Origin of the sequence: Streptomyces sp. NPDC060194 (assembly GCF_042728285.1) — a bacterium.
Taxonomy (GTDB): Bacteria; Actinomycetota; Actinomycetes; order Streptomycetales; family Streptomycetaceae; genus Streptomyces.
Genome location: NZ_JBHWZH010000019.1, coordinates 1 through 49227, shown reverse-complemented (window position 1 = coordinate 49227; position 49227 = coordinate 1). Strand labels below are relative to the sequence as shown.

Below are 49227 nucleotides of genomic sequence, written 5' to 3'. Positions count from 1 at the left end.
GCCAGATAGTCACGGACGCCTCCTACAGGGCCACGAGCGACGGGTGAGCGAGACGCACGTCCGCGCCCAGCGGGTGGGTCTTGACGATGCCGTTGCGGGACCGGCGGACCGTGAACGTCTGCACCGTCGCTGGGCGCACGGACATGTCCCACACGTAGTAGACGGTGGTGCCCGCCCCGACATGCCGGGCCCGGGCCGACGCCGCGACCGCGCCTACCGGGGCCACCGCTTTCAGCTCCACGTACGTCCACGTCGCCGCCGGGATCGGCGTGACCACGCCGAGGCTCGTCGACAGGTAACCGCCGCTGCTCGCCCAGTCGATGTTGGCGCGGATGTCCGCCGCCCCGGCCGGGGAGTACACCCAGCCGCGGCAGACGTACTCGTCGCCGACGACGATCGGGTCGGCCGTCGTACTGCTGCTCGACGTGGTCGCGCCGCCCTCGCTGGCGACCCCGTTCGGGGTGACCCGCAGGGACGCCGTCCCGCCCTCGTCCGTGTGCACCGGGGTCGTGACGACTGCGAGCGCTGCCCCGCCCTGCGCCCCCCACCCCGTTGTCCCCGCCAGCAGGCGGGGGTTCAGGGTCATAATGCGGGGCTCGATCCCGAGGACCTGCATTACCTCCCCGCCCACCCGGATGTCGAAGGGGAAGTCCGACGGCGACGAGCCCGCGAGATACGGCCTGAGCGTCAGCAGGTCACCCATCAGCCAGTCCGTCGACGGCGGATACGACGGGACCGTGGGCACGATCACCGCCTCGGCGGCCGTGCCCGGGGCGGTGATGGTCTCCTCCACCCACGGCCACTCGCCCGCCACCACGTTGACGCCCGCCCCGCCGGCGGAGAGGTACGTGCCCCCGCTGTTCTGCCAGTTGACGTTGAGGTTCACCAGCCGGGACGTCGCGCACTTCAGCCACCCCGACACCGTGTACCGGCCGCCCGGGACCACCGGGAGCGCCGTGCTCGCCGCGCGCGGGTATTGCGCGACCCCGTCCGGGACGATCCGGATCGCGCCGCCTCCGTCCGGGGAGTCCGACACCTGCCGGGAGATCGCCGCCCCGACACCCGACCACCCGTCCAGGTCCTCGTCGAACGAGGCATTCGCGTTCAGCGGAGGCACGGCCTGCACCCACAGCGGGCCCGTCGGAGTCCGCACGGACAGGGCGGTCGCCGTGGCCGTCACCGCAGCGGCAAGCGTGGACAGGTCGGTATCGACCCGCTCGCCCACCCCTTCGAGCGCGGCGGTCTGCCACGGCCCGGCCGGCGTGCACGTGAACTCGATGGACCAGGTGCGGGGCGTGAAGGTCTCCTCCCAGCCCTGGGCGATCAGATCGATCGGTCCAGGCGGCAGGAACGAGGGCGTGTTGACGAGCTGCACGCGGTCGCCGGGCACCATGTCGAGGATCTGGTCGATGAGGTGCGGGTTCTTGTGCAACTCGACCCGCACCGTCGGATACCGGGCCTCGTCCCACGACCCGTGGTGCAGTCGCCAGTGCGCGTGCGGGAGCACCTGGTCGTCGCTGGCGAGGCCGAGGGTCACGGACTCGTCGTACCGGCCCACCCCATCCGGCGGGTCCTGCACGGACAGCGGTCCCGTGTCCAGCACCGCCCGCCCGCTGGAGCCGCCGTCACGGGTGACGGTGACGTCGTTCCGAAGCGCCTGGTCGTCCTCCTCCGGCTCCAGCGGCGGCGCTACCTCCCCGGCCGCGTAGTCCAAGACGAGCGCCGGGGCCTGTGAGTACATCGTGGCCCGGTCGCGGTAGGCCAGGCCGAGGACGTCCCGGTTCTGCTCGTAGAGGATGCCCCCGTCGGCCTCGGCGGCCTGCGCCAGCACGCCGAGGATGGGTGCCGGCCGCTGTGGGCCCACAGCTTCGGAGGCCAGAGTGAGGTCCCCGTCGTGCACCGCGAGCGGCAGCCCCTCCTCTGCGGAAACGCGCCGCATCCGGTCGATCGTGCTTTCGCCGCGGAACCCGTCGTCCGCTGACTCGTAGGTGGTCACCCCCGGTGCGGCCGGACTGACCGTCCCCGTGACGCCGTTCCACACGGCGAGGTGCCCCAGCCCCATGCGGTCGAACGCGGCTGCCCACTGCCCGCTAACAGACGTCACCCGGCCAGGGTTGCCCGTGTAGAGCGTGCGGACGTACCAGTACGTGTTGGCCACCACGTCTCGCCAGGACACCGCCACATACGTCGAGCCGCCCGACGTTGCGGTGTAGATCTGGAGACGGTTCCAGCTCCCGACGAACGCTGCCAGGGCCTCGGCGGTAGCGAGCGTCGATGCTGCGAGCACGTCCCCGTCCGCATCGCGGATCTCCACCCGGATCCCTGCGGCGCTGGCCAGGGCGACGGCGTAGGCCATTGCCCCGGTGCCGGCGCCGCCGACGTTGACGCGCAGGACCTGCTGGCTTGTCGGGGGCAGGGACTCCAGCCGGTACACGCACTCCACGTGCCAGCCGGTGGTGCTCGTCGACGTGGGAACCGGAGCGGACAGCGACGCAGCCGAGGCGAGCTGCGGCAGCGCGGAGGCCCCCGACAGGGAATCGTCAGCCGCGTAGGTCAGCCCCGTAGCGGTCAGCGTGCGGACGCCGGCGATCGGTGAGTACGCGCGGCTGGCCCCGGCCTGCTCCTCCATCGGCCAGTATGCGGAGGGTTTCCCGGCCGGCACACGCCGGGCCAGCGTCGAAGCGAGGGCCTTGGTGCCCTGGTTGAGGCGCCGCAGGAGCCCGCCACCCTCGATGCTCGTCCAGACGCTGTGCTCGCCCGGCTCCCAGCGGATCGGCCAACGGGAGACCTCGCCGAGGAAGCGCGTCCGGCGGTTGGTGACCGCGGTGCCTGCGATGGTCCACACGCGGGTCGCGGAGTCCGTGAACGAAGTGGTGCCCGGTGCCCGCTCGCTGAAATTCGCGTCGGCCACCAGCGTGCCGTCGATCCCGTTGCGGACCTGCACCGCGTGGCAGCGGCCCACCGGGCGCATGAACCCGATGTCCGTCGCATCACCGATCTTGAGCGCTGTCGCCGAGTTGTGGATCGACGTCGTTCCCGCCCCCGTCGCCGACGCCACCTGCGTCCAGGGCCCGGCCATCGTGGGGGCCGTGTAGGCGCGCACGGTGTGCCCGCCGGCGCCGTTGTCGACGTCGAGGGTCGCCCGAACCGCGAGGCGCCCGCTCGGTGGCACGGCGATGAGCCCGGTCTGGATGGTGCCGGTTGCGGTGCCGTTCGGGGACCACTCGAAGTAGATCCCTCCGTTGCGTGACGCGAGGAGCCAGGACTTCGAGCCGCTGGCGAATCCGAGCTTTGCCACCAGCTCGACGGTGCCCGCCACACCGGACGACGGCCGCGACCAGTTGTCGAGGGTGAGGTCGGCGCGCACGTCGATGTCGCCCGTGATGTCGAGTGCGGCAGTGTCCGGGGTTGACGCGTGCGAGAACAGGGCGCCGGTCAACTCCAGCGCGGGCGTCCCGGCCCGGACCGAGATCCGGACCGGGGTGTTCCGGCCGAGCACCCCGAAGTGCGGCGAGGAGGGGTTCCTGGGGCTGTACTTGCCGCCCTTGTTGTCGATCAGCAGGGTGCATGTCGACGGGTCCGCGACAGCTGAGGACCCGCGCCTGCCCGCACCGACCTTGATCGGGTCACGGGTCAGCGCCTCCTTCGTCGCCGTGATGTCGACCCACCCGGCGCCGAGGCGCAGAGCCGCCTGCACACCGAGGGGGTCCTCCGGGAACGCCACTATGCCCTCCGTCCTGTGAATGCGAACTGCACGTCGGTACCGGCGACCTTCCGGACCTGCTCGCGCATCCGGTCCAGCAGGAACTTGTCGAGCTCGTTACCGCGTGACCCGTCGAAGCTGATGACAATCGGCCGCTGACGCTCGCGCCCCCGCGCCCCTGCGGCTGCCGCCATAGCGTTCGCGGTCATCTGCCCTGGCGTCGGCGTGGACACCAGGCCGGCCATGCTGCGGTCGACCGCGCCGCGCCCGGCCTCGATCCCGCGGACCAGGCCCGCGGGGATGTACTGGCCGAGCGCGGCCATGACCCGGCTGGGGCTCCGGATGCCCAGCGCCTTCTTGATGGCGCCCTGCATGCTCTTGGCGATCTTCATCATCTGGGACTCGATCGCCTTGTCCTGAGAGCGGAGCCCCCGAATCAGACCCTGGGCAGCTTGCACCCCGGACCCGTACATCGCCCCAGCGGCCGTCGTTCCCGCCTTCTTCGCTGCGCCCGCGAGGAGCTTCTGCTCCTTGTTCAGCTGCGTGATCTCCGACTTCGACGCCATCGCCAGTGCGGCCGCGGACGCGGAGCCTTGAGCCACACCCGCCTGCGCGATCTGCGCAATGAGGTCGGCTCGCAGGCCCTTCTTCCGGAGCGCGGCCAGGTGTGTGGCGAACTGCATCGCCTGCGCCCGGTCGCTCCGGAGTTTGTCGATGATCGAGCCTGCTGAGATGCCCTGCGAGCTGTCCATCTTCGTGATGTTCGCGTCGTCCATGACGCCCTTGCGGATGTCACTGGCGAGCTTGTCGCGGTCCTTCGCCAAGGTGGCGATCTTCTTCTGCGCGGCCTTCATCCGGTCCGCGAGCCGCTCCTCCTGCGAGGCGAGCCGGGACAGCTGCTTGGAGTCGGCGGCGATCCGGCCGAGGGCCTTCGCGCGCTTCTTCCCCGGGGCCATGCTGTCCCGCACCACGTCGGCGAGCTTCGTCGCCGCGCTCTTGACCTGCTTCGTCGACCCGGTCAGGCCCTCCATGAGACCGCGGGCGATCCACCGGCCTTGCTGCGTCGTCACCTTGGACGGCGATGCGATCCCGAGGGCTTTCGCGACGGGCCCGGGGATGACGCTGCGGGCCCAGCCGAGGATCTTGCCCTTGAGCCAGCCGCCCATGGACGAGATGCCCGACCACAGGCCTTGGACCACGGCGGTGCCCTTGCTGACCAGCAGGCTGTTGACGTTGCCGATGTACGAGACGATCCGCCCCGGCAGCCCCCGCACCCAGATCAGGAAGGTCGCGGCCTTGAGCAGCGCGGCCGTCTTGAAGCGCTCCCAGGCAGACGACGCGGACGCCGACAGCCGGCCGCCGAGCGCGGACAGCGCAGCGACCGCACGACCCGGCAGGCCCCGCAGCCAGATGAGCAGCTCGGCCATCTTCAGGATCGCCCGGTCCTTCATCTGCCCGAACCAGGTTGCGATCTTCCCCGGGAGCGAACCGAGCCAGGCGACGTGATCGAGGACCGCCTGGACGGCGGTCTTGACCTTCTGCCAGATCCAGTCCCAGGCCATCGTCGTGTACTTCACGACGGTGTCCCAGTTCGCGACGATCAGCGCGACGAGGCCGATCACGGCCGCGATGACCCAGCCGACCGGGCCCATCCCGATCAGCCACGCCGCGGCCATCCTCCCCGCCTGGAGCATCGACTGGACGCCCATCATCAGCCAGGCCCCAGCGACCCGGCCCGCGGCGAGGACCTGCGCTCCCGCGGACCGGGCCGCCGACGCGCCGGACATCGTCCACGCGGCAGCCGTCCTCGTGGCCGCGACGGTGGCGTTGACGCCCATGAGGATCAGCGCGGGCACCAGCACTGCGGTGATGATCCCGGCGAAGATCTTCACCTCGGTGCCGTGCTGCTGCATCCACCGGCCGGCGGACATCAGGGCAGGGACAACCTGCCCGCCGAGCACGTTGACGAGGGTCTGCATCGCGCCCCGCTGGAACGCGGCGAGATTGGCCCCCGCGTTGTCGCGGAGGGTGTTGCCCATGCGGTCCGCGGCGCCGCCCACCTTGCCCAGCGCGCCCGCAGCCTTCGACGGATCGAGAGAGAACAGGGCCTTCTGCGTGTCCTCCGCTTTCGTCCCGAACAGTGCCAAGGCGATGGCCGAGCGGTCGGCCGGGTCCTTGACCTTGCGGAGCCCGTCGAAGACCTGGTCCAGGGCCTTCTTCGCGCCGGGCCCGCCCTTGGAGAAGGCGTCCTGCATCTTCGACCCGGACAGGCCGATCTTGGCGAAGGCTTTGTCCACCTCGTCGCCGCCGCCTTGCGTGATGAGGACGAATTCCTTGAGCGCGTCGGCGACGACGTCGGTGTCGCGCGCACCGGCCTTGAGGCCCTGCGACATCAGCCCGGTGGCGTCCGTCGCGGAGATTCCGAGCTGGCGGAAGATCGTGGAGTACTCGTTGAAGGTGTCCGCGATGTCGTCCGCGCGCGGGCCCATCACCTGGAGCCCTCGCGTGATGACGTCGAGGGCGGTCTGTGCGTTCGGAGCCAGCCCGGTCTTCATGATCTGGCCGACCGCGTTGGCCGACTGGCCGAGGTCCAGCTCGAAGGTTGACGCGAGGTCGGTGACCTTGGTCGCGATGCTCTGGATCTGCGCGTTCGTCGCCGACGGCGGCAGCAGCCCAGCGCGCATCGTCGTGGAGATCGCGTCCGCAGCCGTCTGAAAATCCGCGGTGACCGCCGAGGCGTACATCTCCCCGGCGATCTTCCCGTACCGCTGCGCCACCGCCGGCGTCGTCCCCAGCTGCGCACCCAGACGGCCGGTGATCTGGGACTGCTCCATGGCCTGCGCCATGCCCATCATCAGCGCCCCGCCCGCGGCGACACCCGCGCCGGCCGCAACCATCTGGAGCCGGGACATGCCGCCCTCAGCCGCGGTGACGGCCTCGTCGGCGCCCTGCTCCGCGCCGTCGGCGAGCGCGTCGCCCATGGCGTCGCCAGCCGCGTCGCCTGCGCGTCGGGCCGCAGCGACCAGCTCTCCACGTGCGCCCTGGACGGCCCCGGCCGCGCCGTCGGCGATGCCCTCTCCAAGCTCACGCCCGGCCTGCTCCCCGGCGTCCGCCGCGTCGGAGCCCATGCGCTGCCCGGAGGCCCGCAGGGCGCCCTCGATGCGGCGGAGCGTCGGGTCGATGGCCGTGTCGTCCACCGAGAGGACGGCGTTGAGCTCGCCGACGGTCAACGCCATCTCGGCTACCTCCTGCGGGGTTTGCGGGTGTCGTCAGGAGGTGGTGCGAAGTGCCGTGCGAGCCGGGACTCGGTGACCAGCAGGCCGTACACGCGGGCCTTGAACCAGCGCCACGGCCGGTCACGCAGGATGCCGGTGCCGACGTCGATGCCGTAGACCTCGTGCAGGTCCGTCTCGATGAGGAGCCACTGGGGTAGCAACTCGGCCCAGCTGCGTGTCACTTGACCTTGGCGGCGGCCTTCTTTCGGGGCTTGGTAGCCGCCTTCGTACCACTCGTGGAGGCCCGTGACCGGGTCGTACTCGCCGCAGCCGACGCCGAGGAGGCGCGCTTCGCCTGGCGACGGGCCTCCCGATTTCCCGTCTGGCCTGTCGTCCAGAATTTCTGCGCGGTCTCCAGATCGGTGGTGATCCAGAACATAGCGGTGAGCGCAGCGTGCTTGAACCTGCCCCAGCTCACCTCGGCCTTCAGCGGCTCGTAGGCCGCGCCGAGGCACATGCGGTAGAGGTCCATCTCCTGCTTGTCGTCCAGGATCTTGGTGTCCTGGCTGACTTCGCCGCCGGCCGCGATCTGCGCGGACAGGGACATGATCCGCTCCACCCGGATGCCGTCCTCCGCGGACGGGTCCTCGATCCGGTAGACCCGCGTCGTCCCGTCCGAGCCCTGCACGGGGAGTTCGAGGTAGTCGTCGAGGAAGGCGTCGAGCGCCTTGAAGTCGGCCATCAGGCGATCGGGTTGTCGATGAGGAGGAGCTCGCCGTCGCCGTGGATCGTGACCTCGACCTGGTCCAGGGCGGTGTGCTCGCCGCCGCTGGCCTCCCACTGGACGACGCCGCGGCCCTCGTACGCCTCGGGCATCCCCTGGCGGTCGAACCAGCGCAGGTGCGCCTTGGAGCCGCTGCCGAAGAGCCAGGCCGCCCGGCGGAGGTACTCGTGGGTGGCGTGGAAGACCTTCACCTGGTCGTTGATCTTGCGGTTGAGCGTGACCGCGAGTTCCCACTCCTGGGCCGTCTTCGTCTTGCCGTTCCAGCCGCCCGACTCGTAGTCCGAGCTGTCCTCGATGTTGGGGTCCGGGGCCGGCGGGGTGAACTCGGCGATGCCGAAGACGGTCTGCCAGTCGGAGCCGTCCTGCGCCGCGCTCAGGTCGAGCTGGAGCGTCCAGCGGCGGGCGAGGGCGACCTCGGGGGTGGGTGTGGACATGCGGTCCTCCTAGTCGATCAGGTGGGTCCCGGACCTGGTCGTCCGGAGGTAGTAGTTGGCGGTCAGCTCCTGGCGCCCGCGGGTGTCCTGGCCGATCCACGCCTGGCTGTTGCGCCAGGACAGGGCGACCGAGACGCCGCCTGCGACGTAGTGCCGGCGCGCGTGGAGCACGCGGAACACCTCGTCAGCGAGGGTCAGGACGGCGAGCGTGCCTGCGTCCGCGCGGAAGCGGGCTTGCACGCCGGTAATCGCCTGGTCGGTGTCGTCGTCGGCGACGGGGTACGGGGTCAGCCCGATCACCGCGGCGGGCTCGGGCGGCACCGGCCCGATGACGATCGCCGTCGCGCCGAGCGGCAAGGGCTGGTCGGGGTCGTAGACGCCGATGCCCTCGGTGTCGAGGAGTTCGGCGATCCCGACGACGAGGTCGGGGGTGTGGGTCATCGCAGGGCCCGTCGCAGCTCGGCCGCGATGAGGTCCTGGACGGTCTGCGCCTCCGCGTTGAGTGGCGTCTCCAGGTACTTCGCCGTCCTGCCGGGGGCGTGCCGCCAGGTCAGCTCCTCGTGCTGCCGCACCGCGTACGGAGTGTCGTAGGAGACGCTCGCGGTGAGCGATCCCTCGTCGACGGATGCGGTCCCGGACCGGCTGAGTGCGGCCTCGTCGAGGGGCACCACGCGCTGGGACTCGCCGAGGACGTGTTCCGCGCCGAGCAGCAGCCCGCGCGCGGCCGCGGCCCGCATCTCCCGCGCCGCGGCGGCCCCGTTGAAGCGCATCCGGAAGTTCTGCGGCACGGGGCCTCCCTATTCGAGTTGGATCTCGACGTGGTCCGGGGTGCCGAGGCCGGGCGCGCTGCGGTTCTTCGCGGCGATCACCGTGGTCTGCCGGCCGTCGGGGAGAGTAGCCCTCGACAGCGGCGGGGCAGCGGTACCGGGCGGGCAGTACGCGGTCGACGAGGACGTGACCACGTCCCCGCCGGGCGAGCGCACGTTGCGGGTCTGCTCGTCGAGCAGGCACCACACCTCGGCCGGCGGCCCGTACAGCGGTCCCGTGGAGGAGGCCCCGCGGTAGGGCTCGATGGTGATCCGGTGGACGAGCGCGCGGACCGGGATGCTGCCCATCACCAGCCGCCGAGGACGGTAAAGCTGATCTTGTCGCCGGGGATGCGGCGCAGGGCGCGGAGCACCTTCGGCCCGATGTGCCCCTGCCCGCCGCCCGGAGTGGCCCCGACGGTGACCGACCCGATCGTCATGGCCGGGAGCGGCCCGCTGACGTCGGTCTCCACACCGACCTCGGCCAGGTACTCCACCTGCGCGCACACCGCCTCGGCGAGCGCGTCGGCGACGAGCGGGTCTGTGGGGAGTCCGTCGTCGTCCACGTCGTAGATCGCGGTCGGGAGGATCTCGCTGTCGAGCATCTCCGACGCCCGGCGTAGGAGCCGTGCGGCGTCCAGCGGGGGCGCGGCCCCGAGGTACTCCGCCAGGTCCTGGGTCGTCGCGTACGAGCGGCCGCCCGTGCCGCCGGGAGCCGGGGCGACGGAGACGAGCTGGTGCTCGACGCTCGCCCCGGTCCCGGTGACGGTCCACGACAGGCGCCACACCCCGGCCATCGAGTAGAGCACCGGCGCCGACCACGACTGGCCCCCGCCGGCCCCGGTGGCGACCGGGCTGACGGTCGTCCCGTCCGGGCGGGTCACCACCAGGGCGGCGACGGTGGTGACGTCGTACGGCTCCACCGACAAACTCGCGGTGACGCGGTCTCCGACATCGGGCATCGTCAGCCTCCCGTGGTCGCTGTGGCCACCAGCCGCGGCCCGGACGTGCCGGGCGTGAGGGTGGGCCCGCTGGTGGACGAGGTGAGCCGATCCGCGAACCGCTGCCGACGACCCGCCAGGGGCTGCGCGGTGTCGACGGCGCGGGCCAGGGTGATGCGGACGTACGGGCCGATCCGCGCCGTGGTGACCTCGGTAGCGGTGCCGAGCTGGCGACGCTTCGCCCGCCCGCAGGCGCGCGCCGAGTCCGTGCTCGCGGCCCGGGTGAGGAGCAGCGCCGCGACCCCGCCGAGCGGCAGGGCCTCGTCGATGACCTCGGCCGTACCGAAGCCAAACGCCTTCCGGCCTGTCACCGGTTGCGCGCCGGCCGACTCCGTAGGCCGCGCGAGGCCGCGCCGCTTCCCCCGGGTGAGTGGGCGCGAGGTCAGCGTCTCCGCTGCCCGCGCGAGCGGCACCGCGATGCCCAGTTGCCGGACGGCGGTGGACTCCGCTGCGACGCCGAGGGCGCGTCGCTTCACCCCAGCGAGCGGGCGAGCCGACTCTGTGCCCAGCGGGACGGCGAGCGGACGTGCCTTCGCGCGGCCCACCGGGCGGGCCTGCCCCGTCTCCAGGGCGACGCCGAGGGCGAGTCGCTTCCCGCGGGTGAGCGGGCGGGCGGTTGTCTCCTCCGCAGCCTGGCCGAGTGCCCCGGCTGTGGTGCTGGCCAGCGGCAGTGCCGCCGCCACGTCCGCCGCGGGTGCGAGCGTCCGCCGCTTGGCCCCGGTCAGGGCCCGGCCGGTGCTCGTCTCCGCAGCGGAGACGAGGGTCCTGATGCGCCTCCCGGTCAGCGCCTGCGCAGCCGTGGTGTCCGCGGCCGTACCGAGTGCGCGGCGCCGGGCCCGCCCGAGGCCGAGCGCGGTGTCCGTCTCCGCGGCGGGGACAAGCCGGCCGGGGATGGTGAGGAGCCGCGCCTGCGTCGTCTCCGTGGCCGGGCTGAGCGGCCGCTGCTTCTTCCTGCCCAGCGCCTGTGCCGCATCGGTCTCGATGGCGGTACCGAGCACGCGCGCCTTGCGGCGGGCGATCGGCAGCGCCGTCGACGATTCGGCAGCAGGGCCGAGTGCGGCCACCAGGACCCCGGAGAGGCCGAGCGCGGTGCTCGTCTCCGACGCCGTTGGCAGGGCTCGCGCCCGAACCCGACCGAGGGGGACGGCGGTGCCGGTCTCGGTAGGCCTCGCGAGGCCACGCCGCTTGCCCCTCGCGAGCGGGAGCGCCGTACCGGTATCGATGGCGGCGCCGAGAGTGACCCGCTTCCCGCGGGCGAGAGCCTGCGCGGTGTCCGTGCTGCTCGCCAGCCCGAGCGTGCGCGTCTTGCGGCGAGCGAGTGCCTGCCCAGCGTCCGATTCGGTGGCGAGCGGCAGGGCCTTGCGGACCGACCGGCCCAGCACCTGGGCGGCGTCGGCCTCGGCGGCCAGGCCGAGCGCGCGCGCCCTGCTCTTCGCGAGGGCCTGCCCGCTGCTCGACTCCAGCGCGACCCCGAGCGTGAGCCGCTTGACCCTGCCGAGCACCTGTGCGGTGCTCGTCTCGGCTCCGAGCGGCAGCGTCCTGCGCCGGCTGCGCGCCAGTGGCTGCGCGGTGGACGTCTCCGACGCCACGCTGAGGGCCGCCACGATCGCGCCCGGGGGCACGTTGACGTTGTCGAACTCGGCGTAGTCGTCCGTGCCGTCGGACCGGTGGGCGAGGAGCTGGAGCTCCAGGTCCCCATCGGTGATCCACGCCGGGGACGCCACGGCCTTCCGGTTGGTCCACGTCGCCCCGTCCGGGGAGGTGTCCCAGTACACGGTGCCCGCGGCCTCGCGGACCCGGAGCCACGCGTGGGCGACGGGGTCGTACGGGATGATCGTGGCCGTCGGGTCGACGTACCCGGTCCGCAGGGCCATCGTCAGGACGCCGCCGCCGAGCGCACTGACCTCGAACATCATGTCGGTGCCCGGGGTGGCCTGCTTCGCGAGGACCTGCGCCCACGCCTCCGTCGTCGCCCCGCCCGCAGCCGGGGGGAAGACGCGGACGCTGACCTGGGACCCCTGGAGGCGGTACGCCTTCGCCGAGTTGTAGGCGTTGTAGTTGATGTCGCACGCCACGCGGGCGCGCGCCCCGACCTCGCTGACCGCGCCGAACGAGCCCGGCCACAGGTCGTAGCTGAGCAGGTTGTCGTTGAAGTCGTCGACGAGGGAATGGATCGCGAGGCCGACCGCCGCCGCCGACCCGCCGACCGCGCTCGGCTGGCGGCGAGGACCCGACGCCGCACCCCGCGCGGGACCCAGCTGAACGATCGGGCGGGACACGATCACCGACCGCTGCCCGGCCCGCGACGCACCCGCCACGGAGAGAGGACCGCTCGTGCGCGGCCGGCCGCCCGCCATGGTCAGCGCTCGTCGTAGGCGAGGTAGCAGCGCAGGTTCGCCGTGGTCGCCGCGGCGGTCTGGGTGATCACGAGACCGCTGGTAGCCGGGATGATGAGGCCCTGGTCCGGGAACGTCCAGATGTAGCCCGTGCCCAGGGTGGCCGGGGTGGTGCCGCGGCGGAGCGCGAGCCCGACCGTGGTCGGGTCCGTGGTGGCCCAGCTCTTCTCCAGCGCGGCGCCGGTGGCTCCGAGCATGGGGTCCTCGGCGACCGGGGTGTCGGAGGTGATCGCCCCGGTGCCGACCGCGTTCATGCGGAACAGGGCGAACCCGATCGCGGCCGCCGTGCCGCTCTCCAGGAACACGCCGACCTCGTAGACGGTGAGCGACTTGGTCGCGGGCGCCTTGAGATTCCACATGGCCTTGTCGGTGGCCACGACCGTCGGCTTGGTGGCTGCGGTGGCCACGCTGTAGCGAGCCATAGTCGGCCTCCTTCCAGGGTCAGGCGGCGGAGGACGACCGGGCCCAGTCCGTGATCGTCAGCGTGAAGTCCGACCCGTCCGGCGTCATCGTGACGTCGTGCTTGGTCAGCGGGATCAGGTCCGCGTCGGTGCCGCCGGTGGTGTCCGGGTCGTAGCAGATGACCACCGCGCTGATGGGGTTGCCGGTGGCGGCCGTCCACGTCACGTCGGCGGCGTCGAGGTTGACCCGGTCGTTGGTGTCGTCGACCGTGACCGTGACGCCGGTCAGGGGCTTGCGGCCCATGGTCGTCTGCTCGTTGGACGCCCCGGCCAGCAGGGCGTTGAGGTCGTCGTAGTCCCGCATGACGGCGTCGGTGACGATCCCCGCCGTCTCGATCGGGACCAAGACGAGCCCGTCGTTCGTGAGGGGCAGGCTGGCGTACTGCGCGAGCCTGCCCAGGGCAACGTTGAAGACGATGTTGGCCACCGTCACTCCCTCCAGGCATGCGGAAGGGGGCCCCGAGGAGCCCCCTCACCCGCAGATGGTCGCTGCTACGCCGAGCAGCCGATGATGTGAATGTCGTACGTGACGCCGGTGCCGCCCGCGCTGTTGGCCACCTTCAGCAGGTCACCCGTGGACGCGGTCACCGCGTACCCGGTCGCGTCCGCCACGCCCGTACCGATGGCGAGGAACCCACCGGGCCGGATCGTCGCCGTGTGCGTCGCGCCGAGCAGCGTCGCCCACGGGTTCGTGGCCGCCGCCCCGATGACGACGTTGTTCGTGTTCCCGGCCGCCGCGGCGATGACGAGGCCCTTGATCCGCGCGAACGTGACCGCGGCGCCGAAGGCATCGACCAGCGTGCCCGCGAGGTCCAGGTCCTCGGTCGCCGACGCCGCGAGCGTTCGCCGGTCGGAGAACACCCGGTCCGCCCGGCCGGCTCCGGTGCCGTTGAGCAGCTGCATCTGCCGGTTCAGGGACTGCGGGGAGCGGCTGACGCCGAGGTCGATCGCCGAGGTCTGCTCGGCGAACGCGGCCACGGCAATCATGGAGGTGAGAGGCATCAGCTACCGCCCCCGTACCGTGCGACCAGCTCGTCCTTGGACAGGCCCTCGATGTCGGATTGCCGCTCCGGGTCGTCCTCCACCAGGCGCGCGTACTCCTGCCACGCCGCGAGGCCGGCCTTCCGGGAGGGCACCTTGAGCTGGGACGTCTGCCCGTCCTCGGTGCTCGTCAGCTCCTGCCCCGGCCCGTCACCCGCCGACTCGGGCTCCTGCTTGCGGAGCTCCTCGTTGGTCTGCGGGACGTCCGCGGACGGGTCGTGCACGCCGGTAGCGGTGAGCGTCGGCCGGGACAGGACACCGTCGGACACGACCTGCGGGGTCTCGTCGCCGTCGTTGACGACCTTCCACACGTCGAGGGCGTCGAGCCGGGCCGACCGGCCGTCGATCTCCACGGTGTCGCCGGTGCGGGTGTTGAAGTACCTGGTCATGCCGGAACCGCCGTTCGGAAGTCGACCTGGACGAGGGTCTCGGTGGGCGTCCCACCGGGGGCGCCGAGGACCACGCTGATCGCGTCGCCGGCCGCGCAGGTGGCGTTCTGGACGGTGGTGGTGCCCGCCCAGGCGTCGGTGGTGGTGGCCATCGGGGAGGCGAGGACGTCGGACGCGCCCTTCTTGACCTGGACGGTGCCGGACGTCCCGCCGGTGCGGTAGGCGCGCACGGCGAGGACCGCGGCGCCGACCGGGACGCGGCACAGCTGGTAGGTGCCGGCCGCGCCGGAGGCGACGCGGAGGGTCTTGCTGTAGGTGCGGGCGGCGGAGAGGTCGACCTCGCCGCCCTTGCCGTCCACGGTGTGGACCTTGTAGCCCATGCCGGGCTCCCTTCACGAGAGGGGGGGGTGGGCACCCGCTGGCGCGCGGGCGCGCGAGGGGGTTACGGGGCGTCGGGGCCCTTGATGAGGACGGCGCGGTTCGCGTCGATGGTCTTCGTGCCGTAGAGGCAGTCGATCGACACGACCATCTGCTTCTTGTCGATGTCGTAGTCCCGGATCACCCGCAGGGCGAAGCCCTTGTAGGGGACGATCGCCGCGTCGAGAGCGCCCTGCGGCAGCTCCAGCGGGCGGAACGCGAGCGCGAACGCGGTCTTGTGGAAGGCGACGTTGACCTCGGTCGTCGGCTGGCCGGACGCGGGCGAGCCCGCGGGCTGGCCGATGTTCTGCGTCCAGTACGGGGCGAACCCGGCGACCCGGGCGCCCATCGACGCCTCCAGCAGGCCCTCGGTGGAGCCACGGTGGTCGGCCTGCCGCCAGGTCTTCTCCGCGACCCAGCGGGCCTTCGTGGACGGCCCGGCGATGACCGCGCGCTGCGTGGCCGGCACGTTCTTCAGGTCGAGGACGTTCCCCGCCTGGATCAGGACGCGGGAGTCCGACCAGGGGTAGGACCCGTTGTAGCCGTTGTAGTCCTCACCCGCCGCATTCGGCGCGGTGTTGCCGACCTCCTGGACGATGTCGTCGCGGAGCGCGAGCACGTCCCGGTCGATCTTCTGGGCGATGGCCTCCATGGCCGGGGTGAGGAGCTGCTCGTCGAAGTCCTGGATCTTCAGGGTCATGTCCTCGGACGTGACCGCGAAGCTGACATCGGCGAAGTGGTTCAGCGTCATGTTGACGCTGGTCTCCTGCGCCTCCTGCACGGTGATGCCGGACGCCCGGTTGTACTCCGTCGCTGTGAACGTGGCGGGCCGGCGGATGGTGATCGCGTCGCCCTGCCGGCGGTTGAACTCCGCCTCGTAGTCGCGGTGCACGAGCGATGCCGCGACGGTGGTCTCGTAGAGGTTCGCCAGCGCCTGCTGCGCGATGACCTGGGCGGTCAGGAACGTGTTGGCCATGGGGTGTTACCTCCTATCCGGTCCGGCGCTTACGGCGCGCGGCGCGGATTTCGTCGATGGACTGCGGTTCGGAGGAGCCCCCGGCCCCACCGTTGAAGTCGCCGCTCGCGCGCGCCGGGGCGGCAGGTGCGGTCTTGAGCTTGGGGTTGTCGTCGACCGCCTTCTTGATGGCGGCCTGCACGGCCTTCGCGAACCCCTCGTCGGCCGGGTCCAGCCCCTTGATCGAGGCGAGGAACGCCCTGCTGTCGGTGAGCGCGTCCGGGTCGGCCCCGTGCCGCGCCGCACCCCGGTACACCGCGAGCTCCACAGCGGTCTCACGGTGCGCCGCCTGGGCCGCCGTGATCTGCCGGGTGAGCTCCGCCGGGTCCGGCGGGGTGTCCTTGTCGTCCTGGACCAGCCCGAGCGCCTTGCCCAGCTCCTGGACGATCTCGGCCCGGGCCTCGTCGGCGGCCGCCTTCTTCGCCGTCGTACGGGCCTTCGCGGACTCGCCGTTCGCCGCCCGCAGCTCCTTCTGGAGCCGGGCGATCGTCGCGGCCGGGTCCTCGTCCGCCTGCTTGCGGGCGGGCGCCTTCGGCTTGGGCTTGTCATCCTTGCCGCTGGTGCCCTCGGTGTCGTCGCCAGTCCCGCCGGCGTCGTCGTCCTCGGTGCTGTCGGTCCCGTCGCCGTCACTGCCTGCGTCGTCGGTTGTGGCGGAGTCGTCTCCGTCCCCGCCGTCGGCGTACAGGTACGGGTCGAAAGGGCCCGTGCGGTAGGGGTGGGACCAGCCGGGCATGCTGCGGCCGGGGAGGGTTCGCTTCTGCATCGTGCACTCCTGGTGCGCGTAGGTGGAGCCCCGCGCCTGGCGGGGCGTTGTGCTGTCCAGCCCGCACCAGGCGGGCGGAAGTCTGAGCGAGCGCCGCGGCGGGGCGCGGCCTACGGTTGATGTATGGACGCAGATGAGGACTTCGTAAGGACCGGCCGTCAATGCAGTCGGCACAACGGCTGCTACGAAGAAGCTCTGAAACCGTGGTTCGATGCTTACCAGGCGGAGCACGGAGCGGATTCCTTTTACCCGTCCACCCCGCCAGGGCCGGAGCACGTCAGGTGCACGAGCAGCACGGAAGCGCCACCTCGGCGGCCCGTGTGCGTACCGGGATCCGCCGAGTACGAGATGGCACACAACATCTAGCGAGCCCCAGCGAGCTGCTCGCGGTGCGATTTGCGGGGCATCGCGGTCTCCGCGACCAGCTCGCGCACGCGCGCCTGGTACTCGCGCACCCGCGTCCGCGCGGCCCGTACCGCCTGCTCGTCCAAGCCCGCGGCCTCGCGCCGCTTCCACGCCCGGATCTGCCGCTCTAAATACCGCTGCTTCTGCGACTGCTCGTACGTCCCGCGCGCGGGCGTCGCCGGCGGCCGCCGGGTCACCCCGGGCAGGTACGCGAGCACATCGTGGCGGCAGTTCGGATGGAACAGGCCCCCGCCACGCGCCTCCGTAAGCGACCCGGCCACCTCCACGGTGACCGTCTCGCCGTCCCGGACCGCGTGCTCCAGCCGGAGCGTCCGCTCCCCGGGCGCGCCCGCGCGAGTCAGGATCTTGCCCTCCCACTTCCGGCACAGCGGGCACTCCTCCGGCGCCTCCGACACCATCACTAGCTCGACACCGGCCGCGCCCAGGCGGTCGGTGTGCGCGTCGACCGCGGCCCGGCCCACCACTGAGCGGGTCGCCATCTCCACGTACGACCGCATGTCCCACGACCGGCCCCGCTGGTCCACGAACCCGGTGATCCCCCGAGCGGCGAACCTGTCGAGCGCGGTCTGTGCGGCCTGCCTGCGGGTCTGCGCCCCGAGCAGCGGAGCCGCTGCCGCGCGGGCGACGACGTCCCGGTAGGCGTCCATGGTGACCCGCAGGATCCGCAGGTGCACCGGTCCCGTGTCCGCGATGAGTGCCTGCGCCAGCCGGTCCACGGCCGGCGCCGCGGGCAGAGCAGACGCTGCTGCGGCCGCCTGCCCGACGGCGAGCGCGCCGAGCTCCGCGACCGCGGCCTGCTGCCCCCGCTCGTACGCCTCCGCGACGGCCTGGTGGATCGCCCCGGACGCGTCGAGCTGGAGTGCGTCGATGACCTCCTGGATGGCCGCCTGGAGGTTGCCGACCGCGGCGAGCTTCTGCGCCACCCACATCGGGGAGTCGATGTCGGCGGCGAGCGCCTGCTGGATCCGGGCGAGGAGGGTCCCCTCCGCGGCCTCGTATAGGTCCGCCACCGCAGCGGCGAGGTCCTCGGCCGTCGACGGGGACACCGGCATCGGATCCTCCTACGGGAGCGCTCCAGCCTGCATCGGGTCCTCGACAGCCATCCCCGACTCGGCCTGGATCCGGGCCACCTCGTCGCGCACCAGGTCGTCATCCCACTCGGGGTGGGCCATGCGGACGAGCGTGTCCGTGCTCGCCGCGTTGGCCCGGCGCAGGACGTCGACCGTGTTGGCCAGTGAGAGGGGGTCCTCCTGGACGGAATCCTCGAACTCCACCGTCGGGCGCTGCGGTTGGATCGCCGTGCCGAACACCTCGCGGTCGACAGTGAGGAGCGCCTCGACTGCGTGCGCGAGGGCCGGCCGCCAGCGCAGGATCTTCCGCCCGCGGGTCGTCATGCTCCGGCGCTCCTTCGCGACGGTCTCGGTCGCGGTGATCGCGATGTCCCCGCCGAGCCCGAACGTCTGCCCCGAGTAGCCGGCCGAGCGGAGGATCTGGTTGACGAGATCCTCCGCGGTGTCCCGGTGCTCCTGCACGCGGATCGCGAACTGGGCCACCGTGAGGGCGACGCTCTCACCGGCGCGCGGGAGCATGTCCACCCCGGCGAACGCTTCCTGGTCGGGGTTCCAGCTGGCGCCGCGGCCTGGTCCGTGGGTCTGGAGGTACGCGTTCGGGACGAGGATGCGGCCCTTGCCGAGGCGGATGTCCCGCATCCACGAGGAGTACGTCTCGTCGAGCTGGTCCATGAGCGTCTCGACGCCGTCAAGGTCGGAGCGGCCGAGGTCAGCGAGCGCCCGCTGCGCGCGCCACCGGCGACTGGTCTGGTTCGGGATGTAGGCGACGCCGATCCCGGCGAACCCGGTCTCGATCGCCCCGTCGGCGTTGACCGACGCGGCGAGCCCGGCGGTGGCGGGGCTGTCCTCCAGCGGCACCGGCCGGCCGAGCTTGTCCGCGGTGCCCTGGAACAGGCCGTGCTGGATAGTGCCGGGCTCGTGCCGCTCCAGGTGCCGCCAGACCTGCCCGTCCTGCTCGGCCACGTTCCGCCAGAACGTGACCGCGGAGAGCCTGCCCCAGGTGAACTCCGGTACGGCACGGTCGGCGTGGACGGCGTCGAGCCACGGACGGTCGGCGAGGTCCTTGTCGTACACCGGGCGGAGGTAGACCCCGCCGAGTGCGGCGCCGACCTCGGCGGCGGTCTGGAGGGTGGCGAGCATCCCGTCGTCGACGAGGTCGTCCAAGCGCTTCTGCGTCGCCTCGTCGTCCACCGTCAGCTTCGGCGGCTCGGAGAACAGGAGGTCCGCGCTGCCCGCGCAGAGGTCTCCGGCGAGCGGGACGTGGACCTTGGTGCGGCGCTCGTTGGTGCCGGTGGGGGTGCCCCACCACCAGCGGGCGAGTCGCCCGGACACCCCGCCGGCGTACTGCGCGGGGTGTGCCTTCGCGTCCGGGCCGCCGAGCATCCCGCCGCCGTAGAGCGCTTCGAGGCGGTCGGGGTCGCCGGACCACCAGGCGTCCCACCCGGTCATCGCCTTGAGCGCGGGTGCGAGGTGCGGTGGTGGCCAGGGGACGTTGCTCGTGGGCAGGGGCATCAGGTGTCGTCCCCTTCCCGCTGTTGCATCCGCGCGCGGATGTCGTCGGCGGCGCATGTCAGCATGCCCAGTGCCTCCCAGGCGTTGAGGCCTGGCGTGCGGTAGTTGTAGATCGCCACGTCGCCGTCCTCGTCGAGTGCCTTGATGGAGACGGCGTAGTCGACGAGGACGCAGCCCTCCGGGAGGATGTCGGACAGGCGAGCGTCCCCGGTGTCTTGGCGGCCGTTCACGCGGCCACCTCCAGTCGGGTCGGCAGGTACGGGCGCCACAGCGCCTCGGTGGTCCGGACGCCGTAGCGCAGCGCGTCACAGCTGTGGTCGTTGAGCTTGATCGGCTTGTCGTCGCCGCGCTCGGCAGCCGTGTCATCCCAGGAGTAGCCCGGCAGCTCGTCGATGAGGCCGGCCGCGGAGTCATGGACGAGGAGGTCGCCGGTCGAGAACAGCGATGACACCGTCCGGATTCCGTCGAGGACCGCGTTGTCCGCCTGCGTCACCCCGGTCACGCCGTCGCGGTGCAGCTGCTCGATGTACGACGAGGCCGACGGGTCGACGACCGTCCACTCCGGGTGCACTCCGACCGCGTTCGTTTGCGGCTGCGGCACCCTCGCCAGCCAGCCGCGGCGGGCCCGCGAGTATTCGGAGTCCGTCATCATCCGGCGCGCGAGCTTCGAGTCGTGCCGGAACTCGGACACCACGTAGAGGCGGCGGTCGGAGCCGATCCCGAGCAGCACGTCCGCGTACGGATTGACCGTCCCGTAGTCGACGGCGTCGCACAGCCACCGGTCGATCCTCGGCAGGGTGCGGACGACGTGCTTGGCCGCGTCGAACATCTCGTAGATCGCGCCCTCGGACTGCACCCAGTGGCCGGAGATGAACCGCCGGTACCAGAGGCCCACGTACTCGGCCTTCAGCGAGGCGACGAACGCCGCGTCGAGGGCGGGGTTGTCGTCGAGGGTGAAGTGCCAGTCCCGCAGGTCGAGGTCGTCGGCCCTGTCGAGGAACTCCTTCTTCAGCCAGTGCCCGGGGTTGTCCGGGTTGGTCGTTGCGAGGAGCTTCGCCCCGGGGATGGAGAGGCGGCCGAGGAGCTGGTTCCAGAAGCCGCGCGGGATCAGGGTTGCCTCGTCGACGTAGGCGAGGCAGGCGGTCATGCCGCGCAGCCGGCCTTCCGCGCGGGAGTCCGCGGCGCCGATGAGGTGGACGGTGCGGCCGAGGATGCTCACGGTGTTCGAGCCGCGGGTGTGGACGACGAGCTTTGCAATCGGCCCGAACAGCGCCTCATCCTGGAGGACGTCGAGGACGTTCCGCTCGATCGTCTGGAGCGACCGGCCCACGATGATGATGAGCCCTGACTGTGGGGCTGCGGCGACGGCGATGAGGAAGGCGATCAGCGAGGCGAACGTCTTCCCCGACCGGATCGCGCCGTGCCACACGTTGATGCGGGCGGTGGCGCCGGCGACGCTGTCGATCTGTTTCTGGGACAGGGGGAGGGAGTCGAGCATCAGCCCTCCCCGGTGGTGTCCTTCCCGGGCTGTCCGGCGAGGCGGGCCAGCCCCTCCGCGAGCGTTCCGAGGACGGACCGGGCGTTGTCGACTGCGGGGTCGCCGTCGAGGGCTTCGAGGCGGGTGGCCTGGGTGAGGTAGCTGCTGATGGAGGCGGCGAGCGCCTTCTCTTCCTGGCCGGGGACGTGGTCGAGGTTCTTGGTCTCGATGCCGTTGACGGTGGTCGCGGTGAACTTGTAGCCCGCGTCCTCGTCGGCTTCGAGTCGGTCGAGGAGCTTCTCGACGCGGGCGTAGGTGCGGTGCATGATCGCGGTCCGTCGGGCCTTCGCGTCGACGACGCGGGCCGCGGTGGCGACGGCGGTGGCGGTGCGGTCGAACTCCAGCGGGGGGTTTTCGGCGGCGGCGATCTCGCTGATGGTGCGGGGGCTGCGCTTGAGCCGGCGGGCGATCTCGTTGCGTCCGTGCCCTTCGGCGTGGAGGCGGCGGATCTCGTCGCGGTCGTGGTCGGTGACGGGGTTGGTGTAGCGGTTGGCTCCCACGCGTCACCTCCAGGTGCAGGGGGCCCGGCCGTGCTCGGGGCAGCGGCCGGGCGGTCGGGGGTCAGCCGCCGAGGAGGCGGGCCTTCTGCTGGGCGAACTCTGCCTGCGTGAGGATGCCCTGCTGGACCAGCTGCCCGAGCTTCGCCAGCTCGTCGGCGATCAGGGCCGGCGGGTGCGAGGGCGCGGGCGCCGCTGCCTGAGGGGCGTGCCGCTGCGTGATCGCTGCGTCGATCGCCGCGCGGAGCTGCTCGAAGGCGGGCTGCTGATTGGTGTGGAAGGTGACGCTGTTCTCGTCGCCCATGGCGTCCTTGGACTGGCTGCCGAACTTGCTGCGCCGTTCGGTGCCGCCGCTGACGGTGAACTGGATGAAGCCGTAGGAGAAGCCGGCGTTCTTCCACTGGACGGCGTTGATCGAGTGGATGGGGATGCGTTTCTCGCCGACGCCTACGGTGGCTCGGGCGAAGAAGCCGCTGCGTTCGATGTGGACGGTCTGGCCGTCGAAGTGGACGGTGCCGTTGTGGCCCTTGACGGTAAGCATGGTCCCCCCGGGGACGTGTTGGACGAGGGGAGCATCGTCCTGCGTGCGGGCGTGCGCTCGTGGGGGTGTTGCTGGGCTGTGACACACGTGAGCCCCGCGCGGTGGCGGGGCTTCTGTTTCCGGGCACGCCGGGACTGGCCTCATGGTGCGGGACGATCACCCGGTACGTCAAGCGTGGTTGAGGTTCACATCGCCTCCCACGGGATGTCCTCCCGCCACCGCCACACCCCGTGCTGGTCCGGGGCGTAGACGCTGCGGCCGCCGGGGTGGGCGCACCCGTCCGCAATGATCGCCACCCACGGGTCGGGGTCGTCCGGGTCGACGGGGGTGGTCATCCCGTCGAGGGGGCCGCCGTGCAGGGTGACGAGGCGCTCGCTCATGCCGGTCATCGTCTCAGCCGCCGAGCACCCGGGCGCAGCCTTCCGCGACGGCGAGGAGCACCAGGCCGACACCGACCGCGCACGAGCTGACGTAGCGGGTCTCCGGGTCGCGGGCGGCGCGGCCGGCGACGGGCTGGAGGAAGTCGCCGTGCGGGATGAGCCCGCCGTGGACGCTGTCGCGGTGCACGCGCTGCGCCTCGGCGGCCTCGGCACGGGTGCCCGGCGTGCTGGAAGCGTGGCACTGCGGGCAGCGGTAGACGTAGGCGTGCACGGTAGTCCGTCCGGTAGATGGCAGGTAGCAGGCGGGTAGTTGCGCAGGTCAGGGCGGGTAGGCGGCGGAGGTAGCTGCCTCCGGGGCCGGGTCGGGGGACGGGGGCGAGGGGAGGTCGTCGCGGTGGATGCCGGGCCGGTTCCGCCCGCCTACCTTGAGTTGCTGGCGGACGGGGATGCCCCACCGTCCGAGGGCGGCGCGGAGGGCGGGGACGTCGAGGTCGGTGTGGAGGCCGTGCGCGTGGGCGTGGGCGAGGAGGTCGGCGAGGTGGACGCCGGTGCGGTCGCCGATCTGGTCGCGGACCCAGTCGAGAGTGGCGGCGAAGACATCCTCGGCGGCCGGCGCGGGGGTGGCGGTGGGGTGCTCGTCGGGCTGCTCCGGCTGCTCGGCGGGTGGGGCGACGGCGAGCGCGGCCGCGCACCAGGCGAGCGCGGCGCCGGGGGCGGCGAACTGCGTCACCTCCGGGGCGTTGAGCGCGACGTGCCCGAGGACGTACCCGCCGCCCGCGACGGCGCCGATGCGCTCCAGGGGGCTGAGGTGCTCGCCGAGCCGGGCCCAACCGCGGCGGGCGAGGATGCTGCTCCCGGTGGTGAGGGCGCGGCCGGCCCCGCGGGTGGCGAGGACCGGCCGGATCGCGCGTATGGGGGGCGACTCCCCCAGGCGCTTGGTGATCTTCATCAGATGAATCCGATCGCGTTGGCCCCGGTGATGATCAGCGCCTCCGGTAGCCCCCAGATGCCGCCCGCCTGCGCCCAGACTCCGGCGGCGACGATCCCGGTGATTGCAGCCTTGCCGGGGGTCAGCTCCCGGAAGTACATGATCAGGGCGAGGAGGAGGGCGACGGCGCCCATGCCCGCTGTGCCGAACCCGCCGCCGGTGAAGACGGACGCGAAGGCGTCGGACACCTGGCCGCCGACAGTCCAGAGCGACCCCGCGACCATGTACAGGGTGCCCGCGATGACGCCCGTCCACTGGGCTTGATCGCTGGTCAGTTTCCGGCGGATGCGGCCCTTCTTCCCGCCTCCGCCCGGGGCCCCGCCGGCGGGCCCAGCGGCGGCACCTTTGGGCTCGCGGATGCCCGCGATCAGGCCGACCGTGATGGCGGTGGCGATGCCGCCGGCGCCGACGCTGCCGAGGATCCGGCCGCCGTCGACGGAGATCGCCTCCGCGGCGAGCAGGGTCATGGTGCTCATGGGTGTCTCCTGGGTCAGGCGGCGGGTGCCCAGAGGGCGAGCGCGGTGAGGGCGGTGGCGAGGGGGATGCGGCAGGCCCAGGCGAGCGGGGGCCACCAGTGGCGGGTGCGGCGGTCCCAGAAGTGGGCGATGGCGAGGGAGCCGACGGCCCCGAGGAGGATGGCGCCGCTGATGCTCTCGGAGCCGAGGTCGGCGAGCGCGTAGGCGAACTGGTCGTAGAGCCCGAGCGCCCACCCGGCCCCGGCCGCGCTGGCGTTGTAGAGGCCGGCGCGGGTGCGGGGGCTGATCGCGGCGGGCGCGGCGTGGACGCGGGCCTGCACCCGGCCGATCACGGCGGGCGCGTGCGGGCGGGGGTAGTAGTCGGGCTGCGCCTGCCACACGGACGGCGCGGGGGGCTCCTCGTCCTCGTCGAGCTCGACGACGGTGACGGTCGGCGCGGGCGCGGGCGCGGGCGTCTCGCCGAGCGCGGGCCGCTTCGTGGACCACCAGTCCGGCATCCGGGGCGACGACCGGCGGTCCGGCTCCTCGTCGTACAGGCGGTCCCACCAGTCGTCCGGGGCGTCCGGGCCGACCCCGCGGGCGCGGAGGAGGTGCTGCACGCGGCGCTCGTCGGCGCCCTGCTCGATCATGACGCGCTCCGGGCACCCCGGAGGGTGCGGCGGACGCTTTCCTCCTTGGCGTTGGCGTCGGCGACCTTCCGGACGTAGCGGAGGACCGCGTCCGGGTTGCTGATGCCGGAGGACAAGGCCGTCCGGACGGCATCCGCAATGGTCATCGGCCCGGACACGGTGGGAAGTTCCGGAGTCTCCGGAGCGTCCGCCTCGTCCTCCGGAGTGTCCGGAGTCGGGTCCGGAGTCCTCCGGAGGGTCTCCTCCTCGGCGTCGACTGCGGCCCGGGCGCGGGCGAGTTCGCGGCGGACGGACACCATGGCGAGCTCGCCGCCGGCGCGGGCGCGCTGCGCGTCGACCCACTGCTGCGTCAGGTCGTCGAGGGGCTTGGCGTGGTGGGCGAGGACGACCGTCCACAGGCCCTTGGCGAGGCCGGAGACGAGCGCGCCGACGACCCCGATGACGAGCCATCCGGACAGCCAGCCGTGCACGCCGACGGCGCCCATGGCGACGGCGAGCGCGGCGAACCCGGCGCGTCGCGGGAGGCGGGCGCGGGCCTGGTCGTAGCGGGCGAGCCACTCCAGGGCCATGCAGGAGATCCACGCCAGGTCGAAGACGACCGCGGCGGCGTAGGCGGCGGGCGGGGTGACGACGCGGGCGAGGAGGTCGCCGATGGATGCGGTGGACCAGACGATGCACGCGGCGCCGATGAGTCCGGCGATGGTGGTGACGGCGGTGAGGACGATGCGGTCCCAGTCGCGGGGCGGGGTGGGGGCTTCGACGTCGTAGTGGTCGAGGACCATCTCGGTGCGGCCGTCGACGGTGTGCGGGACGAGCCGGGAACGGCGGACGGTGCGGGTCTTCACGGTGCCCTCTCGGGGACGAACGGGGCCGGGCCCTGGTGATGGGCCCGGCCGGTGGGTGGTCAGCGGCGGCGGACCCAGCCGGGCGGGCCGCCCTCGCGGGGCCCGTACTGCCAGTCGTCGCCCTTCCGGGCGGTGCGGGTGATGCTGCGGCGGTGGGCGGCGCGGCGGCGGGCGGACTCCTGCTCGGAGACCTGGTAGCCGGGGTAGCGCTGCTCGTCGGCGGGGACGCGGCGCTTCGAGAAGAGGCCCATCAGTGGCCGTCCGGGCCGTGGAGGTGGACGTCGTCGCGGTGGTCCTGCGCGGTGCGGGCGGCCTGCGCGCTCGCGTACTCGGCGGCGGCCTCCTGCTGGAGCGCGGCGACCCGCTCGGCCTCGGTGAGCTGGGGCTCGGTCATCGGGCACCTGCCTGGCGGGGGATGGGGTGCGCGGCCAGGGCCCGGCGGGTGGTGGCCTGGGAGGGGTGGCGGAGCGGGGCGCAGGCGCGGCAGGCCCGGAGGCCGGCCGCGTCCTGGTGGGGGTGGGTGGCGGCCTGCTCGGCGTCGGTGGGCTGCTCGTTCACTGGGCGCCACCGGTGGTGAGCTCGACGAACTCGGCCAGGAACGCCGGGTACTCGTCGGGGCCGGCGGCGTCCATGCGCGCCGAGAAGGAGCGGATGCGGGCCTGGCGGAGGGCCTCGTCGGGCTGGGAGAGGGTGGGCTGCGGGGTGGGCTGATCGGTAGGGTTCACCGAAGACCTGCCTCTTCGTAGTGGTTGCGGGTGGGTCTGGCCCCGGCCATGTGGCGTTGCGAGCGCCGGCCGGGGCCGTTCTGCATCACGGTCGGAGGCGTTCTCCGGGCCGTTGTGTAGTCACGCTACACGCGTGTAGGCTGACTGCACAAGCGGCACGGAAGGATCCCGCCTCCCCAGCTCGGAGAGGTACGGACATGAGCGATCAGTCGGAGGAGGTGCGGCGCGTGCGGGAAGCGATGGCTGCCGTAGCGGTCGATGCACCGCTAGCGGAGCGGGCCCGTCGGCTGGACGCAGCGAAGGACGCGGCTCTGCTGGAGTGGAAGCTGCGGCGGAAAGAGGTCGTCCAGGCGATGAGCGACACCGGGATGACGTACCGAGAGATCGCCAAGGAGATGGGCATCAGCTTCGGCCGGGTGCGGCAGATCCTCGCCGAGGACGTGGAGGGCGGGCCGGCCGAAGCCTGAGCCCGTGCAGGACGGAGCCCCCGCACCGGACACCCGGGCGGGGGCTTCCTGCTGCTCAGGACGCGATGATCCCGGCCTCCGACCAGATGGCCCGGCATGCCTGGCAACGGGCGACGGGCCGGGTGCCGGCCCCGCCGGTGATCTCGATGCGTCCTCCACAGGCGCACGGCTGCTCGATGACCTTGTGCTGCTCGTCGTCGGTGTCGAGGACGGTCTCGATCCGGTGCACCGCGCTCGCCGCGACCCGGGCGACGGCGGTGTGCTGCTCGTCGGACAGCGCGGAGCCCGGCCAGCGGATCCCGTGGACGCGGGCGCACAGCCACAGCGCGGCCTGGGGTGCGGTGCGGTGGCCGAGGAGCTGCCAGCGCTGGGGGTCGGTGGCGTCCTGGGCGGCGAGGGTGTCGCGGCGGGCGCGGTCGGCCGGCGTCCACTCGCGGCGGCCGGGGGCGTCGGTAAGGGTGCGCCAGTTCGGGCCGGCCGGGGCGACGGCGGCGCGCTGGTTCGCCGCGGCGATCTGGTCGGCGGTGTCGAGGAGCGCGGTCTCGATGTCGTGCATCGCCTGGAAGACCCTCAGGTTCAGCGGGACCGGCCGCTCGCCGAGCTGGGCGGTGGAGCGTTCGAGGCTGCGGAGGTGGGCGCGTTGGTGGGCGTCGTACTCGGCGCGCTCGTCGTCGACGACCGTGGCGAGGAAGGCGCGGATGCCCCTGCCGAACCCGCCGACGAGGGTGGGGGTGGCGAGGTGTTCGCGGAGGTCGGGCCAGGTGCGGGCGATGGTGGCGAGGTGGTCGGCGGTGGTGGTGCGGGTGGTGGTCATCGTGCGCTCCGTGGTCCGGGTGGGGCGTATCGTGATGAGCACCGGATGGGGTGCGCCTGGCCTGGGGAGGTCGTGAGGGCGTGCCCCTTCGTCATGCTCAGGCCGTGGCGGCCTTGCTCTGGCGCTCGACTGCTGGCTCCGGGGGTTCGATGAGCCCGGACCGGAGCGCGATCGCGACCGCGTGCGCACGGTTCCGGGCGCCGAGCTTGCGGCGGACGAGGGCGAGCTGGGCTTTGACCGCGGCGCCGGATTGGCCGGTGGTGGCGGCGATGTCTCGGTTCGAGGTGCCAGCGGCGACGAGGGTGAGGGTGGCGAGTTCGTGCGAGTTGGGCTCGCGCAGGTCCGGGCTCATGCGGCGGTGTCCTTCCGGTTCCGGCAGTTGGTGGAGTGTCGGGGCTGGTCGGGTGCGGCGGCTTGGAGGGGGCAGCAGGGGCCGGCCGTGAGGACGAGGTCGTCGAGTTGGAGTTCGCGGGGGCAGCGTGCTGCGTGGACGAGGTGCCCGGAGTGGGCGTAGGTGCCGCAGCAGTACCCGACTGCTTTCCGGTGGCGGGCCTGTTCCATGAACGCGAGCTGCACGGTCCACAGGCCGAGGAGGGCGGTGATCGCGGCGGCGGTCCAGGCCCCGTTGTCGAGGAGGTAGACGGTGGCGAAGGCTTGGCCGGCGGCGAGGGTGAAGAAGAACGCCTGCCAGCGCTGGTGGTTGGTCATCCTGCTCTTCCTGTTGCGGTAGCGGTGGATGAGGCCCTCCGCGCAGGCGAGGAGCGCTCCGAGGAGCACCGCCCCGCCTGCGGTGAGGGCGCCGAGGACGCGCGCCGGGTCGGTCACGGTCGCGACTTCCGGGTGCGGTAGAGGTGGACGCCGCCGGCCGCGAGCGCGCCGAGGACCGTGGTCGCGGCGACCCCGGCGGCGGCCGCCCAGGCGAGCGCGGCGAGGAGCACCTGCTCGGCGGTGGTGATGGCGTCGTGGAGGATCACCGCGGGGTCCCGCCGTCCGGGCGCTGCACGTCGGCGGGGCATCCGGCACGGTGTGTGAACGCGCCGGTGATCGGGTCGCACTCGCCCGTACACGCCGCACCCAGCTGCGCCTCGTCGGCCAAGCGGCGGATCTGCTCCAGCGCGGCGTTGATCCCGCCGCAGAAGTCGCAGCCGGAGTCGGCGCTGTAGGTGCAGTTGGCCCCGGCCTGCCGGACCGCGTGCTCGACGTCGGCGAGGACCGTGGCCCGGTCGGTGGTGGCGGGGAGGACGGCCAGCACGGCGGCGGCGCGGCTGTACGCGTTCTTCACCACCGTGCCGGGTCGTCGCACCCGCGCGTACTCCGGGCGGTTGTTGCCCTCGGCCCAGGCCATGAGCGCGTCGGCGATGCTGTCGCGGAGGCCGGTCGGGTCGGTGGGCGGGGTGCCCTCCCGGGCGGCGGCCTGCCCGGTGTCGTCCAGGGCGGCGCGGATGGCCCGAGCCCCTTCGAGGAGGCTGGCGTCGCCGTAGTGCCCGCGCTGCTCCATGTCCGCGGCGAGGGCCTGGACGCGGGCGACGCGGGTGCGGAGCGCTTCGGCCTCACGATCGGCACGAACCTTCGCGACTTCGGCACGGTCTCGCATCCGGGCGAGGGCGTCCTCGTAGAAGACGGCGCGGGCGCGGAGTTCGGCCTGCTCGGCGTCCGCGCGCTCGATGACTGCGGTGGTCAGCGCGAACGGGTCGTGCCACGAGGCGCGGACGAGGTCGCCCCACTGGTCCCGCCGCTTCCGGTCGTCCTCAGGGGTGGTGTCGATCGTCTGCCCGGTGGCGGCCTGCACGACCGGCGCGGGCGGGATGGGCTGGTCGTTCATGCCTGCTCCTTGGCGGCTCGGCGGTCCATCTCGGCGCGCTCCTTCGCGCACCACAGGTCGGTGTTGAAGCCCCACTGGTCTGCGTCGTACTCGGTAGCGCGGTCGCGGTAGTCGACCCACTCGTCGAGGAGTTCGTCCCTGCGGGCCGGCGTTGTCGCGGCGGCGAGTTCGGCGGCGAGCCGCCGGAACGCCCCCTTGCCTGCGCTCACGGCTGCTCCTGGTAGGCGGTGAAGCTGTTCGGTTCGGCGGTGACGTTGCGGTGCTGGAGGTAGGGGCCGCCGCCGTGGGTGACCTTGTGCCAGCCCTGGCCGTCGGCGTCGTCGAGGTAGAAGACGCGGCCGGCGTACTCGACCTGGACGACCTGGCGGAGCAGGCCGAGGAGGTGGCGGGCCCAGTAGGCGGGGAACTCGGGTGCGTCGGCGATGGTGATGGTGCCGCGGAGGGCGCGGCAGGGCTCGCCGTTCCACTCGGTCCGCAGGTCAGTCGACTCGGTCATGGTGTTCCTTCGGGGTTCGGGTGGTGGGGGCCGCCACCCGGGGGTGACGCGGGCGGCGGCCCCCGAGGGGCGGGTCAGGCGGTGGCGGCCTGTTCGGCGGCGAGGGCGGCCTGGACGGTCTCGCCGATGCCCTGCACCAGCGCCGTGCGCATGTCCTCGGGCATGTCGGGGTCGAACGCGAAGAGGATCCGCGCGCCGGCCTTCTCGCCGAGGTTCACGGTGAGCGCGTACTCCTCGTCCGGCTCCAGCCCGTCCGCGCCGAGCTGGACCGCCCACAAGGAGGTGTCGGCGGCGTCGAGGACCAAGTCGTGGATCTTCCGCTGCGCCTCGTCGAACTCGTCCTCGTCGAGCAGGTCGTCCCAGTGCGGGCCTTCCGCACCGTCGGCCTCCTCGGGCGGCAGGAGGCTCTCGATCTCCGAGTTCTGCATCCGCTCGCCGACGCCCATGAAGTCCGGGTCCTCGGTCAGGCCGGCGTGCTGCCGGGCGGCTTCGGCGATCAGGTCGTCGTCGGTGTACGGGCGGTCGGGCATGTCCCCTCCTGGGGGTGTGTGGTGTGCTGGGTGGTGCGCCCGCCCCGGCACGTCGACTGCCAGGGCGGGCGCGCGGCGGTCAGGAGGTCTGACGGGTGATCCACGGTCGGGCATCTGCCTTCGCCTCGGCCCGGTTGGCCATGACGAGCAGCTGCTCCTCGACGTCGGCAGGGACGTCATCGCCCAGGGCGAAGGCGGCCTGACGAAGGACGTGCGCCTCGGCGGGGCGGGCGGCCAGCTCGGCACGCAGCCGCTCCAGGGCCTTGCGGTCGGCGTGCAGGGCGCGGATCTCGGCGACCAGGTCGGGCACGTCGGCCACAGAAGGGCGCGCTTCGATTGCGGTGAGCTGCTTGTCGGTCAGGCGGTCGGTCATGGCGGTGGGGCTCCTTCGTGGGCTTGGGGTGTGGTTGGGGCGGGGTCAGGCGGCGGCCGGCTCGGTGCGCGCGTGGCGTCCGCGGTTCCACGCGGAGGCGAACGCGACGGCGCAGGCCGCGTTGACGGCGGCGAGGAGCGCCTCGTCGTCGAGCACGCCGTGGGCGGTGAAGGCCAGGCACGCGGCGGCGAGGAGCGCGTCGCTGTGGTGGTCGGGGATGCGGCGGATCCACAGGGCGGCGAGGCCGAAGACGGTGAGGGTGAATCCGAGGGCGGTGAGGGCGATATCGAAGGCGGTGAGGATCATGATCTGGGTCCTTTCGGGGTGGAGGTGGGGGCGCAGCGGGGTCAGGCGGCGGTGGCCTGCCGCCAGGCGTCGACGACGGCCCGCGGGACACGGCCGGTCGGCGGGCAGTCGACGTCGTGCTGGCGCGCCCACTCCCGGACCTCGCGCGCCAGGTGGGCCGCTACGCGCCGCTTCGGCTTCGGCGGGGCCAGCTCGTTCTCGCGGGCCTGGATCGCGGCGAGGCGCTCCTCCAGCTCGGCTCGCTCGGCGGCCATCGCGGTGAGCTCCTGGTCGACGTCGTACCGGCGCCGCAGCCCCTGGAGGGTGGCGCGGGCGCGGGCGGCCTGGTCGCGGACGTCCTGCTCGGGGTGGTCGTCGCCCCACTTCAGGAGCTGGCCGACGGGGACGGCCTGGGTGGCCGGCGGGGCGGGGGTCTCGGTCATGGGGTCGGGTCCTTCCAGGTGGAGGCGGTTGTGGCGGGCGGCGTCGGGGCCGCCTTGGTGGTCGATCTCGTCGAGGAGCCGGTGGAGCGCGGCGATCGTCACGGTGGGTCGTCTCCTCTCGCACATGTGCACAGGTGTTGTGCGCGGGCCGTCTGGAACCGGATGGGCGCTCAGGCGGCGTCGTCTCCGGGTGGGTAGCTGCCGCCGGTGGTGGGGTCGCAGCCGAGGTGGGTGTCGTAGCCGCGCTCGTGCCGGTAGGGCTGGAGGGGCTTGGTGCAGACGGTGCAGAGGGGGGTGTCTGTGTCTGCCGGGTCGGGGCTTCCCTCCCCCTTCCCCTCTCTTAGAGGGGGGGAAGGGGGGGAAGGGGGGGTTCCCTGGGGTTCCCGCGGGGTTCCCGGGTAATGGTTGACCTGGGGTTTTTCGCTTTCCGCGGGGGTTCCCGGGGAACCTTCCCGGGGAACCTCGTCGGGGAAGGTCTGGGGGAACCCATTCGGGGAACCCAAGTTGTCCCGGTTTTTCCGTTCCCGGACGGCGGCGGCGATCTTGTCCTTGCCGATCTTGATTCCGGCTCCGGCGAGCGCTGTGATCGTCCTCGGGTTGCCGGCGTCGTTCGGCAGGCCGAGCCCGTCGATCTTCGTGATGAGCCACTCGACGGAGCCGACGATGTTCTGCTCCAGGTGCTCGTAGGCCATGAGGATGTGGCGGGTCCCGCCCGGCCGGTAGCGGTCGCCGTCCTTCTGCGCCTGGCGGACGATCGCGAACTGCTCGGGGCCGATGCCGGTGCGGGTGTGGGTGCGGCGCAGGGTGAGGGATCCGCCGCCCTGGGCGCGCAACTCCCAGACGTGGTCGACGTCCTGGGTCTTCGCGGAGGAGCCGCGGGCGCCGCGTTCGCCGTCCTTGCCCATGTGGTCCAGGCGCACGGACGCGATGCCGGCGCGCTTGAGCGGCAGGAGGGTGTGGCGGTAGAGGGCGAGCCAGGTGTCGGCGTCGTTCTCCGGGCCGCTGATGAACCGGGAGACGGTGTCGAGGCAGACGAGTTGGGCCTCGCACTCGGTGACCATGGCCATGAGGTCCTGGCCGCCGCCGGCGGTGTCGAGGGGGCGGATCGGCGGGAAGCTGGCGTAGGAGAGCAGGCCCATGCGGCCCGGGCCGCCGCCGTAGGACAGGAAGCGCTCCTGGATGTCCTGGTGACCGTTCTCCGCGTCGATGTACAGCACGGGCACCGGCGCCTGCGGGCGGTCGCCCAGGAAGGACTGCCCGGTCGCCATGCGCCATAGCCACTCCTGGACGAGCAGGCTCTTGCCGGCCTTGCCCTCGCCGACGACGGTGATCTGCTGGCCGGGCGCCATGAGCTTGCCGGGGAGGAGCTGCACGGACCCGAAGTCCGTGTTGAAGAACGGGTTCCAGTCGAGGAGGGCGCCGGTGAGGTGGGCGGGCCCGCCGTCGGCACGGTTCCGGCCGGCTTCGTAGTCGGCGTGCTTGGTGGTGAGGGTGTCGAGTGCGTCGGGGTCGGCCGTGCCGCCGAGGATGGTGGCCTGGACGGTGCGGGCGTGCTCGAGGTGGCGGCGGAGGCGGGCTTCTTCGCGGATGCGTTCGGCGAAGGAGGGGGCCATGAGGCCGGGGATGACGTCGATGCCGATGCGGTCGATGAACCGGCCGTGCTCGACTTCGCGGAGCCGGCCGAGGCGGTCGATCTCGGCGCGGACGAGGACGGGGTGGAGCTGCTTGCCCTCGGCGACCATGCCGCCGACGACGTCCCAGATGAGGCGGACGGGGTGGAGGTAGAGGTCGTCCCGCTTGATGATCTTTGCGCACTCGGTGTAGGCGTCGGCGTCGTGCATGATGACGCCGCCCACGAGGGTCTCGGCGTCGGCGTCGTGTGGGACGCGGGAGTTGAGGCCGTCGTGGTCCGCCGGGTCGTGCGGGAAGGGGCGGACGTTCTCCACGTGCGGGGCTCCTAGAAGAGGGTGGTGGGCTCGGCGGGCTTGCAGCGGTGTTGGGCGACGTGGGGGTGGGGGCAGTCGGGTGGGTGCCAGCGGCCGGTCCAGCGGATGCGGGGCGGTCCGATCTGGGGCTGGTGGAGGCACCAGATGAGGGAGTTCGGGCCGCGAGCGGTGGCCTGCTGCTCGCGGGTGAGCGGCTGCGGGGTGGCGTCGACGGTGACCTGGAGGGCGGCGACGCCGGTGGTCCACTGGCGGATGACGGGTGCGCGGCAGGTCGGGCAGCGGGAGTCGGCGCTGCCCGACCTGCGCGCGGCCATCAGGCGTCCGACCCGACCAGCAGGCCCGAGCCGTTGCGGAGGATGTCCCCGGCGCGGACCCCGTCGGCGGCCTCGTCGAGCGTTCCAGCCTTCGTCCGGGTGACGTACAGCTGCCGCTGGAGTTCGCGGAGCCGCTCGTCGGTGAACTCGTCTCCGGCGACCTCGATGGCGACGATGCGGACCTTGACGGAGGGGTCCTTGTCCTCGTCGGGGCCGGGCTCGTTCCGCTCGACGTGGGCGAGCTCGACGACGGCCATCCACCGGCCCTTGCGCTGGCGGAACATGTCGGCGGTGTGCTTGGCGAGGGAGTCCTTGACGTCCTCGATGACCTTGCTGTCGAACTTGATGTCGGTCACGGGGTGGTGCCTTTCTTCTGGAGGGCCGAGCAGCGCGCTCGGTGTTCGAGGAGCGGGTTCGCGCGCATGAAGTCCTGGACTCGCGTGCGGCCGGTGACCCGCTGGTGGGTGTGGCAGCGGTGGCAGTAGAGGTCGGCGACGGGGGTCTGGTCGCGCTCGAGCCCGCGGACCTGGAGGCCGCCGCGCCGGATCACAGCCGTCCCTCCGCGCGGAGCCGGGTGGCAGTCCGGGCGCGCTGGGAGGGGGTGAGGCCGGCGTAGATGCCCCACCGGTCCTGCGCCGACTTCCCGCGCTCGTCACGGAGGACGGTGCGGAGGCAGGCGAGGAGCACCGGGCAGTCCTGGCAGACGCGGCGGGCCTCGCGGATGAGGTCGGTGTTGCTGCCGGGGAACATGGCGTCGGGGTTGTCGAGTTGGGCGCAGGCGGCGCGCAGCTGCCACCCGGTGCGCGCGGAGGCGGTCACGTCAGCACCGCCATCACGCGCTCGGCGATCCAGCGGGCGGCGTTCACCGAGACGGCGTTGCCGATGCCGAGGATCTGCGCCTCCTGGCTGGCCGCCGGGAGGATGTACGTCTCGGGGAACCGCTGCGCCGAGGCCAGCTCGCGCGGGCTGAGCATCCGCAGCGTGCAGTCGTCGACGTCCGGAGCCGGCCGCACCAGGCTGTGATGCGGCTTGCACGCCACCGTGGTGAGCGGCTCGGCCGTGGTGCGCACGGCGCCCTTGCGGCCGTTCGGGACGATCAGCGCGTGGTGCTTGCCCTGCGCGGACACGGTCGGGACCGGGCTGTCGACGCCGACCGACGCGGTGTTCTTGCGGAGCATCGTGACGTGCGGGTCGTGCCCGAACTTCGCCAGCCCTGCCGCGACGCGCTCACGGGTCGACGCGGCGTAGGGGGTGAACCGCTTGCGGTCCGGGCGGCCGTCGCCGATGCGGGTGCCGGGGGCCGACCAGTCGATGACGTCACCGATGGGCCGGACGGTGGGGTCGAGGATGAACCCGCACCGGGTGTCGGGGCAGCGGTAGTCGTACTGGACGCCCCAGCTGCCCATCTTCCGACGGCGCGGGTTGCGCCACACCTGCCGCGCCTGGACCGGCCCGCAGCCGGGGCAGAGCGCGGCGGGGCGGACCTCCAGGTCGGGCAGGGGGATGCCCTCCCGGGTGAAGACCACGTACCCGCGGGGGCGGTTCTGCGGGGCCTTCTTGTTGTCCTCGTCACCGAGGTGGGCGCTGCTGGCACAGACGATCTGGTGGTTGTAGCGGAGGATCTTGAAACCGTTGACCCACCAGTCGAAGAGCTCCCAGTCGAGGAAGAACTCCGGGACGTTCTCGCAGATGATGACGTCGTAGCGGTGGACCTCGGTCGCCGCGATGATGTCGAGCGCGGTGGCCCGGGTGCGGGTGAACTCCGGCTGCCCGTCGCTGAGGTTGCCGTCCTCGTCGAGGAGCGCGATCTGCCCGCGGGTGCGCTTGCGGCCGCCGGCCGGGCTGATCTCGGTGCAGATCGGGGATCCCCACAGGACGCGGGTGCTGGGCAGGCTGCGCTTGTCGAAGGCGTTGATGTCCTCGACGAGGTGCTCGCAGTCGGGGTGGTTGGCGGCGTGGGCGGCGACCTGGATGCCGTTGTGGTTCATGGCGAGGCGCGGGGTCATCCCGGCTTCGCTGAGGCCCTGGGTGGAGCCGCCGAGGCCGCAGAAGAGGTCGGTGAAGTCGGGAGCCTGGTCGTGGCGGAAGATCCTCACCGGGCCACCGCCTTGTCGAACGCGGTCCAGTCGCAGCCGGCCAGGGCCCGGGAGTGCGAGGGCGGCACGTCCGCGAGCGGGTGGCCGAGGTGGTCGTAGCCCATCGCGAGGAGGACGTAGGCGTCCGCCTCGTCGTACTTCGCCCGGCCCTCGGTGAGGACGCCGTACCGTTCGGCGACGGCTGCCCGGACGAGGGCCTTGAGCGCGTCGCCCTTGAGGCGGGCACCGGTCTCGTCGTAGTGGACGGTGCTGCCGGTCGCGTAGGTGATCCGCTTCGACGGGGTGATCACCGTGTAGGGGATGCTCCGCTTCCACAGGTCGTGGCGGACCATCCACCGCATCGCGGCGAGGGCGTCGGCCCCCTGGTTGTTCTTCGAGTAGGCGGCGCCCTCGATGAGGACGTAGTCGGCGTGGCGGTAGAACGACGCGAGCCCGTCGAGCTGGGCGGCGAAGCGGGCGTGCTGGTTGGTCGCGGAGCAGCGGACGTGGTCGGTCCATCCGGCTCCGGCGACTCCGGAGAGACTCATCGCGACGTCAAGGCCGATGACGAGGGGGCGGGCCCCCGCCGCCGGCGCGAGGGCCGGGGCGGCGGGGGTCTGCTCGAACAGGGTCGGTGTGGTCACTGGTCACCTGCGGTGGTCTCGTAGCAGGTCCAGCAGGTGCGGGACCCGTCGGCGTGCACGGCCTGGTAGGAGCGCCGCTCGCACGTGTTGCAGCGGGCGGTGGTGTTCGCCTCGGCCTGTCCGGTGGCGAGCGCGGCGCGGAGGGTGGCCTCGTCGAGGGGTGTCGGGTGGGCCGGGGGCGTCGCCGGGCGCTGTTCGCGCGGCCGGATGAGGGCGAGGAGCTGCTTCACGACGCCACCCCCGTCGCCCGGTCCAGCAGCTCGGCGGCCTGGTGCTCGTTGCAGAGCTGGAGGGCACGCAGCTGCTCGTCCAGGTGCCGGCGCGCGTCCTCGGACCGGGCCAGGCGGCGGGCGATCTCGCGAGCGTCCGGCGCCAGCGGCGGCGTCTTGAGCGCGGCCGTGAGCTGCGTCTCCAGCTCGACGGCCCGGGCCCGGAGGCGGCGCACCTCGTCCGAGGCGTCCTCCCGCCCGTCGAGGCGGCGCTGCAACTCCTCGTTGCGGGCCCGGACCCGGTCGACGGCCGCGGCGGCCTCCCCGAGGCGGCCGAGCACGCGGTGCCAGTTCCCCTTGTACGCGGCCGCGCTGGCGGCCGCCGCGTTGCGCTTGCGGATCATCTGCCGGTACGCCTCGGCCAGGTCGCGGTACCTGCGTCGGGATACGAACATCACGCCGCACCACCGATCGCGGTCTGCACGTCGTAGTGCCGGCCAAGCTCCGCCCACGCCTTCTCGAACAGGTCGATGTCCCGGTGCGTGTACACCTTCACGTCGCGGTGAACGCCGTCGATCGGCCGCTTGATGGACTGCGGCGCCCGGTCGTACCGCGCCCGGTAGAGGGTGGCGACGGTCTTCCCGAGGCGGGTGCGCGCCGAGCGGAGGGCGGCCCCGGTCACGCCGCGCTCGGTGAGGAACTCGTCGCACGTGATCGTGATGTCGGCGGGGTCGACGTCCGGCTCCTCGCCGTTCATCCGCGCCAGCTCGGTGCGCGCCATGGCCTGCACGTAGGAGTCGTTGACGAGGCCGAACTGCTTCGCGACGCCCATCGCGGAGAGCCGCTCCTGCGCGAGCCGGGCCCGGTCGACGCCGTCGAGCCGTTCACGGAGGTCGGCCACCTGCTCGCGGGTCGCGGCTGGGTTCACCGAGCCGCCCTGCGTCCAGAACTCGCGAAGCGCGCGGGCGCTCTTCTTCTGGTACTCGATGACGAGGGGGCGCGCCGCCTCGGACACCCGCTGCTCGTCGATGTTCGCCAGCAGCATGGACCACGTGTCGAGGTCGACGGTGGCCATCTCGCGCGCCTTGCCGTCATCAGCAACCACGGTCGTCATGACCGTGGTTGCCCAGGACTTCCGACGTAGCTTCTTCATCTGGCTGTCTGCGTCGAGCCCCATCGAGGCGAGGGTGGGCCGGACGATGACGCGCGGCTCCCCATCGACGAGCACCGTCTCGATGTGACCAGCCAGGAACGGGACACGTGCGATCTCCGCGCTCACGCCGCACCTCCGGCGGTGAGCTGCGGCAGGGCGACCGCGGCGAGGCGCCCCTCGCGCCAGGCCGCCATCACCTGGTCCCGGCCGTCCTTCTTGAAGCGCAGGGAGTGCGTCCGCGCCCGCGCCGGAGCAATCTGCACCCCCGGCACCTCGTGGATGACCCCCGTCTCCGGGTCCGGCCAGTCCGTCCCCCCGGACGCCGTCAGCGCGCCGAGGACCTTCTCCCGGAACGCCGCGCGCACCTCGGTGACGAACCGGCGCTCCACCTCCGTGCCGAAGTGCTCGATCACCCACGCGGTGAACGCCTCGCCGTCGACGACACGGGCCTCCGCGCTGCCGGCCGACAGGCTCAGCGTCGCGACGTCGCCCCCGTCGGGCAGGCTCGCGGCGACCTGGCGGGCACCGGTCTCCTCCGCCGCCGTGTCGAGGAGCGCCTGCGTCTCCGTACGCGCCGCCTTGTAGGCGTCGTTGACGACGTCGAGGAGGGTCTTCAGGTAGGCCTCGCGGGCCGCGGCCTCTTTCAGGCTCATGTGCTGTGGTCTCCTTGGATGGCGGGGCCGCCCCCGTTTCGGGCAGGGGCGGCCCCGGAACGTGCTCGGGTCAGGCGGCGGTGCCGGTGAGGATCGCGGTCATGGCCCGCAGGTCCGTCGCGCCGGCCTCGCTGATGGGCAGCCCGTACGACCGCTCGAACTCGGCGTCCAGCTCGGTGAGTCCGGCCTTCTCGGCGGCGGCGCGCAGCTCGGCCTCGGCGGCCTGCGCCTCGGCCACGGAGTCGGTGACGCCGGGCTCGACGACCTCGGCCTCTACGACCTCACCCTCGTCCTGCTGCTCGTCGTCGCCGGTGGGCGAGGCGAGCTCCTTGCCGCGGGCGATCAGGTACGCCCCCAGCTCCGTCGACTCGTCGCCGACCTTCACCGTCGCGGCGAGCAGCCCGGCGCGCGCGGCCTGCCGGTACTGCTCCTTCACCAACGCCTGATTGGTCGTGGTGCCCGCGACGTCGGCGATGCTCTGCTCCGGCGTGATCCCGTCCCCGCCCGGCGCGGGCGCCGCCCACGGGTCGCTCTCGCCCGGCTGCACCCGGCGCAGCTGCTGCACGTCCGCCTCGATGACCTCGCCGTCGGCGTTGACGTTCGCCCCCAGCTCCTCCGGGGTGTAGTGCATCCCCGACAGCGCTTCCTCGCAGGCGTCGCGGGCGACCTCGGTGATCGCGCGGGCCTTGAGCATCGCGGCCGGGTAGTTCTTCCACACCGCCTTGCGGGCGAGGCCGGCCTGCTCGGCGCGGGCCATCGTCCACCGCGCCTCGAACGTGAAGTCCGGGTCGTCGGAGCGGACGATCTGCGCGACGGCCTCCTGGTCGTTGCCCCGGACCCGGAGCTTGTGGCCGGCGCGCCGCACCAGCGCGGAGATCAGCGCGGACGACGCGGACGGCTTGCCCTCGATGACGTGGATGCCGGTGATCGCGGCCATGGGGTGGAGGTTGAGGGACTCCGCGTACTCCAGGGCGTAGAGGAGGTTGGCGGGCTGCTTGCGGTACTGGCCGGGCAGCATGCCGGACTCGGCGAGGGCCTTGGCGTACTGCATCTTCTCGGGGAGGGAGGCGGAGGGGGTGGGCTGGTGCTTGACGAGTTCGGCGCTCACGGGCGCACGTCCTTCCTGGTGGTGAGGTCGGTGACCCCGTCGGCGAACGCGGTGTCCGGGTCGGCCCACACCTCGGCGGGGGCGGCCCAGATATCGGTGGGGCGGGCCCAGACGTCGCCGTAGGCGGCCTCGTGGCGGCCGGCGATGGTCCGTGCGGCGGTCCGGCCGGCGCTGATCTCGCCGCGGGCGATCTGTCCGAGGACCCGCTCGACGTCGTTCGACGGGCGAATACCGAGGGGGCGGCCGCGCTTGGTGGTTTCCATCAGGCGTCCGCCTTCGGGTCGTAGGCGGTGGCGACGGTGATGCGGGTGACCGTGTGCCCGGTCACGTCCTCGTCGCCGCCCCGGGTGATCGTCAGCTCGTACGGGTCGTCCGGCTCGGAGGGGTCGCCGAGCCAGTCGAACGAGCCCGCCTTCCAGTCGGGGCGCTGGTTCAGGGCGTCGGCCTCGCAGTGGGCGCGCGCCGCGGCCTGGGTGGTGTAGGTGCCGAGGGGGATGCTGAGGTACGCGGCCCGGTAGACGAACACGAAGCCGGGCCCGGGCTCGGGCTGCGTGGTGGTGGGGCGCTGGGGCCTGTGGGTGAGGTCGACGGCCATCAGGCGTCTCCGTCCGGTGTCGTGGGGTGGTAGGTGCGGCGGCCGGCGGCGTCGACCGGGGCGAGGAGCCCGCGGGCGGCGAACGCCCGGAGGTCCTTCTGCACCGTGCGGCGGCCGGTCGTGGGCCACGGGGAGCCGTCCATCAGGTCGACCGCGCCTGCGGCGGTGAGGGGGCGGCCGTCGGCCTGTATGGCGGCGAGGAGGTACGCGCGGCGGCTCATGCGGCGTCACCTCGGCGGGCGCGGGCGACGAGCCGGTACGTGCGCCGGGCCAACTCGCCGTCCTTCGTCGTCACGTCGTGGACGCGGAGGTCCCCGGAGGCGACGAGCGCGATCAGGTCGGCCTTCGCCGTGCTCTGCTTCGACACGTCGGCGCCGAGCCGCTGGTAGAAGGCGAGGGCCCGCTTCGGGGTCCACCCGCCGCCCTCGGTCTGGATCGCGGCGAGGAGCTGCTCGCGCCGGGTGGCCTTCGCCCCGGGCAGCGGGGTGGCCTTCTCGGCGTGCAGGCGCTCGACCTCGGCGGCCAGCGTCCGGGCGATGTCGACGAGCGCGGACTCAGCCGCACCGCCGCCGTAGGACGCGGTGGACCACGTCGGGGAGGGGCGCTCCTCGTACTGGCGCAGGCGGGTCAGCGCGGCCTGCACGGTCATGGGCTCGGTCACGACGCACGCTCCTCAGCGGCGGCCGGGTTGCGCCGGGCCAAGACACGGATCACGGCGTCCAGCTCCGACCGCAGGCGCAGCGCGTCCAGCAGACGCACCTCGGTCTGCGCGTAGTCCATCGCCGCCGCCCCGTCGACCGCCTCAACCAGCGCGTCGAGCTCGTGCTCGTCCCGCGGCGACTGCACCGCCTCGGCGAGCCGGTCCAGCGCGTCGATCACCTCGTCGCGGGCGTCGGGCTCACCCCACGTCGCGACGAGGGAGACGAGCGTGTCGTGCCGGATCTGGTCGACGCGAAGGACGCCGGCGAGGTCGTCGGCGCGCAGCTCGGCGGAGAGCTGAGGCTTGTTCGAGGTCATGAGGTACCCCCGTGGGAGAGGTGGTAGCGGGTGTCCTCGAAGCCGAGCGCGCACGTCACCGCGAGCTCACCGACGGCGAGGACCGACAGCAGGGAGAGGAAGGTCAGTGCGGTCACTCGGGCTCACCCGCCTGCCGGGCCATCAGCTCTCGCAGCGACCGCACCGAGTGCACCCGCCGCGGCTCCCGCACCGGGACCGCCTTCGGCATGGGCACCCGCAGCACCGCCGCGACCTGCTCCCACACCGCCCACTCGGCGCGCAGCCGGGGGCCCTCGCCGCCCATCACCGCGGGCGGCGGTGCCGTCGGCAGCAGCGCGGCCAGGTCGGCGACCAGCGCCTCAAGCCGGGCCAGCTCCAACGCCTGACCTGCCCCCACGAGGCGGCCCTCGCGGATCAGCGCGGCCACCGCCTGCGACGCCATCTCGTACGGCGGGTTGCCCGACCACTCCGCGTTGATCGCGGCACGGGCGCCCGCGGCGACCGAAGACGAGGCCGTCATGCCGTCACCTCGCAGGCGTCCGCTGCCGCGTAGAGCACCCCGGCAGCCGACTCCGTCGTACGGCCGTCGATGTCACCCCACGCGGCGACGTGGAACTCCAGCGAGAAGAGGTCGCCCCAGAACGGGCCCTCCCCGTTGACCTCCAGGCGCGGGGCGAGCGCGGACAGGGCCCGGTCGGCGAGCGGCGACGACTGGTGCGGGTCGCCGGTCGTCACGCAGCGGAGCGCGGCAACGATCGACAGCGGCCGGGACGCGTGCGGGGTGCTCGTGCGGCGGTCGAACGGGTCGGGCAGGTAGTCGCCCTGGTAGTGCCCGTTCGCGGCGAGCAGGCGGGCCGCGGCCCGGAACACGCCCGACACCGTCGTCGGGGCGGGGGTCTTGATGCCGGTCACCAGGACCGGGCGCCTGTCTCCGCTGGGGAGGCTGGTGGGTAGGGTGATGCTCACGGTGATCCCTTTCGTTGTGGTTCGGGGTTGCCGAGTCGTAGGGGTCGCCGGCCGGGAAGTCGGGCGGCCCCTCGGCGTTGGTGGATCAGCTGACGCGGGCAGCGCGGCGGGCGCCGAGGGGGCGCAGATTCGCCAGCGGGTGCTCGCCCGCGGAGGGCGAGGGCACGGCGACCGGCTGGGCCGTCGTCGGCTCGTGGTGGTGCAGGGCGTCGATCCGGTCGAGGTCCTGATCCGAGAACGTGACCTCGCGGCCCTTCTTGGAGTGCGGAAGCTGCTTGATGTGGCGGCGGAGCCACGTCTCCTTGACGCGGAGGATCGCGGCCGCCTCCGGGTAGGTGTGGCGGGCGGTCACGCGGGCACCGCGGTACGGAGGTGGGTGACGGCCGGGTCGTCGCCTGCGACGGCGCGCCCGGTCGGTGCCCACAGGATGAGCGTGTCGACGCCGATCGCCCGGCTGATGCGGTGGGCGACGTTGGCTGGCTGGGTCGCGGTTCGGCCGTTGAGGAGCGCGTCGACGGTGCCGTGGGGCACGCCGACGATGCGGGCGAGGTCGCGGCCGGTGACGGCGGTGCCTTCGCCGGTGCGGGTCATGAGCTCGCGGAGCAGTTCGGGCTTGAGCAGGCGGTATCGGGGTGCGGACATGCGGTGGCCTCCTTCCTTGGTCGTAATGGCCAAGTTCTTGGACGCCTTGAGCATGGCACATTCCTGGACGCCGTGTCCAGATTCTTGGGCGTCCGGCGTGCCTCGATTCGGTCAAGGTCGCGGCGCGGGGTGGCGGTGGTGGCCTACTAACCTGGACACTGTGCCCAAGCGGAACGGGTGACCTGGGCTCTTGATCAGGGCATATGCCAGTGACGCCCCAGAGGAAACATGGACAACGACCGACGCAAGCGACCTGGGAAGAGAGCGATGACGGCCGACGAGCGGACCGACAGAACGGACCTGTCTGACCTGGTGCGCGACCGGCTGCGTCAGCTCGACATGAGCATCCGGACCCTGGCCGAGAGGTGCGTGGACCCGGACGACCCGGAGCGTGGCCCGGTCTACGGCCGAGGGACGGTCGAGAACCTGGTCAAGGGACGCATGGCGAAGGCGCCGGGAGAGGCGGAATTGCGCGCGCTCGCAGCCGCCCTGGACTTGCCGATGATCGCGCTCCAGCGGGCCGCGGCGGCGCAGTACCTCGGGTTGATCAGCGAGCGCTGGACCGGAAACCGCAGCGCTCGCGCTCTCGTGGCGCGCATCGACGAGCTGGACGACGCCGAGGTGGCGGAAGTTGACCAGCTCGTCGAGATCTACGTTCGGGGCCGCGGGCGTCGCCATGGAGCGAGTACCAGTAGTAACCCGGGGTAAGCCTCTAGCTAGTACTACTTTCGACTACTTCACGTTCCACTCTGGTCACAGCGTGATCGCTGTGGCACAGTCGATGATCCGCCTGGGGGGCGTGACCGGATCGAAGCCAGCAGCATGCCCGCACGCGTGGTAGCTGCGACAGTGCCATGCAAGGGGGCTCAACCAGTGGCACCCGAAAAACGGCCGTCGGCCGAGTTCGACATGAAGATCGTCCCACGCCTCCCCGGGGGCAGAGCCGTCCTCCCCGCAGAAGAGGACGGCCGTTTCGTGTGGCTCATCGCCGCCGGGCAGATGAGCGAGCAGTGCGCCCGCGAGATGACCGAGTACCTGAACCACATCGTCGCCAGCGGCAAGTGGGTACAGAACTGGCCCGGTACAGCCAGCCCCTAGTCAGGCTGACGCGACTGGACGAAGCCCCACGACAGTCGGCGCCGGGGCGCCCATGGCCGCCTCGACGGCAGTCGCGATGTCGTCGTCCAGGCCTTGCACCAGGTGCCCGTACCGGTCCACCGTCGTCTGAATGCTCTCGTGCCCCAGCCGCACCTGAATGGCCGGCAGCGGGATGCGAGCGGCGATCAGCCAGGACACGTGGGTGTGGCGAAGGTCGTGCAGCCGGGGAGCCTTCGGGAAGCCCTTCGCGACCGCGGCCGCCACCGCCGGCTTCCACTTCCTGTTGTAGAAGTTCGCGTGCTTCCAGGGCCCGCCCTTCGCGGCCCGGAACAGGTAGTCGTCATGGCGGCGGCCGGTACTGAGGCGCCGTGCCATGTCGACCTGCGCAGAGGACAGGCGTAGCAGGCGACGCGCCTTCTTCGTCTTCGGGGGGCCGAGGTAGAAGGCGCCTCCGGGCGTGCCCGTCTTGGCCTTCTTCCAGGCCCGCTGGACGCTTACGGTCGGCCGGTCGGTGTTCAGGGACAGGTCGCTGATACGGAGGGCCGTGGCTTCGCTCCAGCGCATGCCGGTGCCCACGAGCCAGTCGGCGAGATCCCGCGCGTCGGGGTCGGTGAGCTCGGCTGCGATGCGCTGGTACTCCTCGCGCTCCAGGAAGCACATCTCTTCCTGGATCTCGTTGTCCGCGCGGGGGAGCCGCGTACGGCTACAGCAGTTCGCGGTACGGAGCTGCGGCGAGGCCTCGATGGCGGACTGGACGATGCAGTAGAGCAGCCCATGGCGGTTCGCGATGCTCTTGGGGTCCGCGGGGCGCCGGAGCCATCCCTCGGGATCGTCGGGGTTCCTCTCGCCGGCCTCCTCGATGCGCACCCAGTCGGTGACGTCGTCCTGGGTCAGGTTCCCGATCGTGGCCGGCCTGACGGCGCCGTCTGTTCGGGTGTGCTGAAGCAGCGCGAAGTGGATGCGGATCTCGCGGTGGTAGTCCTCGCGGGTGCGTTCGTCGATGCCGGTGAGGCGGTCGACGTAGCGGGTGGCGAAGTCCGTCAGGAGGGGGTCGTTGGGGTCGGTGTCGGGTTCTACGAAGCCGTGGCCCTTGACCCAGCCGTGCGGCCAGCGGTTCCCGTGTGCCTCGACGAGGGCCTGGAACTGCTCTGCCTGCTGTCGGCCGATCTCGGGGTCCGGGTCGCCGAACTTCTCGCCCTGCCACTCGCCGTCCTGGCGCCACTTCACTTGATAGGTGATCTCGCCCGACTTCCGTGGGCGGGGAACGATGCTCGCCATGGCTGGACGATACGGCGCGAGAGGGTTCCGTGGAGGGTGCTTTGTTCCCGTGATGTTCCCGCTCGACTGGGAACTATCAAGGCCCGACCTGTCTGTGCAGGTCGGGCCTTGATCAATAAGGGTGAGTAACGGGACTTGAACCCGCGACATCCTGGACCACAACCAGGTGCTCTACCAGCTGAGCTATACCCACCGTGTCGCCCGGTCGTTTCACCGACCGGCCGAGAAAAAGTGTACAGGGTGTTTGAGGGTGCTCGCTCCCGGGTTTGGGCGGGGGCTCGGGGCCGGGGCGGGCGAGGTGGGCGGGGGGTTACGCCGGGGGCAGGACGTGGCGGGCGGAGATCTCGCGCGCGGTGTCGGAGTCGGGCCCCGGCTGGGGGACGAAGACGGCCTCGCGGTAGTAGCGCAGCTCCGCGATGGACTCGCGGATGTCGGCCAGCGCCCGGTGGTTCCCGCTCTTGGCCGGCGCGTTGTAGTACGCCCGCGGGAACCAGCGGCGGGCCAGCTCCTTGACGGAGGAGACGTCGACGATGCGGTAGTGCAGGTGCTGCTCCAGGGCCGGCATGTCGCGGGCGAGGAAGCCGCGGTCGGTGCCGACGGAGTTCCCGCACAGCGGGGCCTTGCCCGGCTCCTTGACGTGCTCGCGGACGTAGGCGAGCACCTGCGCCTCCGCGTCGGCGAGCGTGGTGCCCGCCGCCAGCTCCTCCAGGAGGCCGGAGGACGTGTGCATGGCCCGCACCACCTCCGGCATCGTCTCCAGCGCCTCCTGCGGCGGCCGGACCACGACGTCGACCCCGTCGCCGAGGACGTTGAGCTCCGAGTCGGTGACCAGCGCGGCCACCTCGATGAGTGCGTCCTCCGTCAGCGAGAGCCCGGTCATCTCGCAGTCGATCCACACCAGACGATCGTTCATGCCCTCACCCTACGGTGAGGCCCGCCGGGCGGGGAGGTCCGCGTCCCGCCCGGCGCCCGGCACGCCCCCCGGACGGCGGGCCCTAGGCGCGCCGGCCCGGGGCGTAGACGTCCGAGGCGGGCTTGCCCGGGTCGGGGGCGGAGGCGCCGGTGAGGGCCGCGGCGGCGCGGCGCAGCTGGGACGGGAGCACCGCCTCGTCGCGCAGCTCGCGCGGCGGCCGCCCCTCGGACTGTGACCGCGAGCGGTAGGCGGCCCGGTACGCGGCCGGGGAGGACCCCAGCTGCCGCCGGAAGTGCCCCCGCAGCGCCACCGGCGAGCGGAAGCCGCACCGGCCCGCGACCTCGTCCACGGAGTAGTCGGACGTCTCCAGGAGCCGCTGCGCCTGCAGCACCCGCTGGGTGATCAGCCACTGCAGCGGCGCGCTGCCGGTCAGCGACCGGAAGCGCCGGTCGAAGGTCCGCCGGCTCATGTACGCGCGCGCGGCGAGCGTCTCGACGTCGAACTGCTCGTGCAGGTGCTCCAGGGCCCAGGCGACGACCTCGGCGAGCGGGTCGGCGCCGATCTCCTCCGGTAAAGAGCGGTCCAGGTAGCGCTCCTGGCCGCCGGAGCGGCGCGCGGGCACCACCAGACGCCGGGCGAGCGCCCCGGCCGCCTCCGAGCCGTGGTCCGTGCGCACGATGTGCAGGCACAGGTCGATGCCGGCCGCGGTACCGGCGCTGGTGAGCACGTCGCCGTCGTCGACGAACAGCTCGCGCGGGTCGACGTGGACCTGCGGGTAGCGCTTGGCGAGGGTGGGCGCGTACATCCAGTGGGTGGTCGCCGGGCGGCCGTCGAGGAGGCCCGCGGCGGCGAGCACGAACGCGCCGGTGCACAGGCCGACGATCCTCGCGCCCTCCTCGTGGGCGCGGCGCAGCGCGGCGAGCGCGTCGGTGGGCGGTTCGGCGGTGATGGAGCGCCAGGCGGGCACCACGATGGTGCCGGCCCGGCCGACGGCCTCCAGGCCGTGCGGGGCGGTGAGCTCGAGGTTGCCGGTGGTGCGCAGCGGCCCCTCCTCGCCCGCGCAGACGAGGAGCCGGTAGCGGGGGACGCCCGCGTCCTGCCGGTCGATGCCGAAGACGGAGAGCGGGATGGAGCTCTCGAAGATGGGGCCGCCGCCGAAGAGCAGGACGGCGACGACCTCGCGGCGGCGCCGGCCCGACAGCTTCCGGGTGGCTTCGGGTGCGGCCGGGTTGGCCGCCGGGGGCGCGGACCCCGGCCCGGTCGTGGTGTCGGCGGCGTCGTTGGACCGGCTCATGGCGCTGAGTCCCCCTCGGTGGTCGCGGCTCCCGGTACGCGTCGGACCGTCGGTCGGTGCACACTGCTCCTCGTCGCAGTCGGTCGGTCCCACACGTGTCCCCCGCCTGGACAGTCATGATCGAATCTACTGCGTCCGACCCTGCCGTTGTGACCAGTTGAGCACCCGGCGCTATGTCGACATGGCAACGTGGCGTGAAGCTTTCGATCACGAAGCGTCGCACCCCTCGTCCCCGGTGGGAAGTAGGCCTCTGTCCCGGGGCCCTTCTCCGTAGGCCACAGCGCCTTCCGAGAGCGCTTTCCGCGCTGGTCGGAGGGGGGTTGGGTCAACCTTTGGCCAAAGGCGGCGCGCCGATGAGAAGTTGGCCGAAAAGGGCCGGGCTCACCTGCGGGATCCGGTCATGCGCCGTGTGCTCCCCCGTTCGACTCGGCGCGACCCCTGTGCGCCCCCGTGCCGCTGCGCTGGTGCCGCCCCCGGTGCGGCTGCCGGCGGGCCTCGGCGGCGGCCAGGACCCGGGCCCGTTCGGACCGGCGCAGCAGGACGCGGCAGCCGCCGGTGACCGCGGCGAGGCACAGCGCGGTCCCCAGCGCGCCGGGCGTCGAGGTGCCGAGCACGACGAGGACGACGGGCACGACCGCGCACGAGAACGCGCCCCAGCGGACCACGTCCGAGGCGGCCTCGGCGGGGGCGGGCCCGCCCGCCGGGACCGCGGCCGGGGCGGCGGGGCGCCGGCTCTGCGGAGGGACGGCCGCGGGGGCGGCCGACGATTCGACCGGTTCCGACACGCCGGCGCCGGGGGCGGGCGAGGGGGAGGAGGCGGGGGCGGGGAAGAGGGGTGTTCCGGACACGTGGGCTCCCTGTGGCTTCGACTGTCCGGCGGGCATAACGGGCAGAACACCTTCGGGACACTGTTCGGGAACGGCGGTCGCGCCCGTCCGCCGCATGATCACCCGGCCGCACCCCTGCGGCCGTCTCCCACCGGGAATCCGGGCCGCCGGGACCGCCCGCTCCGGGACGGATCGGGCAAGCGGCTGTAAGGGGCAGCGACCGTTGCCATACCGGGGTCCTTCGTGCATGCTTCCGGAACGCCGCGTAGGGCGGCGGGCACTGGGCAGGAGAGAGGTGTCGCCGTACCCTTGGGGTACGGGCTCGGGAAGGTGATTCCCGGACACAGCTCGATCGGCGCCAGAGCCGTCAGTCGCTCCTTCACAGAGGATCTTCTTCAGCCGAGACACCCATGGCCGGTCACGAACTCCCTGAACCCGCGGACCGCAGGCAGGTCGCCGATCCCTCGGGCGACCCCCTCGCGGCGGAACAGACGCGCCACTCCTGCGACCCTGCCTTCCGGCACGGCGTCGTCGTCGGCTTCGACGGTTCGACCTCCAGCGAGCGCGCCCTCGCCTACGCCATCGGCATGGCCGTGCGCTCCGGCTCCGGCCTGATCATCGTGCACGTCGCCAACCGGCTCCCCACCACCGTGTGGGCCGGCTGCGAGCCGCCCGTGTTCGTCGACGTCCCCGACCACCGCACCGAGGTGCTCGGTCTGGAGCTGGCCTGCGCGGACTACCTCGCCGAGGTGCCGTGGATCCTCGTCGAGCGTGGCGGCGACATCTGCCACGAGCTGGAGGAGGTCGGCCGGGAGTACGCGGCCGACGCGATCGTCGTCGGCTCCACGCAGGGGATCGTCGGGCGCATCTTCGGCTCGGTCGCCGGTCGGCTCGCCCGCCGCGCGCGGCGGCCGGTCGTCGTCATCCCCTGACGCCCCGCGCGGGCGCCCCTCGGGCAACTCGGTTCCGCTGTCGCGTCGTTCGGCTCATGTGTCCCTGATGTGGCGTCAACTCGCCCTTGACAACCGGCACATCTACTCGTGCGTAGCAGGTGGATGACGCCCCGTCACCGGGTACGTACCGGACGACCGGGTCCGTTCGCGGGCCCGGAGCACGGGGCGTGCCGCGGGCCGGGGAGTGACGGCCGCCGGCCGGGCGGCGTTCCGGACCGGCGCATGGGCGGCGCCGGAGCCGGAGGAAGGGGCGACCCCCGCACGCGGTGGCACGTGCGGGGG

At 72.5% G+C, this 49227-nt stretch carries 74 protein-coding genes and 1 tRNA gene (1 of these 75 only partly in view); 4 read left to right on the top strand and 71 right to left on the bottom strand.

Going from position 1 to position 49227, the window contains the following annotated elements:
* From ACFWEG_RS06715 to ACFWEG_RS06550, 34 genes are all read right to left on the bottom strand, one after another.
* Positions 1-13: the start of a hypothetical protein gene (locus ACFWEG_RS06715; protein ID WP_387209945.1), read on the bottom strand. It extends 392 nt beyond the left edge of the window; 13 of the gene's 405 nt are visible here — the first part of the coding sequence; the start codon lies at positions 11-13; the stop codon falls past the left edge of the window.
* A gap of 9 nt (positions 14-22) precedes the next feature.
* Positions 23-3724 (bottom strand): carbohydrate binding domain-containing protein, encoded by a 3702-nt coding sequence (locus tag ACFWEG_RS06710; protein ID WP_387209943.1) that lies wholly within the window; start codon positions 3722-3724, stop codon positions 23-25.
* The gene (locus ACFWEG_RS06705) at positions 3724-6939 is read right to left on the bottom strand and encodes a phage tail tape measure protein (protein ID WP_387209941.1); all 3216 of its coding nucleotides are present in this window, start codon (positions 6937-6939) and stop codon (positions 3724-3726) included. The genes ACFWEG_RS06710 and ACFWEG_RS06705 overlap by 1 nt, the downstream gene beginning before the upstream one ends.
* A 5-nt stretch (positions 6940-6944) precedes the next feature.
* Positions 6945-7160 (bottom strand): hypothetical protein, encoded by a 216-nt coding sequence (locus ACFWEG_RS06700; protein WP_387209939.1) that lies wholly within the window; start codon positions 7158-7160, stop codon positions 6945-6947.
* Positions 7157-7660, bottom strand: a complete 504-nt coding sequence (locus ACFWEG_RS06695; protein ID WP_387209937.1) for a hypothetical protein — start codon at positions 7658-7660, stop codon at positions 7157-7159. The genes ACFWEG_RS06700 and ACFWEG_RS06695 overlap by 4 nt, the downstream gene beginning before the upstream one ends.
* Positions 7660-8136 carry a phage tail tube protein gene (locus ACFWEG_RS06690; protein ID WP_387209936.1) on the bottom strand — a complete coding sequence of 159 codons (477 nt, stop codon included), beginning with the start codon at positions 8134-8136 and terminating at the stop codon, positions 7660-7662. The genes ACFWEG_RS06695 and ACFWEG_RS06690 overlap by 1 nt, the downstream gene beginning before the upstream one ends.
* A 9-nt stretch (positions 8137-8145) precedes the next feature.
* The gene (locus ACFWEG_RS06685) at positions 8146-8577 is read right to left on the bottom strand and encodes a minor capsid protein (RefSeq protein WP_387209934.1); all 432 of its coding nucleotides are present in this window, start codon (positions 8575-8577) and stop codon (positions 8146-8148) included.
* Complete coding sequence (locus tag ACFWEG_RS06680; protein WP_387209932.1) at positions 8574-8924, bottom strand: hypothetical protein; 351 nt, start codon at positions 8922-8924, stop codon at positions 8574-8576. The genes ACFWEG_RS06685 and ACFWEG_RS06680 overlap by 4 nt, the downstream gene beginning before the upstream one ends.
* Before the next feature lie 9 nt (positions 8925-8933).
* The gene (locus tag ACFWEG_RS06675; protein WP_387209981.1) at positions 8934-9251 is read right to left on the bottom strand and encodes a hypothetical protein; all 318 of its coding nucleotides are present in this window, start codon (positions 9249-9251) and stop codon (positions 8934-8936) included.
* Complete coding sequence (locus ACFWEG_RS06670) at positions 9251-9904, bottom strand: hypothetical protein (RefSeq protein ID WP_387209930.1); 654 nt, start codon at positions 9902-9904, stop codon at positions 9251-9253. Before ACFWEG_RS06670 ends, ACFWEG_RS06675 begins: the two co-directional genes overlap by 1 nt.
* A gap of 2 nt (positions 9905-9906) precedes the next feature.
* Entirely contained in the window at positions 9907-12222 is a 2316-nt protein-coding gene (locus ACFWEG_RS06665) for a hypothetical protein (RefSeq protein ID WP_387209928.1), read from the bottom strand.
* An 80-nt stretch (positions 12223-12302) separates the two neighbouring features.
* The gene (locus tag ACFWEG_RS06660) at positions 12303-12761 is read right to left on the bottom strand and encodes a hypothetical protein (RefSeq protein WP_387209926.1); all 459 of its coding nucleotides are present in this window, start codon (positions 12759-12761) and stop codon (positions 12303-12305) included.
* A gap of 19 nt (positions 12762-12780) precedes the next feature.
* Complete coding sequence (locus ACFWEG_RS06655) at positions 12781-13227, bottom strand: hypothetical protein (RefSeq protein WP_387209924.1); 447 nt, start codon at positions 13225-13227, stop codon at positions 12781-12783.
* A 65-nt stretch (positions 13228-13292) separates the two neighbouring features.
* Positions 13293-13787 (bottom strand): hypothetical protein, encoded by a 495-nt coding sequence (locus ACFWEG_RS06650; protein WP_387209922.1) that lies wholly within the window; start codon positions 13785-13787, stop codon positions 13293-13295.
* A gap of 14 nt (positions 13788-13801) precedes the next feature.
* On the bottom strand, positions 13802-14230 hold the full coding sequence (locus ACFWEG_RS06645) for a hypothetical protein (protein WP_387209920.1): 429 nt from the start codon (positions 14228-14230) through the stop codon (positions 13802-13804).
* Positions 14227-14610 carry a hypothetical protein gene (locus ACFWEG_RS06640; RefSeq protein WP_387209918.1) on the bottom strand — a complete coding sequence of 128 codons (384 nt, stop codon included), beginning with the start codon at positions 14608-14610 and terminating at the stop codon, positions 14227-14229. Before ACFWEG_RS06640 ends, ACFWEG_RS06645 begins: the two co-directional genes overlap by 4 nt.
* 62 nt (positions 14611-14672) lie before the next feature.
* The gene (locus ACFWEG_RS06635; RefSeq protein ID WP_387209916.1) at positions 14673-15623 is read right to left on the bottom strand and encodes a P22 phage major capsid protein family protein; all 951 of its coding nucleotides are present in this window, start codon (positions 15621-15623) and stop codon (positions 14673-14675) included.
* A 13-nt stretch (positions 15624-15636) separates the two neighbouring features.
* A complete protein-coding gene (locus ACFWEG_RS06630; protein ID WP_387209914.1) occupies positions 15637-16425 on the bottom strand; it encodes a hypothetical protein in 789 nt (262 codons plus the stop codon).
* A gap of 362 nt (positions 16426-16787) precedes the next feature.
* A complete protein-coding gene (locus ACFWEG_RS06625) occupies positions 16788-17903 on the bottom strand; it encodes a phage minor capsid protein (protein WP_387209912.1) in 1116 nt (371 codons plus the stop codon).
* A 9-nt stretch (positions 17904-17912) separates the two neighbouring features.
* Positions 17913-19433, bottom strand: coding sequence for a phage portal protein (locus ACFWEG_RS06620; RefSeq protein ID WP_387209910.1), 1521 nt, complete (start codon positions 19431-19433; stop codon positions 17913-17915).
* On the bottom strand, positions 19433-19663 hold the full coding sequence (locus ACFWEG_RS06615; protein ID WP_387209908.1) for a hypothetical protein: 231 nt from the start codon (positions 19661-19663) through the stop codon (positions 19433-19435). The genes ACFWEG_RS06620 and ACFWEG_RS06615 overlap by 1 nt, the downstream gene beginning before the upstream one ends.
* A complete protein-coding gene (locus ACFWEG_RS06610; protein WP_387209906.1) occupies positions 19660-20931 on the bottom strand; it encodes a PBSX family phage terminase large subunit in 1272 nt (423 codons plus the stop codon). Before ACFWEG_RS06610 ends, ACFWEG_RS06615 begins: the two co-directional genes overlap by 4 nt.
* Positions 20931-21470, bottom strand: coding sequence for a helix-turn-helix domain-containing protein (locus ACFWEG_RS06605; protein ID WP_387209904.1), 540 nt, complete (start codon positions 21468-21470; stop codon positions 20931-20933). The genes ACFWEG_RS06610 and ACFWEG_RS06605 overlap by 1 nt, the downstream gene beginning before the upstream one ends.
* Before the next feature lie 61 nt (positions 21471-21531).
* Positions 21532-22008 (bottom strand): DUF4429 domain-containing protein, encoded by a 477-nt coding sequence (locus ACFWEG_RS06600; RefSeq protein ID WP_387209902.1) that lies wholly within the window; start codon positions 22006-22008, stop codon positions 21532-21534.
* A 185-nt stretch (positions 22009-22193) separates the two neighbouring features.
* Positions 22194-22388 carry a hypothetical protein gene (locus tag ACFWEG_RS06595; RefSeq protein WP_387209900.1) on the bottom strand — a complete coding sequence of 65 codons (195 nt, stop codon included), beginning with the start codon at positions 22386-22388 and terminating at the stop codon, positions 22194-22196.
* Positions 22389-22401: 13 nt separating this feature from the next.
* A complete protein-coding gene (locus ACFWEG_RS06590; RefSeq protein WP_387209898.1) occupies positions 22402-22659 on the bottom strand; it encodes a hypothetical protein in 258 nt (85 codons plus the stop codon).
* A 48-nt stretch (positions 22660-22707) separates the two neighbouring features.
* Complete coding sequence (locus tag ACFWEG_RS06585; RefSeq protein WP_387209896.1) at positions 22708-23337, bottom strand: hypothetical protein; 630 nt, start codon at positions 23335-23337, stop codon at positions 22708-22710.
* The gene (locus tag ACFWEG_RS06580) at positions 23337-23852 is read right to left on the bottom strand and encodes a hypothetical protein (RefSeq protein WP_387209895.1); all 516 of its coding nucleotides are present in this window, start codon (positions 23850-23852) and stop codon (positions 23337-23339) included. The genes ACFWEG_RS06585 and ACFWEG_RS06580 overlap by 1 nt, the downstream gene beginning before the upstream one ends.
* A gap of 14 nt (positions 23853-23866) precedes the next feature.
* Positions 23867-24481 (bottom strand): hypothetical protein, encoded by a 615-nt coding sequence (locus ACFWEG_RS06575; protein WP_387209893.1) that lies wholly within the window; start codon positions 24479-24481, stop codon positions 23867-23869.
* Entirely contained in the window at positions 24478-25326 is an 849-nt protein-coding gene (locus tag ACFWEG_RS06570) for a protein transporter Sec31 (protein WP_387209891.1), read from the bottom strand. Before ACFWEG_RS06570 ends, ACFWEG_RS06575 begins: the two co-directional genes overlap by 4 nt.
* A gap of 59 nt (positions 25327-25385) precedes the next feature.
* Positions 25386-25577, bottom strand: a complete 192-nt coding sequence (locus ACFWEG_RS06565) for a hypothetical protein (RefSeq protein ID WP_387209889.1) — start codon at positions 25575-25577, stop codon at positions 25386-25388.
* Positions 25577-25720 carry a hypothetical protein gene (locus ACFWEG_RS06560; protein WP_387209887.1) on the bottom strand — a complete coding sequence of 48 codons (144 nt, stop codon included), beginning with the start codon at positions 25718-25720 and terminating at the stop codon, positions 25577-25579. Before ACFWEG_RS06560 ends, ACFWEG_RS06565 begins: the two co-directional genes overlap by 1 nt.
* Positions 25717-25884 (bottom strand): hypothetical protein, encoded by a 168-nt coding sequence (locus ACFWEG_RS06555; RefSeq protein WP_387209885.1) that lies wholly within the window; start codon positions 25882-25884, stop codon positions 25717-25719. Before ACFWEG_RS06555 ends, ACFWEG_RS06560 begins: the two co-directional genes overlap by 4 nt.
* Positions 25881-26051 (bottom strand): hypothetical protein, encoded by a 171-nt coding sequence (locus ACFWEG_RS06550; protein ID WP_387209883.1) that lies wholly within the window; start codon positions 26049-26051, stop codon positions 25881-25883. The genes ACFWEG_RS06555 and ACFWEG_RS06550 overlap by 4 nt, the downstream gene beginning before the upstream one ends.
* A gap of 197 nt (positions 26052-26248) precedes the next feature.
* Here ACFWEG_RS06550 and ACFWEG_RS06545 point away from each other — a divergent pair, with 197 nt between their 5' ends.
* The gene (locus ACFWEG_RS06545; protein WP_387209881.1) at positions 26249-26518 is read left to right on the top strand and encodes a sigma factor-like helix-turn-helix DNA-binding protein; all 270 of its coding nucleotides are present in this window, start codon (positions 26249-26251) and stop codon (positions 26516-26518) included.
* Positions 26519-26573: 55 nt separating this feature from the next.
* On the opposite strand, the gene ACFWEG_RS06540 is transcribed toward ACFWEG_RS06545, so the two are convergent.
* The 32 genes from ACFWEG_RS06540 to ACFWEG_RS06385 form a co-directional block, all read right to left on the bottom strand.
* The gene (locus tag ACFWEG_RS06540; protein WP_387209879.1) at positions 26574-27332 is read right to left on the bottom strand and encodes a hypothetical protein; all 759 of its coding nucleotides are present in this window, start codon (positions 27330-27332) and stop codon (positions 26574-26576) included.
* 97 nt (positions 27333-27429) lie between these two features.
* Positions 27430-27684, bottom strand: a complete 255-nt coding sequence (locus ACFWEG_RS06535) for a response regulator transcription factor (protein ID WP_387209877.1) — start codon at positions 27682-27684, stop codon at positions 27430-27432.
* Entirely contained in the window at positions 27681-28157 is a 477-nt protein-coding gene (locus ACFWEG_RS06530; RefSeq protein WP_387209875.1) for a hypothetical protein, read from the bottom strand. The genes ACFWEG_RS06535 and ACFWEG_RS06530 overlap by 4 nt, the downstream gene beginning before the upstream one ends.
* On the bottom strand, positions 28154-28306 hold the full coding sequence (locus ACFWEG_RS06525; RefSeq protein WP_387209873.1) for a hypothetical protein: 153 nt from the start codon (positions 28304-28306) through the stop codon (positions 28154-28156). Before ACFWEG_RS06525 ends, ACFWEG_RS06530 begins: the two co-directional genes overlap by 4 nt.
* Positions 28303-29154 (bottom strand): hypothetical protein, encoded by an 852-nt coding sequence (locus ACFWEG_RS06520; protein WP_387209871.1) that lies wholly within the window; start codon positions 29152-29154, stop codon positions 28303-28305. Before ACFWEG_RS06520 ends, ACFWEG_RS06525 begins: the two co-directional genes overlap by 4 nt.
* A complete protein-coding gene (locus ACFWEG_RS06515; protein ID WP_387209869.1) occupies positions 29151-29363 on the bottom strand; it encodes a hypothetical protein in 213 nt (70 codons plus the stop codon). The genes ACFWEG_RS06520 and ACFWEG_RS06515 overlap by 4 nt, the downstream gene beginning before the upstream one ends.
* Positions 29360-29650, bottom strand: coding sequence for a hypothetical protein (locus ACFWEG_RS06510; protein ID WP_387209867.1), 291 nt, complete (start codon positions 29648-29650; stop codon positions 29360-29362). Before ACFWEG_RS06510 ends, ACFWEG_RS06515 begins: the two co-directional genes overlap by 4 nt.
* A gap of 74 nt (positions 29651-29724) precedes the next feature.
* Positions 29725-30180: a hypothetical protein gene (locus ACFWEG_RS06505; RefSeq protein WP_387209865.1), complete on the bottom strand. Its 456-nt coding sequence runs from the start codon at positions 30178-30180 to the stop codon at positions 29725-29727.
* Positions 30181-30259: 79 nt separating this feature from the next.
* Positions 30260-30553, bottom strand: a complete 294-nt coding sequence (locus ACFWEG_RS06500; protein WP_387209863.1) for a hypothetical protein — start codon at positions 30551-30553, stop codon at positions 30260-30262.
* Positions 30554-30598: 45 nt separating this feature from the next.
* Entirely contained in the window at positions 30599-30859 is a 261-nt protein-coding gene (locus ACFWEG_RS06495; RefSeq protein ID WP_387209861.1) for a hypothetical protein, read from the bottom strand.
* A gap of 41 nt (positions 30860-30900) precedes the next feature.
* Positions 30901-31383 (bottom strand): histone-like nucleoid-structuring protein Lsr2, encoded by a 483-nt coding sequence (locus tag ACFWEG_RS06490; RefSeq protein ID WP_387209859.1) that lies wholly within the window; start codon positions 31381-31383, stop codon positions 30901-30903.
* Between the two features lie 68 nt (positions 31384-31451).
* Positions 31452-33227: an AAA family ATPase gene (locus tag ACFWEG_RS06485; protein WP_387209857.1), complete on the bottom strand. Its 1776-nt coding sequence runs from the start codon at positions 33225-33227 to the stop codon at positions 31452-31454.
* An 11-nt stretch (positions 33228-33238) separates the two neighbouring features.
* A complete protein-coding gene (locus ACFWEG_RS06480) occupies positions 33239-33541 on the bottom strand; it encodes a hypothetical protein (RefSeq protein WP_387209855.1) in 303 nt (100 codons plus the stop codon).
* On the bottom strand, positions 33541-33897 hold the full coding sequence (locus tag ACFWEG_RS06475; protein ID WP_387209853.1) for a hypothetical protein: 357 nt from the start codon (positions 33895-33897) through the stop codon (positions 33541-33543). Before ACFWEG_RS06475 ends, ACFWEG_RS06480 begins: the two co-directional genes overlap by 1 nt.
* On the bottom strand, positions 33894-34091 hold the full coding sequence (locus tag ACFWEG_RS06470) for a transcription factor WhiB (protein WP_387209851.1): 198 nt from the start codon (positions 34089-34091) through the stop codon (positions 33894-33896). Before ACFWEG_RS06470 ends, ACFWEG_RS06475 begins: the two co-directional genes overlap by 4 nt.
* Positions 34088-34360, bottom strand: coding sequence for a WhiB family transcriptional regulator (locus ACFWEG_RS06465; protein ID WP_387209849.1), 273 nt, complete (start codon positions 34358-34360; stop codon positions 34088-34090). Before ACFWEG_RS06465 ends, ACFWEG_RS06470 begins: the two co-directional genes overlap by 4 nt.
* Positions 34357-35637 (bottom strand): DNA cytosine methyltransferase, encoded by a 1281-nt coding sequence (locus ACFWEG_RS06460; RefSeq protein WP_387209847.1) that lies wholly within the window; start codon positions 35635-35637, stop codon positions 34357-34359. The genes ACFWEG_RS06465 and ACFWEG_RS06460 overlap by 4 nt, the downstream gene beginning before the upstream one ends.
* The gene (locus ACFWEG_RS06455; protein WP_387209845.1) at positions 35634-36260 is read right to left on the bottom strand and encodes a hypothetical protein; all 627 of its coding nucleotides are present in this window, start codon (positions 36258-36260) and stop codon (positions 35634-35636) included. The genes ACFWEG_RS06460 and ACFWEG_RS06455 overlap by 4 nt, the downstream gene beginning before the upstream one ends.
* Positions 36257-36490, bottom strand: coding sequence for a hypothetical protein (locus tag ACFWEG_RS06450; RefSeq protein ID WP_387209844.1), 234 nt, complete (start codon positions 36488-36490; stop codon positions 36257-36259). Before ACFWEG_RS06450 ends, ACFWEG_RS06455 begins: the two co-directional genes overlap by 4 nt.
* On the bottom strand, positions 36487-36924 hold the full coding sequence (locus ACFWEG_RS06445) for a hypothetical protein (RefSeq protein ID WP_387209842.1): 438 nt from the start codon (positions 36922-36924) through the stop codon (positions 36487-36489). Before ACFWEG_RS06445 ends, ACFWEG_RS06450 begins: the two co-directional genes overlap by 4 nt.
* Positions 36924-37748 carry a phage antirepressor N-terminal domain-containing protein gene (locus ACFWEG_RS06440; protein ID WP_387209840.1) on the bottom strand — a complete coding sequence of 275 codons (825 nt, stop codon included), beginning with the start codon at positions 37746-37748 and terminating at the stop codon, positions 36924-36926. The genes ACFWEG_RS06445 and ACFWEG_RS06440 overlap by 1 nt, the downstream gene beginning before the upstream one ends.
* Positions 37745-38275: a hypothetical protein gene (locus ACFWEG_RS06435; RefSeq protein WP_387209838.1), complete on the bottom strand. Its 531-nt coding sequence runs from the start codon at positions 38273-38275 to the stop codon at positions 37745-37747. The genes ACFWEG_RS06440 and ACFWEG_RS06435 overlap by 4 nt, the downstream gene beginning before the upstream one ends.
* Before the next feature lie 70 nt (positions 38276-38345).
* The gene (locus ACFWEG_RS06430; protein ID WP_387209836.1) at positions 38346-39383 is read right to left on the bottom strand and encodes a hypothetical protein; all 1038 of its coding nucleotides are present in this window, start codon (positions 39381-39383) and stop codon (positions 38346-38348) included.
* Positions 39380-39646, bottom strand: a complete 267-nt coding sequence (locus ACFWEG_RS06425) for a hypothetical protein (RefSeq protein ID WP_387209834.1) — start codon at positions 39644-39646, stop codon at positions 39380-39382. Before ACFWEG_RS06425 ends, ACFWEG_RS06430 begins: the two co-directional genes overlap by 4 nt.
* Positions 39646-39978: a hypothetical protein gene (locus tag ACFWEG_RS06420; RefSeq protein WP_387209832.1), complete on the bottom strand. Its 333-nt coding sequence runs from the start codon at positions 39976-39978 to the stop codon at positions 39646-39648. The genes ACFWEG_RS06425 and ACFWEG_RS06420 overlap by 1 nt, the downstream gene beginning before the upstream one ends.
* Positions 39978-40199 carry a hypothetical protein gene (locus ACFWEG_RS06415; protein WP_387209830.1) on the bottom strand — a complete coding sequence of 74 codons (222 nt, stop codon included), beginning with the start codon at positions 40197-40199 and terminating at the stop codon, positions 39978-39980. The genes ACFWEG_RS06420 and ACFWEG_RS06415 overlap by 1 nt, the downstream gene beginning before the upstream one ends.
* Positions 40196-40639 (bottom strand): hypothetical protein, encoded by a 444-nt coding sequence (locus ACFWEG_RS06410; protein ID WP_387209828.1) that lies wholly within the window; start codon positions 40637-40639, stop codon positions 40196-40198. Before ACFWEG_RS06410 ends, ACFWEG_RS06415 begins: the two co-directional genes overlap by 4 nt.
* Complete coding sequence (locus ACFWEG_RS06405) at positions 40636-40995, bottom strand: hypothetical protein (RefSeq protein ID WP_387209826.1); 360 nt, start codon at positions 40993-40995, stop codon at positions 40636-40638. The genes ACFWEG_RS06410 and ACFWEG_RS06405 overlap by 4 nt, the downstream gene beginning before the upstream one ends.
* 112 nt (positions 40996-41107) lie before the next feature.
* The gene (locus tag ACFWEG_RS06400) at positions 41108-41494 is read right to left on the bottom strand and encodes a hypothetical protein (protein WP_387209824.1); all 387 of its coding nucleotides are present in this window, start codon (positions 41492-41494) and stop codon (positions 41108-41110) included.
* On the bottom strand, positions 41491-41940 hold the full coding sequence (locus ACFWEG_RS06395) for a hypothetical protein (protein WP_387209822.1): 450 nt from the start codon (positions 41938-41940) through the stop codon (positions 41491-41493). The genes ACFWEG_RS06400 and ACFWEG_RS06395 overlap by 4 nt, the downstream gene beginning before the upstream one ends.
* 85 nt (positions 41941-42025) lie before the next feature.
* A complete protein-coding gene (locus ACFWEG_RS06390) occupies positions 42026-42292 on the bottom strand; it encodes a helix-turn-helix domain-containing protein (RefSeq protein WP_387209820.1) in 267 nt (88 codons plus the stop codon).
* A complete protein-coding gene (locus ACFWEG_RS06385; protein ID WP_387209818.1) occupies positions 42289-42582 on the bottom strand; it encodes a helix-turn-helix domain-containing protein in 294 nt (97 codons plus the stop codon). The genes ACFWEG_RS06390 and ACFWEG_RS06385 overlap by 4 nt, the downstream gene beginning before the upstream one ends.
* 267 nt (positions 42583-42849) lie before the next feature.
* Between ACFWEG_RS06385 and ACFWEG_RS06380 the strand changes: the two genes are divergently transcribed.
* Together ACFWEG_RS06380 and ACFWEG_RS06375 are read left to right on the top strand one after the other, a co-directional pair.
* Positions 42850-43290, top strand: coding sequence for an XRE family transcriptional regulator (locus ACFWEG_RS06380; RefSeq protein ID WP_387209817.1), 441 nt, complete (start codon positions 42850-42852; stop codon positions 43288-43290).
* A gap of 165 nt (positions 43291-43455) precedes the next feature.
* Positions 43456-43680 carry a hypothetical protein gene (locus ACFWEG_RS06375; RefSeq protein WP_387209815.1) on the top strand — a complete coding sequence of 75 codons (225 nt, stop codon included), beginning with the start codon at positions 43456-43458 and terminating at the stop codon, positions 43678-43680.
* Here the strand turns inward: ACFWEG_RS06375 and ACFWEG_RS06370 are convergent, their stop codons facing one another.
* From ACFWEG_RS06370 to ACFWEG_RS06350, 5 genes are all read right to left on the bottom strand, one after another.
* A complete protein-coding gene (locus ACFWEG_RS06370) occupies positions 43681-44958 on the bottom strand; it encodes a tyrosine-type recombinase/integrase (protein WP_387209813.1) in 1278 nt (425 codons plus the stop codon).
* 120 nt (positions 44959-45078) lie between these two features.
* Positions 45079-45151, bottom strand: a tRNA-His gene (locus ACFWEG_RS06365).
* A gap of 117 nt (positions 45152-45268) precedes the next feature.
* Entirely contained in the window at positions 45269-45871 is a 603-nt protein-coding gene (orn, locus tag ACFWEG_RS06360; protein WP_387209811.1) for an oligoribonuclease, read from the bottom strand.
* A gap of 82 nt (positions 45872-45953) precedes the next feature.
* Complete coding sequence (locus ACFWEG_RS06355; protein WP_387209809.1) at positions 45954-47165, bottom strand: GlxA family transcriptional regulator; 1212 nt, start codon at positions 47163-47165, stop codon at positions 45954-45956.
* A gap of 398 nt (positions 47166-47563) precedes the next feature.
* Entirely contained in the window at positions 47564-48013 is a 450-nt protein-coding gene (locus ACFWEG_RS06350) for a hypothetical protein (protein WP_387209807.1), read from the bottom strand.
* 389 nt (positions 48014-48402) lie between these two features.
* On the opposite strand from ACFWEG_RS06350, the gene ACFWEG_RS06345 reads away from it, so the two are divergent.
* Positions 48403-48924: a universal stress protein gene (locus tag ACFWEG_RS06345; RefSeq protein WP_387209805.1), complete on the top strand. Its 522-nt coding sequence runs from the start codon at positions 48403-48405 to the stop codon at positions 48922-48924.
* Positions 48925-49227 lie beyond the last annotated feature (303 nt).

Excerpts from the sequence above, each read along its gene's own strand:
- ACFWEG_RS06560 (WP_387209887.1), bottom strand. The coding sequence starts at position 25,720 with ATGACCGAGCCCCAGCTCACCGAGGCCGAGCGGGTCGCCGCGCTCCAG.
- ACFWEG_RS06670 (WP_387209930.1), bottom strand. The coding sequence starts at position 9,904 with ATGCCCGATGTCGGAGACCGCGTCACCGCGAGTTTGTCGGTGGAGCCG.
- ACFWEG_RS06345 (WP_387209805.1), top strand. The coding sequence starts at position 48,403 with ATGGCCGGTCACGAACTCCCTGAACCCGCGGACCGCAGGCAGGTCGCC.
- ACFWEG_RS06420 (WP_387209832.1), bottom strand. The coding sequence starts at position 39,978 with ATGGCCGTCGACCTCACCCACAGGCCCCAGCGCCCCACCACCACGCAG.
- ACFWEG_RS06600 (WP_387209902.1), bottom strand. The coding sequence starts at position 22,008 with ATGCTTACCGTCAAGGGCCACAACGGCACCGTCCACTTCGACGGCCAG.
- ACFWEG_RS06435 (WP_387209838.1), bottom strand. The coding sequence starts at position 38,275 with ATGAGCCTGAAAGAGGCCGCGGCCCGCGAGGCCTACCTGAAGACCCTC.
- ACFWEG_RS06510 (WP_387209867.1), bottom strand. The coding sequence starts at position 29,650 with ATGACCGAGTCGACTGACCTGCGGACCGAGTGGAACGGCGAGCCCTGC.
- ACFWEG_RS06685 (WP_387209934.1), bottom strand. The coding sequence starts at position 8,577 with ATGACCCACACCCCCGACCTCGTCGTCGGGATCGCCGAACTCCTCGAC.
- ACFWEG_RS06415 (WP_387209830.1), bottom strand. The coding sequence starts at position 40,199 with ATGAGCCGCCGCGCGTACCTCCTCGCCGCCATACAGGCCGACGGCCGC.
- ACFWEG_RS06385 (WP_387209818.1), bottom strand. The coding sequence starts at position 42,582 with ATGTCCGCACCCCGATACCGCCTGCTCAAGCCCGAACTGCTCCGCGAG.
- ACFWEG_RS06405 (WP_387209826.1), bottom strand. The coding sequence starts at position 40,995 with ATGACCTCGAACAAGCCTCAGCTCTCCGCCGAGCTGCGCGCCGACGAC.
- ACFWEG_RS06425 (WP_387209834.1), bottom strand. The coding sequence starts at position 39,646 with ATGGAAACCACCAAGCGCGGCCGCCCCCTCGGTATTCGCCCGTCGAAC.
- ACFWEG_RS06610 (WP_387209906.1), bottom strand. The coding sequence starts at position 20,931 with ATGCTCGACTCCCTCCCCCTGTCCCAGAAACAGATCGACAGCGTCGCC.
- ACFWEG_RS06575 (WP_387209893.1), bottom strand. The coding sequence starts at position 24,481 with ATGATCGAGCAGGGCGCCGACGAGCGCCGCGTGCAGCACCTCCTCCGC.
- ACFWEG_RS06625 (WP_387209912.1), bottom strand. The coding sequence starts at position 17,903 with ATGCCGGTGTCCCCGTCGACGGCCGAGGACCTCGCCGCTGCGGTGGCG.
- ACFWEG_RS06400 (WP_387209824.1), bottom strand. The coding sequence starts at position 41,494 with ATGACGGCCTCGTCTTCGGTCGCCGCGGGCGCCCGTGCCGCGATCAAC.
- ACFWEG_RS06650 (WP_387209922.1), bottom strand. The coding sequence starts at position 13,787 with ATGATTGCCGTGGCCGCGTTCGCCGAGCAGACCTCGGCGATCGACCTC.
- ACFWEG_RS06505 (WP_387209865.1), bottom strand. The coding sequence starts at position 30,180 with ATGCCCGACCGCCCGTACACCGACGACGACCTGATCGCCGAAGCCGCC.
- ACFWEG_RS06500 (WP_387209863.1), bottom strand. The coding sequence starts at position 30,553 with ATGACCGACCGCCTGACCGACAAGCAGCTCACCGCAATCGAAGCGCGC.
- ACFWEG_RS06545 (WP_387209881.1), top strand. The coding sequence starts at position 26,249 with ATGAGCGATCAGTCGGAGGAGGTGCGGCGCGTGCGGGAAGCGATGGCT.
- ACFWEG_RS06380 (WP_387209817.1), top strand. The coding sequence starts at position 42,850 with ATGACGGCCGACGAGCGGACCGACAGAACGGACCTGTCTGACCTGGTG.
- ACFWEG_RS06580 (WP_387209895.1), bottom strand. The coding sequence starts at position 23,852 with ATGAGCACCATGACCCTGCTCGCCGCGGAGGCGATCTCCGTCGACGGC.
- ACFWEG_RS06620 (WP_387209910.1), bottom strand. The coding sequence starts at position 19,433 with ATGCCCCTGCCCACGAGCAACGTCCCCTGGCCACCACCGCACCTCGCA.
- ACFWEG_RS06660 (WP_387209926.1), bottom strand. The coding sequence starts at position 12,761 with ATGGCTCGCTACAGCGTGGCCACCGCAGCCACCAAGCCGACGGTCGTG.
- ACFWEG_RS06370 (WP_387209813.1), bottom strand. The coding sequence starts at position 44,958 with ATGGCGAGCATCGTTCCCCGCCCACGGAAGTCGGGCGAGATCACCTAT.
- ACFWEG_RS06635 (WP_387209916.1), bottom strand. The coding sequence starts at position 15,623 with ATGGCCAACACGTTCCTGACCGCCCAGGTCATCGCGCAGCAGGCGCTG.
- ACFWEG_RS06480 (WP_387209855.1), bottom strand. The coding sequence starts at position 33,541 with ATGGCCGCGCGCAGGTCGGGCAGCGCCGACTCCCGCTGCCCGACCTGC.
- ACFWEG_RS06445 (WP_387209842.1), bottom strand. The coding sequence starts at position 36,924 with ATGTTCGTATCCCGACGCAGGTACCGCGACCTGGCCGAGGCGTACCGG.
- ACFWEG_RS06645 (WP_387209920.1), bottom strand. The coding sequence starts at position 14,230 with ATGACCAGGTACTTCAACACCCGCACCGGCGACACCGTGGAGATCGAC.
- ACFWEG_RS06675 (WP_387209981.1), bottom strand. The coding sequence starts at position 9,251 with ATGGGCAGCATCCCGGTCCGCGCGCTCGTCCACCGGATCACCATCGAG.
- ACFWEG_RS06705 (WP_387209941.1), bottom strand. The coding sequence starts at position 6,939 with ATGGCGTTGACCGTCGGCGAGCTCAACGCCGTCCTCTCGGTGGACGAC.
- orn (WP_387209811.1), bottom strand. The coding sequence starts at position 45,871 with ATGAACGATCGTCTGGTGTGGATCGACTGCGAGATGACCGGGCTCTCG.
- ACFWEG_RS06695 (WP_387209937.1), bottom strand. The coding sequence starts at position 7,660 with ATGGCCGACTTCAAGGCGCTCGACGCCTTCCTCGACGACTACCTCGAA.
- ACFWEG_RS06535 (WP_387209877.1), bottom strand. The coding sequence starts at position 27,684 with ATGAGCCCGGACCTGCGCGAGCCCAACTCGCACGAACTCGCCACCCTC.
- ACFWEG_RS06585 (WP_387209896.1), bottom strand. The coding sequence starts at position 23,337 with ATGAAGATCACCAAGCGCCTGGGGGAGTCGCCCCCCATACGCGCGATC.
- ACFWEG_RS06565 (WP_387209889.1), bottom strand. The coding sequence starts at position 25,577 with ATGGGCCTCTTCTCGAAGCGCCGCGTCCCCGCCGACGAGCAGCGCTAC.
- ACFWEG_RS06640 (WP_387209918.1), bottom strand. The coding sequence starts at position 14,610 with ATGGGCTACAAGGTCCACACCGTGGACGGCAAGGGCGGCGAGGTCGAC.
- ACFWEG_RS06690 (WP_387209936.1), bottom strand. The coding sequence starts at position 8,136 with ATGTCCACACCCACCCCCGAGGTCGCCCTCGCCCGCCGCTGGACGCTC.
- ACFWEG_RS06630 (WP_387209914.1), bottom strand. The coding sequence starts at position 16,425 with ATGCAGAAGCGAACCCTCCCCGGCCGCAGCATGCCCGGCTGGTCCCAC.
- ACFWEG_RS06520 (WP_387209871.1), bottom strand. The coding sequence starts at position 29,154 with ATGAACGACCAGCCCATCCCGCCCGCGCCGGTCGTGCAGGCCGCCACC.
- ACFWEG_RS06495 (WP_387209861.1), bottom strand. The coding sequence starts at position 30,859 with ATGATCCTCACCGCCTTCGATATCGCCCTCACCGCCCTCGGATTCACC.
- ACFWEG_RS06540 (WP_387209879.1), bottom strand. The coding sequence starts at position 27,332 with ATGACCACCACCCGCACCACCACCGCCGACCACCTCGCCACCATCGCC.
- ACFWEG_RS06595 (WP_387209900.1), bottom strand. The coding sequence starts at position 22,388 with ATGAGCGAGCGCCTCGTCACCCTGCACGGCGGCCCCCTCGACGGGATG.
- ACFWEG_RS06355 (WP_387209809.1), bottom strand. The coding sequence starts at position 47,165 with ATGAGCCGGTCCAACGACGCCGCCGACACCACGACCGGGCCGGGGTCC.